Genomic DNA, 57,671 nt, shown 5'->3' with positions numbered 1-57,671 from the left:
CTTTAACGATGAAAATCATCGTTCCAGCCTAGACGGGCCTCCCCCGTAGCTGCTCAGCTCCTCCACCAACTCACCAAAACGCAAAAAAACCGCCGCGCACCAGCGCCAGCGGTTTCCTTATCTCAACCTCGCTTACTATAAGCCTCATTGTACTCTCTTATCATCTGGCTGCCGCCATTTCGCTTCCAGCGTTCAATCTCTTGCTGGAATGCGGCTTTATCCAGTTTCCCCAAGATGTAATTGTACGTAGCGTCAGATACAATTTTGTACAATTCGACGCCTCGCTCGTCGTAGGTCTTCGACTCCAGACCAACAGTCGGGTCTTTGACGACGTTTTTCTCGTTGTCCAGGCTCAGTTGGTCCGCGAGCTGCGACAAGGACTCGCTCTCCGAAACGCGCATGACCTTCGGATTGTTCAAATCAGCAATCATGAGTGCATACAGCGCATTCACCTCATTCACACGGAGCTTCGAGGTCTCTTCCGAGAGTTGAACTTGATCTCCTTTGGCTGTGTAATGACGTCCCTCCAGCCCGTACTTCATCAAGTTGGCGACATCTTTATCCATCGAACGATCAAAAAATTGAAGGACCTGCTTCAATTCCGCTTCGGTACGAATCGCTTTTTTCGAGAACAGGTAGAGCGCACTATAATTGGGAATCGACCAAATTTTAAAACCCATTGGGCCTTCGATATGGTTCACGAGCGTGAGCTTCGCCTTCGGGTTCATGAGCTGAGCTTCATCCGAAAGCCGCTGCACATCCTGCATGCTGCCAATATAGACGCCCGCAATGCCGCGAATGAGTTTATCGCGCTGAACTTCCTTACTGGTGACTGCGAAATCCGCATTGATCAGCTTCTCGTCATACAGTTTCTTCATATAGTTCATCGTGTCCACGTAGGCCTGGGTTTCGAACTCAGGCACAAGCTTTCCAGCGCCATCAGTACCCCAGTTATTCGGAGTACCGAAGTAAGAGCTGATCGTTTTGAACGCACCAAAAACCAAATCATTCCGGTCCGTCAGACCGATGGTATCTGCCTTCCCATTCAGATCAGGATCACCGAACGTGAAAGCTTTCAATACCTGATACAGCTCATCCAGATTCGTCGGCTTAGCCAGCTTCAGATTGTTCAGCCAATCCTCACGAATAATAATGCCCTGCCGAGAGGAAGGCCGCTCGGTGTACAAGCCATAGATTTTACCATCGACAGCTGCCTGTCCCAAAATCTCCTTGTTCAGCTGTTTCAGATTCGGGTAAGCTGCCAAGTAAGGTCCGATATCCCAAAATGCACCGGAACGGATCGAGTTTTTCATCAGCATGTAGTCTGTATATTTCACATAGGTTGCTTTTTTCAATGAGCTTGTGGTTAGCGCGGTGTTCATTTTATCGGTATAAATTCCGTCCGGAACCCAGTTCAAATCCAGCTTAGTTTGTGTGCGATTCTCGATTTCCTGAACCAATTCAGGGATGGGAGGATGCGGAAAATGCAGCGGTGCCATGATCGATATAACGGGACGATTGCCGTTCATATCCTCTGTCTTTTTCGAACTGATTTTCTGACAAGCACTGATCAAAGCAACCATCACCAGCCCTATCAAAAGGAGACCAAAAAGCTTAAAACCCTTGCCATTTAAACTTGTTCTCATGAGAGCTTCCTCCTTATAGCAGCAGTGTTTTATAGTCAAAATCAGAGAAAATGATTATCCGTCACTCAGATGATTATTGCTCTTAACGCCTGTCTTGACTACAATACATAGATAGCTGAATGATCATCCTCAAGATAGATAGGTGTTGGATGCGATGCGCTCTTTAAGTTTTCTTAGCAAAATGACCATATTCGGGTTTCTGCTCAGCACGCTGCCGGTTATCTTCATCGGCGCTTTCGCCTTCGTCACCTCGTCGAGTGAAATTCAAAAGAATGTCAACGAAGGTAAAATGCAGTTAATCACCCAAATCAACTCCAATGTAGAGCAGAAATTAACGACTGTCAACCATACACTAAATCAGGTCATCAACTCTACCGTGCTCAAAAAGGCGATGGATATGCCCCTAACTGTAAACGATTTCATGATGTATGATGACCTGCGCAGCGAAATTCGATATATGCAATCTTTTGATACCAAGCTGGAAGATGTCATCTTGATCAATGCCAGGGAAAACTGGATGATTAAAAATTCGGGCTTGTACCGTTATGACAGCTACCCTTATTACGATAAGCTTATGACCCTGATGAACACACAGGAGAACAGCGTTTGGACGCTTAATCCCTCCAAGTGGTTTTTCACCGAAGAAAACGCGCGAAGCGTTACCTGTGAGTTCAGTATTTCTCTGGTTAAAAAGCTGCCCACTACCGGTCTGGAGAAATATGGCTTGGCTCTGGCTAACATTCCTGCCTGCAGTCTGCAGGATTTGATCCAAAGTGATACCGAGCATCTGGATGACATCTTGATTATGGATGAACAGAATCGGATTCTCATGCATCCGGATGCAAGCCTCATCGGCAAATCCATTACCGAAGCAGGGCTTACAGATTTGAAGCAGTTAGAGGCACCAATGGGCCAGTTCTCAGCGAATATTAACGAGAAGTCTTATTCCGTCAGCTTTCTGCGTTCAAACCTCAACAACTGGACCTATTTATCCTTAACTTCTATCGACAGCTTGACGAAGGAATCAAGTAAAATCGGAACCTATACGATCTATGTATGCGTCCTGATGCTGCTCCTCTCCATGATCTTAGCTTGGCTGGGTTCGCGTAAAATGTATTCGCCGATACAGCTTCTTTTGAACCAAATCGGGGGGCTTGTGACCGTGAATCAGAGGCGAAAGGCCAACGAGTTCCAAATGATCAGCGAGCATGTCCATACCTTGTTCCAATCGAAGTCCCAACTGGAAAGAGAAGTCCACCAGCATATCGGCCAGGTACGAACGTTTTTCTTAATCAAGGCTTTCCAAGGGCATATCAAACAGAGCGAGCTGCTGGAGAAATTGGCGCAATTCGGCTATAACAAGCACATTGAAGAGTGGAAAACGATGTCTGTGATCACGATGCAGATCGATTCTATCGACAATACGCGTTACGAAAAACGGGATATAGAGCTGCTGCTCTTCGCTGTGCATAATATACTCGAGGAACTGATTCCTTCGCAGCAGCGTCTCGTACCTATCATTATTGACCAGACCGTGGTCACTTTGATCGGAAGTGCCGATAACGAAGAAGCAGTCTTTCGCAATACCGTATATGCATTAACCGAGCAGATGCAGCAGCATATCTATAGCTTCCTGAATCTCCACGTAAGCATCGGGATGAGCCTCCCGATTCATGCTTTCTCACAGATGGCGATTGCCTATCGGGAAGGTCTGGAGGCTTTGAAGCATCGCATCAAGCTGGGTGAGGGCATCATCATTCAATATGAAAATATTAACTCAGGGAAGCATTACTTGAATTTAAACTATCCGAAACCCCTCGAGAATGAATTGATTGATGCAATCAAGCTAGCCGAAAAGGATAAGTCCAAAGAGCTTCTGAAGCAGCTGCTGCAAGCGGTATTCGCAGCTCCGCTGACACCGCAGGAATATCAAATTCCGTTGGCACGGCTGCTCAATAACCTGCTCATGGTGATGCAGGAATCCGGAATCGGCTTGAATCAGATTCATCCGAACAAAGGGTCCCTTTTCGAGGAGCTCCTCAATTTGCATATGACAGCCGAAATCGAGGACTGGTTCTGGACTGAGGTCATACACCCGCTGATTCGCATTTATCGCGATCGGCAGGATGCCCAGTACCACAACATTTCCGAGAAGATTATTGATCTTGTGCAGCACTATTACGATACAGACCTTACGCTTGAAGAATGCGCCTCCCGGCTGCATTATAACGCGAATTATTTGAGCAGTATTTTCCGCAAAGAAACGAACTGTTCCTTCAGTGACTACTTATCGACCTACCGGTTCAATATGGCTAAGAAATGGCTGTCCGAAACCGATATGCCAATCAAAGATATCTCGTCCAAGCTGCGCTATAACAATTCCCAGAACTTCATCCGTTCGTTCCGCAAGCAAGAAGGCTTAACCCCCGGCCAGTATCGGGACAAAAAGAAAGAAGGCTAGGCACCTAATCCATAGGTTCCTTGCCTTCCTTGCTTGTCTCTAATTCTAGCAACCAAATGCTAGGTTGTCGGTTTGACGGCAGCTTTGAGGGCCGCACGATTATCCCATAGAAATGATACAACGCTGTTGCGTTCTTCAAAGAACGATTCTTTCTCATCCACATAGTCTTGGCCAAGTCCATGAACGCTGAAACGATCATCTGAGTAGTTCATCAAAGTCCATTGTCCTCCGCGTTTATTGTCAGCAAATACGAGGTAGAGTTTCTCTCCCGAAGGGTCCCATTTCGCAAACGATGAAAAATTGTCCAAAATCTCTCCAATGTCGTTTTTCTTTTTGATTTGCATGATCGTATCCTCTCTTTCATTTATTCTTAGGCAAGTTTGCTCAAAAGAATCGTTTCTGTTTCCTTTGCTTTTTCCGTTTCCTGAAGCTTAGTTTTCCACTCCATTCTATGTTGTGAAACGGTTAAAAATATGTGCTTATAGCCTTCTGATATCGTCAAAACTGGTTTACCGTATACAAGTGACTGAAACAAATGGTAGGTTGATTGTTCCACATCTTTCATAGTGTCACTCTGTTTCCGCAGAGTAATAAGCAGCTGCATACGACCAAACACCCTAAATTGGTTACAGCACTCTGTATGATTTACATCATACCAATCCATTTTTTCAACTTCTTGAACCGTAAAAACGTGGGAATCCCCTAGTTCATTTTCTAACGTAATTTCATTAAGCTGGATGTTGGTTTGGTCTAATTCGTATGCAACCTGTTCTAAGGCCTGCTTTTTCGTTTGGGCTTGAATGAGGTATGAAATGTTAGCATGGAAGGTTGCCTCTGCGATATAATCTTCTTGTTCCATTTCCCCTTTGAATCTCCTTTAAATTCGTGATGTGTTGTGTCTATGGACAAGAAAATAGTATAAGAAAATGGATAAAAAGGTTGTCATTCCGTAGGGTGGGATTTTAGGAACCTTTGTCGAATAATTTTTAACGGTATAAAAAGAGAAAGGGCACGCCTTGAAGGTGGCCGTGAACACTTGCGTCAGCAAGCTTCTTCATCACGTCTATGCCATCCCCACTCAAGGCGAGCCCATCTCAAATAACCATTACCTCTATGTTACAAAATCAAATCCCAGCTGCCGCATACACTTTGTCGAAGCCAGCTTTGGAACGTTGAACCAAGCTCTCGGGGGATTCTGTCGGCGGCGTTGCCGTCAATATTTCCTGAGAGATAGCCCCCTTATAACCAATACGCTGCAACCCTTGCAGGAAGCTTGCCAAGTCGATGACACCCTCACCTGGATACAACCGTGCGTTATCCAACACTTCCTCCACGGGAACATCAGGTGCGTCGTTGATATGGACATGCACGATCTGCTCGGCGCGTAGCTTCTCAATATCGGCCACTGTTAACCCGTTCGTGTACCAGTGGTACGAGTCGAACAATAAGCCAACATTGCTCTCGCCAATGGCGTCGATCCAATCTAGGGTCTCATCCAGCGTCCAGATGAACGGATGCTTCCAACGGGTACGCAGATGATGCGGACCCACGAACTCTAGTCCAAGACGGATGCCATAGTCGCCTAGGATTTGAGCACAAGTACGCAATCTGCGCGTAGCTAATGCCATGAAATGCGCAGCGCCCAAATCTGTTGAAGGTAACACGTACGTGCAGCAGCTCGTACATCCAAGTGCGGCAGCAGCGGCTGCTGCTTGTGTCAGCTTCGGCAAGTCTGCACGGAACGTCTCTTCCGCCCCTCGCCATTCAACCGGCAAACCGATGGAACCAATGACGAGACCATGTTTATGAAGCAGCTCGCGCGCCCCATCTACACTGTAGCTCTCTACTAGACCAAGCGCGTCGATGTCGACGGCCTCGAAGCCATATTTTGCCGCCAACTCTATGAATTGTTCATTACTTTCAAGCTTGCCAAGTCCAGCCCCTGTTAATCCTCTAAGCATGTTCATCCCTCCAAGTGTGATGTTATTCGTTCCAGTTCAGCTTCACTTCATTCCCAGTTCGTGAAGATTCGTAAATGGCATCGAGAATTAAATTGTTCGTATAGCCGGAGAGTGCCGATGTTATCGGTTGTTTGCCTTCGCGAATGCAATCTAGGAAATGGAGGCTGAGGCGCAGACGTTCCCCCTCATCATCATCCGGTTTCTTCAGATCGGTCTCGATCGCTTTGTTAAACTTCTCCGTTAACAGCTTACCGTTAGCTCCGCGATAGCTCGCTCCGCCTTCTGTACCCATCAGATGAACGAACGGTGTATTGTCCGTATCCATATGCACAGCCCAACTTACTTCCAGCGTCAGCGTGCTGCCATCTTCCATGCGAATCAAAGCAGTAGCCAAATCTTCTACGTCGTATGTACCGTTCCAGTTCGGCGTACCCCATGTTCCGATACCTTTGCGGCGAGGTCCGAATTCGGCATATGTAGCGCCCGATACCGACACTGGCTTCGGATTCCCCATCAAGTAGAGGGCAAGATCCAGCATATGAACGCCAATATCAATCAGCGGGCCTCCGCCTGACTCCTCCATTTTCGTAAACCAGGTGCCCCAACCGGGAATACCCTTGCGGCGGAACCAACCGGTTTTCGCTGTATAAATTTTGCCCAACTCACCGGCATCGACCTGCTCCTTAATCTGAAGAGGTACGGATTCCCAGCGCATTTGGTGACCGATCATAACAACTTTATCCGATGCTTGACTAGCCTTGTAAATTTGTTTGGCCGCTTCCGCATTGATACCCATTGGCTTCTCGATCAGCACATGCTTGCCTGCTTCAATCGCTTGTACAGCAAGCGAAGCATGGTGCATATTGGGCACGCCGATAATAACAGCGTCTACATTCGGACTTTGTATAAGTTCTTCAGGGGTAGCTGGTACGTAAGCAATACCGTGTTCCTGCGCACGCGCTTCCGCGAGTGGTAGATAGGCATCCGTAATCGCCGTAATTTCACATAAATTGCCTAGCTTCGAAAATTCACGAATGTGAACCCCGCCAATATTCCCCGCACCAATAATACCTACTCTAATTTTGTTAACGCTTCCCACTGTTCGTTCCTCCTCATATGCACATCCTGTTCGATCTCCTTTTATGGTAAAATAAGTGCAGCAAGAAGTCGTACCGTTATTTCGGAAAACGTCCCATTTTTTCGAAGGAGATCAGCCTCATTATGACGTACTTTCCCGATTATCTAAAAACGTATCCCAATATGGAATCGTCTTTTCCTTTCCACCTCAGCAGGAATACGCTTGAACGTGGTTTTCGGGCACATCGCCATGATTACCTAGAGTTTTCTTATGTCGTCCATGGCCGAGGAGCAGAAACCATCAATGATGTGAAACATACGATGACGCCAGGCACTTTTACGTTCGTACTGCCTTATCAGGTGCATGAAATTTTCACAGATCCGGGGGAGCATTTAGTCCTTTTCAACTGCTCGTTCAGTATGGACCTGCTTATGGAGCCCGGGAACGATCAAGGCTTGTCCGGCCTGTTTAATGATACGAATACCCTGCCGGGCTATGTTCAACTGAGTGGGCAAGATCAACAGCAAATGAGTGCTCTCATTGAAGATATGTACAAAGAATACAACGCGAACGAACGCTACAGGCAGACTCTGCTGAAAGCGAGACTGAAGGAAATCCTAGTTCGGTTCGATCGTGTTCGTTGGAAACAAGCGGGGCAGGCTGAAGTTACGGCCATCTCGCCGCTCTCAGGGACGAAAACGAGCCCTTCCGTGTGGCCAATCATTCACTACATCCACCGCAACTACCAAGAGGATCTGGCTTTATCTGACCTCGCGACACGGTTCACCATGAGTGTATCCCGCATCAGCGAGGTCATTAAACAAACGACCGGCCAAACGTTCGTTCATTTCCTGCACGATCTGCGACTGCGCCATGCGTGCAGCTTGCTTGTATCCACCGACATGAGCGTGACGGAGATTGCCTTGGAGGTTGGTTACGGTTCTTATAAGACATTTTCCCGCATTTTTCGGGAAAGCAAAGGCATCGTGCCGAAGGACTATCGCAAAGCCGAGTATGGTCGCCGTGTAACGCAAGGATAGACGACTTCGGCGGCATCTTTCATATGGAAGTAACTAGCGAAAGCCCGCTGAGAAGTCGGAAACGGCCTTCTCAGCACTCAACCCTGACCTCTCACGCCGTAATCGCAGCTGAGAGGTCTTTTTGGGCGCTCTGGCAAGGCACGCGCCAGCGAAAGCCCGCTGAGAAGTCGGAAACGGCCTTCTCAGCACTCAACCCTGACCTCTCACGCCGTAATCGGCAGCTGAGAGGTCTTTTTGGGCGCTCTGGCGAAGCACGCGCCAGCGAAAACCAACTGAGAAGTCGGAAACGACCTTCTCAGTCCTAAACCCAGACCTCTCACGCCGTAATCGGCAGCTGAGAGGTCTTTTTTGTCATGCATGCCAGTGTTCATTACTCCGCCTTTTGTTTAGCACATTATGAATCTACTTTGCATTTTATATAGAGAATCTAATATAGAAGCGAGGTGATCGGAATGGCTCGTGCAAAAGCTGTTTTACAGCCTGATCTAGTATTGATTAGTTGGACAAGAAACCCTCTAGTTCCTGGTTCAGCACGCAGAATTATTGCTGCTCGTGTTATTGGCAGTGCTCAACCTTGTAGATTTACGTTAGTACCCAATGGATTGCTTATCAATGCCTTAAACTGCTTATTAGACCATGACATTGGTTTTAAAATCGTGTTCCAGAGAAAAACGTCTAGTGTTAGCGGATTTTTGTTGTTACAACGTAATCGATAATTTGTTATTAAAAAGATAGAAAAGATCCACAACAATGAGTTGTGGATCTTTATACTATTCATGATTAAATGGATAGAAATATCTTTATACTGCCATCCTGAGAATAAAATTCAAAATCAGTTTTATATGCTCTTCTAATATCACTTTTCCAGATATCCACCCAAGCATGAAAGACTCCCTGTGGATCGGTATTATCTACCTCTACAACATGGTAGTTTCCTGCTAGAATCATGACACTACTTTCGTCAATAAATTTCTCTTCAGAACCAATATGCAAATCATAATCACCTGTAAAATCACTTGAATAATTATGATAAACAGCGTAGATATCACCTTTTACATTTAAACGAAGAAACTCTTCCCACAGACTAAGTATTTTGTCTGTATTTTGATTATTTGTTCTTATTCTTTTGCCATAAATAAGCTTTTCAGTAACTGCTGCATACATGTATATTTCCTCCTACTAGTTTGAATATAGAAAATATAACATTTATACTATGACAACAGTCTGTCAGCTTTCATAAATAAATTTAATTTCATTCCTATATTCATTTTTAAGCCATTGTGGAGATAATATCTTTACATGCCTGCCAAACATGAGTAGGAATGGCAATATATTTTTAGTACTTTCATAATTAAAGGCTACTTCTAAGCTCCCATCTTCAAGTACCGATATTTCATCTTCCGTAAAAAAATCGTATAACTTACCAAGTTCACTTTTTGAAAAAAGTAATATAATCATCTCTACTTTAAAGGACTTAGTAGTCAAGTACTCATTTGCCCCCGTATAAGCAGTTCTAGTCTTGTCATCTATGACTTCCATCTTTCTTATCCTAGTCAATTTAAATAATCTCAAACCTTTTTTGGTTTCACAGAAGGCTTCCAAGTACCAACTACCATTCATAAAATTTAATTTCAAAGGTTGAATAATTCTACTAGATATATTCGCTGTTTGTGACACATAATGAATACAAATTTTATTCCCCTCATCAATGATAGAGAGTACTTTTTTTATCTTCACTTTTGTTTCTTCTTCAATCGTTTCTCGGTGTAATGTAGATGATGTTATTGTAATATTAGAATGAAAATCTTCCTTATTTTCTTTCAATAGCTCTATTTTTCTTTGTAAAACGGTTAATTGATGATTATCAAATAACTCACTTTTTAAAGTTAGACCTTCTAATAAAAATTTCTTTTCTTCTTCGTTAAACATAAATTTATCAAGTTGATAGTTATCGATTAATGTGAAACCACCATTTTTTCCTAGATACGAAATAATAGGGATTCCGATTGCTGATAAAGCATCCATATCTCTATAGATCGTTCTTTTACTTACTTCAAATTCATTAGCTAATTCATCAGCAGAAACTAATTTTTTCTTCAATAAATAGATCAGTATGGAGAACATTCTCGCTGTTTTCATGGCATCCTCCTTGTTTGATCAAATTACCATATTGCTTAAATAATTCATACATTTTCTTTTTAAAAAAGGAGCTGCAGGACTTGAATTTACGATTTAAAGAGGTCAGCAATAATCACGAGATAACCGTATACGACACGCCGGAGTTATATGGTGAGAAAGGAAACTTCCGAGTATTGGAGTTTTCCAATAAGGCTATACAAGGTGCGATGGATTTGAATCATCCCGAACGAATCCTATTTGAATATCCACGGGCGATTATCCATTTAATGGATTTCAACTCCCCATCATTCGAGGATGTATTTGTAATTGGGCATGGAATTGGAACGATTGCAGGGCATTATTCGGAGAAACGATTTAAAGTCGCAGAGCTCGATGATAAAGTCGTGGAGTTAAGCAAGAGGTTTTTTGGATACTGCAAGGATAATGTGATCGTCGGTGATGGACGCCAGATTCTTGGGAGTGAAGAACCGCAGGCCTACGATTATATTATTTTAGACGCCTTCACGGAGAAGGGTACTCCTCTGCATTTAACATCTAGGGAATTTTTCAGGATAACGAGGGAAAAGCTTGATTCACAAGGATCTATCATCATGAATCTGATGGGCAAAGGTGAGAATGATCAGCTTCTAAACGCCATTCATACGACGCTTAGCGAGGAATATGCTTACATCAAATCATTTGCCCTGCCATCCGAGGGTGCCGCCGATATCCTAAATATCATTATTATAGGCAGAAATAAGCCAATCGCATTTCAAGCACGCCATATGGCGGGTTTCACAGAGATTGAACTTGGACAAGGATACATCATTAGGGATAGTAGCCCAAGGTGAGAACAAATAAGCGCGAAAAACGCGCTTAACCTGGAGCGCCCGAACAAATAAGCGCGAAAAACGCGCTTACGGCGAGAACTCTGCGAGCTGAAGCTCGCCCACAGAGTCTGAGAAGCCAGAAATCGACTTCTCAGCTAACTGTCTCGCACGTCCATGCAGATTAAGCGCGGAAAACGCGCTTAACCTGGAGCGCCCGAACAAATAAGCGCGAAAAACGCGCTTACGACGAGAACTCTGCGAGCCGAAGCTCGCCAACAGAGTCTGAGAAGCCGGAAATCGACTTCTCGGCTAATTGTCTCGCGCGTCCATGAAGATTAAGCGCGGAAAACGCGCTTAACCTGGAGCGCCCGAACAAATAAGCGCGAAAAACGCGCTTACGACGAGAACTCTGCGAGCCGAAACTCGCCCACAGAGCCTGAGAAGTCCAAATCGACTTCTCAGCTAACGGTTTCGCGCGTCCATTCAAGTAAATCATTTCTTATATCTCCCATTTCGCTTTGTGAACCGTTTCCTCAATGCTTTTACGGACAGATTCAGGATAGGTTTCTGCATGCATCAGCCAAAACCCAGGAAAGTGATCTTTCAAGATTTTCTTGACCATCCCTTTCTTTTTGTAAGATTTTGACTCCTTCATCTTCCTATCCCCCCAGTTCATTTTACAACACTTATTCACAGATCGGTATTTTGCATAATTTCCTATACAATAAAAAACGCTATCGTTCAAGTGAACGGATAACGTTTTTTGTGTTAGGCGAAGAATTGTTTTAGCGGTTCCCAGTAGTTGATATGCCAGCCCCTAGACAAATGTTCACTTTGGTCCTCAGGAAATCCTGTATGGCTCAAGGTTAAGCGAGTTCCCTCCCCTTGTTCCTCCAGCTCGAACTTCACCAGGGAATATACGCCCTCTTCCCAGTCCTTGATACGCCAAGCCTGAATAATTCGCTTATTTGGCCTTAGCTCTATATTCTTCCCTACGACCATCCCTCCGAAGCAGGAGAAGGTGCCGCTGGATTCGGTCGACGTTTCTGTCGGAGAGCCTCCCATCACTTCACTAAACAGTGTTGCATCGGTCAATGCCTCGTAGATGCGATTCGGACTCACAGAGAATACCACCTCTTGCTGGATCGTCGATTTACCTCCATTTGGCTTATCTTTCCCCTTCAGTTTTTCTTCAAGCTGCTCCACAGACATGTCTTTTAACATTTCAGCATGTTCATGAATCGTATGGTACCACATCTTTGCTTCTGCTTTGTACCTGTTTGTGTCATCCACTGTGAAGCCACACTTGCAAGATAATGTCGTCATTGTCTTCTATCTCCCCGTACTTGAAGTTGTAGAATATGTAAACAATTTGAAAGTGAAGGTATGTCAATGCCTCATCCTAATGAGGAGATGAAACAGGGCAATGTTATTTTCCCCAATGTTAGGTAACCTATGAAAGAATATGTAACCATAACAACAAATATGGCGACGTCTGGTTGCTCTAAATGGGGATGGTCTTTTTTGGTGTTGTTCGTTACCCATCGTTTATAATAAAATAGGAATAAAGTAAGAATAGATCAAAAGAAAAGGTGTCATTCATGAGCATATTAAACGTAGAACGATTAAGTCACGGCTTTGGAGACCGCGCCATCTTCAACGATGTATCCTTCCGCCTACTCAAGGGCGAGCACATCGGACTCATCGGCGCTAACGGTGAAGGGAAGTCCACCTTCATGAATATCATTACAGGTAAGCTCCAGCCGGATGACGGCAAAGTCGAATGGTCCAAGCGTATGCGCGTTGGTTACCTGGATCAACATGCTGTACTGAACAAGGGCCTTTCGATCCGCGATATCTTAAAGGGAGCCTTTCAATATCTGTTCGATATGGAACAGGAAATGAACGATATGTACGCCAAGATGGGCGATGTAACACCAGAAGAGCTTGAGCAAATGCTTGAAGATGTCGGAACGATTCAAGATACTTTGACGAATCAAGATTTCTACATGATCGATGCCAAGATCGAAGAAACCGCCCGTGGACTGGGCCTTACGGATATTGGACTGGACAAGGACGTCAATGATTTAAGCGGTGGGCAGCGTACGAAGGTATTGCTTGCGAAGCTTCTGCTTGAAAAACCAGACATTCTGCTCCTCGATGAGCCGACCAACTATCTCGATGAACAGCATATCGAATGGTTGAAACGATATCTGCAAGAGTACGAGAATGCCTTCATTCTCATCTCACATGATATTCCGTTCCTTAACAGCGTTATCAACCTGATTTATCACATGGAAAATCAAGCGTTAAACCGCTATGTTGGCGATTACGAGCATTTCCAGCAGGTTCACGAAATGAGAAAGTCGCAGCTTGAATCCGCGTATAAGCGTCAGCAGCAGGAAATTTCCGAACTGAAGGACTTCGTTGCCCGTAACAAAGCGAGTGTCGCGACGCGGAATATGGCGATGTCCCGGCAAAAGAAGCTGGACAAGATGGAAGTCATCGAGCTGGGCAGAGAAAAACCGAAGCCCCAGTTTAATTTCAAGGAGGGGAGAACGGCTGGTAAGCTGATTTTTGAAGCGACAGATCTCGTTATCGGTTACGAGGATCCCTTATCCAGGCCGCTCAACCTTCGCATGGAACGAGGTCAGAAGATCGCGCTTGTGGGCGCGAACGGTATCGGTAAAACGACCTTGCTGCGCAGTATTTTAGGCGAAATCAAGTCACTTTCCGGATCTGTACAAAAGGGAGATAACCTCCAAATTGGTTACTTCCAGCAGGAGATCAAGGATTCCAATAACAACACCTGTATTGAGGAAGTGTGGAATGAGTTCCCCTCATTCTCGCAATTCGAAGTACGCGCGGCGTTAGCCAAATGCGGTCTCACAACCAAGCATATCGAGAGTAAAGTTGTCGTACTCAGCGGTGGCGAGAAAGCAAAAGTTAGACTTTGCAAGCTGATCAACCGCGAGACGAACCTGCTCGTGCTCGATGAGCCGACGAACCACTTGGATGTCGATGCGAAGGATGAGCTGAAGCGTGCTCTTCAGGCGTACAAAGGCAGCATCTTGCTGATTTCCCATGAACCAGATTTTTATCGCGATGTCGTAACAGAAACATGGAACTGTGAATCTTGGACGACGAAAGTGTTTTAAATGGTACCTAAGGAGCTTATCTAATCGCTTGCGATTAGGTAAGCTTTTTAATTGTGTGCGAAGCGATTAAAAACCAAAAAACATGCCAATTCATTAGTGATTTAGTGAATTAGCATGTTTTAAATTACAATCGTTCTGATCCATTTAAGTTTCGAATAAAATACGTCCAGTCTGCGATAAGTCATAACCTTGAATAGGACGCAGCTCATTATGGAAGGATTCAGATTGTAAGACTTGCTTAAGTCGCTCAATCCATTCCAGGTTTTCTGGTTTTTTCAACATGACAAGGTCATATCGTTCTTGAATAAGTGGAATGAACTCAACGCCGCCAACCATATAGGCTGCTTTCTCAATCCCTACTCCGAAATCCGCTTCACCCGTGGCGACTTTACCAGCCACCCCCATGTGATTCGATTCCTCCTGCTCATAGCCGCTTAGCAGGTGATATGGAATTCCATGAAGACGGAGCTGCTCATCGAGAAGAACACGTGCGCCGGAACCTTTTTCACGATTGACCAATTGAAGACCAGGCTTCTTGAGATCAGCCCATCCGTAAATCTGCTTAGGATTTCCTTGCTTAACGTATAGGCCAGCCGATCGAGAAACGAGATTCATAACCAGATAGGAAGAACCCGTCAGCAATTTTCGGATATAGGGAATGTTATATTCACCTGTGTCACCGTCCAGCAAATGGGTACTGACAATATCAGATTCACCCTTATACATCGAAATTAAACTATCCAGACTTCCTACGTAAGAACGAAGCGGTCTGTAATTGGGTAAATTTCTCTCAATATGCTTGGCTAAAATGTCCAAGCTAACATCTTGTCCAGTTATAACAAGAGACTGTTTCGAAGATGTGGCAGCATGAGCATGAAATTGGTGCTGTACTGGGGGTTCGGCCAGTTCCTTTTTGGGAGTAGAGGCCATACCTCCTTTTGTACGTGTTTTATAGGCTTCGAGATCCGATGCGTCTACCCGCATTTGCTTGCCGACACGATAGGCAGGCAGATCCCCTTTTTTAATTAAATCATAGACGGTTAGCTTGGAGATTTTCAAAAGTTTAGATATCTCTTCCGTTGTATAGGAAACGTCGGCTGTCATGGTAAACCTCCAAAAGCATGTTTTTCAAAAAGTAGTGCAGATTTACACCTACATCAAATTGCTGATCCATTACCATCTATCATAAGCGGATAAATAGGGTATTTCAATCCCGTTGTTTACTAATTAAATATGGTTTTATATAATAATCAATAATCATACTATTTTATTTATAATTAAATAGATATAAACTTAAACTTGGAGGGGAATTTATGTTAAAGTTAAGAATGTTTAGTTATGTTTTATTATGTTTCGTCATAACCGCCATGATCATCACAGGTTGTGCGAGCAATAAGGAGCAACCTGCTGCAAGTTCAACACCAACTCAATCCGCTCAAGCAGCAGCAACACCTACTCCAACACCAGTACCCACTGAGAAAGTAGAATTAACGATTTCTGCAGCCGCAAGCTTAACCGATGCCTTCAAAGAGATTCAAACGAATTACGAGAACAAGAACAAACAAATTAAACTTAATTTTAACTTCGGAGCTTCTGGGGCTCTGCAACAACAAATCGAACAAGGAGCTCCTGTAGATCTATTCTTTTCGGCAGCGACTAAAAATATGAAAACACTAGTCGACAAGCAGTTGATAGAGCCAACACAGCAGAAAAGCTTGCTAATTAATGAATTAGTTCTCGTTGTTCCAGCTGATAGTAAAGTGAATGTACAAAAAATAGATGATTTAACAAACGAAACGATCAAGCACTTAGCCGTCGGAGAACCGCAGACCGTCCCTTCTGGCAGCTATGCCAAAGAAGCATTGACTAACGCGAAGCTTTGGGACCCGCTTCAAGCCAAAATCGTACAGGGCAAGGATGTACGCCAAGTACTCACCTATGTGGAGTCCGGGAATGCCGAAGCCGGTTTTGTTTATAAGACCGATGCATTGACTTCAAAAAATGTGAAAGCAGCTTTTAGCGTTGATCCCACAACGTACACACCCATTGCATATCCTGCCGGTATTGTAAAAGCAACAAAACACAGCAAAGAAACCGCTGACTTTTACACCTATCTCCAAAGTAAAGAAGCTCAAGATGTGTTTGTAAAATACGGATTCTCTATTCCAAAATGATGATGAAACAGATGAACTGGACAGAATTTGCTTATCCGATCATCCTTTCGTTAAAGGTTGCCGTCGTATCCAGCGTTTTTGTACTTTTGATTGGCGGATTAGCGGCTTGGGAAATGTCGCGGCGGAACTTTCGCGGAAAGACATTGTTAGAAACGACCTTTCTTCTGCCTTTGGTACTGCCTCCGACAGTCGTAGGCTTTATCTTGCTGGTCCTGCTGGGTAAAAAGAGTTGGATTGGGTACCTCATGGAAAGCTTCTTCAATCAGTCGATCATATTTACATGGGGGGCCGCCGTTATCGCTTCGATCGTGGTGGCTTTTCCATTAGTCTATCAAACAATGAAAACCGGATTTTCCTCGGCCAACAAAGATCTGGAGGATGCGGGGAGATCAACTGGAGCAACCGAGTGGCAAGTTCTACGCTATATAACCTTACCTTTGGCATGGCGCTCTGTTACAGCAGCTTACATTCTTGGCTTCGCTCGAGGGCTGGGGGAATTTGGTGCAACGCTGATGATAGCAGGCAACATCCCCCACAAAACCCAAACTTTGCCTACCGCTATCTATATTGCTGTTGAATCTGGTGATCAAACCCTCGCATGGTGCTGGGCAGGAGCCATAATTATTATCTCATTCGGATTAATGCTGTTTGCTAGCCACAAAACCAAGAGTTAGAGATATCCTCCTAGGTCATCGCATGGATTATCTTTAGCTATATCCGTACCCATTTGGCTCCCAGCCAAGTATGAATGTAATACCACATTTCCCCGTTTGGAGACTTCCATTCGCGTGAAGCGGTGACGGTTTGCGGGGTGAAGGTAAGCACATGCGTTGTCAACGGTGTGTCCAGTGCAATGGATGCAGCAGTCAGTTCAAGACTAACATCATTCAGCTTTACCCCGAATTTGGCATCGTTATCGAAGTCACCGGTCAAGTGGGATGAGATTTCTTTGGCTAAGTTGATCCACTTACCAGAACCGTCCGATACAACAAAGTACCAACCGTGTAATTCTCCAATCGCATGCACAGTTTGCGGCTGCTGAAGCTCTGGTAACTCGACGCTATAAGGGAATGGTAATTTGAAATAGTGAAATGGGACAGGAATGTCCAAATTAAGGTCTACCTTCTCTACACCCTCAAACCCCAGTCCATGGGAATCATCTGCATGTATCCATCTTATTCCTTTCGATGTATCAACCTTATACCAAATGCTTGGAGGAACCATTCGCGCTTGCTGGTTATACTTCTCGATAGGCTTCACGATCTGAGGGGGCAGCTTCGGCTCGTCAGTCAACGGTTTCTCGAAAGGCAGCATATAAACCTCAGTCTCCTGTTCAATCGATATCATTCCTTCGACCTGAGAACCTTTGTATTTTTCTGCATAATGATACGGGCGAATCCACTTGTCTCCAAGCCACGAGGTTTTAATTAAATACCACTTATCATTGGAGTAGCATGGCGTATACGGGTCGCACACAGAGATCGAGGCAATCGCCTGAACCGTTTGGGGAGAGAGTTTGTACTCGGTCTTCTTCATCGTTGACGCAGAGTCATACAGGTCTGTTTCCTGTTCAAGTAAAGTCAGCTTTTGCTCCTGAAGCTCCATTTGTCCGTATTTGTACGCGCCTTCCTTCAAATTAATCCATGCTACTCCAAGCCATGTCATAACCGGCACTTTATCCATACGAGTGATACCCAGCAGAGTGCTGCTCTCGATCGGAGCTAGGTGGACAGACTGGAAGGCGCTAAGCGAGCCGATGGCCTCATTCGATCTTGTGTTCTTGCTTGCATATAGCGTAAACTCGTCCAACAAGGTTACATAAGGCATGGCACTTGGTGCAGCGAGCTCCTGCTCAGCCCTAGAGAGCTGCGGCGCGGACAGGACACCTATGGCTGCGGCCAGCAGCAAGGTTAACCATTTGGTCAAACTAATCATCTCCTTTCGATAATTAGACGTACGTTTTACTAGAAAGTTACCCCTCAATTGCGACTTAATCAACGCACGACAAAGCGCCCCACCGATTATCGGATAAGGCGCTCAACGTTATTACCGATATTCCAAACTATTTTCCCGTGGCTATCTCAACAATATTTTGGACAATATGATATATGATAAACGAGGCAAAAACGAGCACAGAAATCGTCGCGTAAATTCTCCGAGGATTCTGGTACCACTTTGGAAATTGCTCGAGTCGTTTAGGTGATTGAAAGCCTTGAACGATATCACCATGCTTAATCGCTTCGTTAAAAGGTGCTCTTTCTTCAGTGGCAACCTCATTGCTTAGTTTCTCAGTTTGATGCAGAGTCTTGTCATTAAAGGGGTTGTAGGAAGTATCCTTCATATTTGACCTCCTTCACGTTAATATCCTTATTATACCATTTTATTACAAGCAATTTAAAATAGTCAGCAATAAAATAACCAGCTTACGCCTTACGTCCTACCCAAAATATATAAATTTATCTATTAAAAAAAGCCATATTGAAAACTCTCAACATGGCTCTTCCTATTTTTCATTCTAATTCAATCTGCCGGGCGTTTTGTTAACTTCAAAGTTAGTCGTATCGCTATAGCTCTCACCCATGGCCTGATAATTTGACGGAACTTCTTCATCTGTCTGTTCCACATGATTCGAGATAGCGTTATCCGCGTTCTCTTCCGGATTCGAGGTTATGGCCCAGCTAACTGGACGTCCAAGCTTCTTATGCAATTCCTTTTGATCCAATGAAATCCCTCCGTTATCCATCACAAAATACACTTCAAGTTATTGTGACTCAATGGAGCGTATTTCATTCCAGACCTTGGACAGTCATGTCCCTTCTTCTTTAACAATGCTATTGTCGATATATCTGTAAGCCGCCGTATTATATGGAAACCTCGAAATCTTTAACATAAACAGCGGTACCCTTAACCTCTATGCCATACCTATCATTGTTTCGTGTTACTGTTACGTGAATTCTGCCATCCCTGCCCATTTCATGGCCTTGCTCAATCAAAAGATTGAGTGGATAGTCAGCTTCCTCGTTCATATATTTGGCATAATAAGCCCCCATTACACCTGAAGCGGTGCCAGTAACCGGATCCTCAATCGTGCCGGAATAGGGAGATGAAAATGACGAGCATGCATGTGCGCATTCTCATCGTATGTTTCTAAGCAGAAAGGATGTACCGAGGCCTTCGGCATATCTTGTAATACCCCTGGAAATTGTTTATTATTCGGTTTCATTGCTCTGAAAGCACTAAGGTTATTAATCGGGACTAACAACGTCCATATGCCAGTGCTTCCATAAAGTGTTGGTAGATTGGTTTCGATATCTTCTTCTTGAATCCCCATGGCAGATGCCAAATCTTTCAGTGAACCATTGAAGTCTTGAAATTGCGGAGGGGCTTGCTGCATCGTTATGTAAATCCCTTTATTCAGTTGTGAGTCAAGTCTAATCGATAATACACCCGCTTTTGTTTCAATCGTCAATTTTGTTTGATCTCCAAGCAGCCCTTTTGTTTTCAATGCATAAATGGTTGCCATTGTAGCGTGACCACAGAGGTTCATTTCATGACCAGGTGTAAAGAATCGAATCTTGAGATCAGCTTTTTCGGACTTAAGTGGGAAAGCCGTTTCATTAAAACCAACTTGTTCTGCTATTTTTTGCATGTCATCGTCAGAAAGCTTTTCGCCATCCAATACGACGCCCGCAGGGTTACCCATGTTAGGAATATGACTAAATGCATCGTAATGATAAACCTTTATTGTTTTCATATCGTACACCTGCCTTTTCACAGTAAATCTTCTTATACCAATTATATGATTTTTTTCCTCCTCAAAAAAGAAAAGCTGCCGCGGCAGCTTCCAACGTTATAACCAGCCATCTAACGACTCCGGTAATTCGATTGCCGGACATCTTGTTTCACACCAAGTATCCGATCAATCTCAATCTGTATACGAGTAATCCCCTCAAGACAGACTTCCAAATTTATTTCGCATTCCATCTCTTTTTCCAAAGCCAGAACCGCCGATAACAACGGCTCCGCGTAGAAATTGGCTGCAATGCCTTTCAGCGTATGAACCATTCTGCGTGCAGTCGCATTCTCCTGATTGACGATAAACGGGAAAAATTGCTCCGAGAAATTACGGTAATCCAGCTTAAACTTCTCTATCATATATTGAAAAATATGTATCTTATGATCAATATTTCGCATGATTTGCGTGGTGTCTACACCCTCGATTTCAAATAACCAACTCGGATTTAGCCACTTCTCCAGCATATCGGAAAGCTGCTTATCATCTACTGGTTTAATCAGGATGTCATTCAGCCCAAGTTTAAGAATTTCCAGACGGTCCTGCATCATGACATCTGCTGTTAGGGCAATGATCGGGATCTTATTCATCAGTTTAAGCTTCCTCAGCCGATGTGTGGCCTCATAGCCATCCATCTCAGGCATATGAATATCCATTAGAATAAGCTTCCATTCCTGCTGATCAACAAGCTCCAGGACTTCATAGCCATTCTGCGCGATAACCGCTTGGTAACCCAATTGTTCAAGAAGGCCAATAATCACCAATTGATTAATTTCATTATCCTCTGCAACTAAAATACTACCTTTGGGCATGGACGACGAGTTGCTTACTTCAATGGAATTGTTTGCAGAAGTTTGAGATGCTTCCAGTCTACGTTGATTTAAAGCTTGCAAACTTTTCCGCAAGGTCAGCCTGCTGACAGGCTTAACAATAACTGCATCCGCTTTCAGCTCCGAGGGCAATTCGGACATTTCCTCCCTGCCTTCAAGTGTTGTAAACGCAATCACTCTCGTCTGCGAGCGATCTATCGAATCTAAGACATGGCGCCAAGTGGCGGGATGCTGCATTTGATCCATTTGCATATCCAAGAATATATAGTCATTTGCAGGCTTGTCCGCGCTCTTATGTTCCAAAGAAGCAAATAAATCAGATGAAGATGTAACCGTATCCACATGATATTGAAAGGAACCAAGAAGCTCCGATATATGCTGCGCTACAACTGGATGATCCTCAGCTACGAGAACACGGTTATTCCCCTGCGGCAGCCCAACAAGCTTGTTCAGGCGCTTCGCCTCTTCCCTTGCGTACCCTTTTGTGCCAAACATCAGGCTAAAATAAAAGCGGCTGCCTTCCCCAAGGACCGTATCCACCTGCAAAACGCCCCCCATAGACTGCACCAAATGCTGGCATATGACAAGTCCTAACCCGGTACCACCATACCTGCGGCTTATGGATGTATCTGCTTGCGAGAACGGTAAGAACAGCTGCGATAGCTGCTCCTTAGAAATGCCAATTCCAGAGTCTTCCATCGTAAATGAAACAACGACCCCTTCGTCTACATATTTCTCGACCCGAACTTTCAATCGGATATAGCCTTGCTTGGTAAATTTAATCGCATTATTAGATAAATTAATCAGTACTTGTTCTAGACGAAAGGAATCCCCGCTAACGATATCCGGTAAATCTGCTGGTGTATCCAGCATAATCTCGATTCGCTTCTTGCCTATAGAAACGCTGACCAGATCGGCAACCTTTTGAAGCGATAGTTCTAGTGAGAAATCCACCATCTCTAAGGTCATTTTACCTGCCTCTATCTTCGAAAAATCAAGAATATCGTTAATCGTTGCAAGCAAGACATTCGAGGAACAATCAATTTTTTCCAAATAGTCCTTCTGAATCGCCGTCAATTCTGTCCGTTGTAAAAGTAATGAAAGTCCAATAATACCATTCAAGGGTGTGCGTATTTCATGACTCATCCTAGCTAGAAACTTACTCTTCGCCCTGTTCGACTCATCTGCTTCTTCCCGCTTCTTCAAGTCGGTTATATCATGTACCGTACCGGTGACGCCGGTGATCTCTGTTTTATCCTCATTGTATAAAGGGGACAAGGTGACGTTATACGCATGTTGATTGCCATCCGGAAGCAGGAAGTTAATCGCAAATTGCTGCGTTTTCCCCTTCTCAATCGTTTGTTCGAATATCCGCTCCCACTTCTCGGGTTCATCCATTTGGACCAGATCCGTTAATTGCTGTCCCCTTACTTGCTCATACTCTAGCTGAAAGGTCTGATACATTTTGTAGTTCGTAGAGGAGATGCTTCCGTCCAGGCGAAATCTGAAAATAAAGTCCTCCGAATTTTCCACTAACGTCCGATATTGCTCATCTCTGACTCTCGCTTTGCTCTGCGCTGCACGATGTTCGGTCACGTCCACGGCAGATCCAATCACTTCATTGACGGAACCATACTTATAAATGGGTTGTAGATTAACAAGGATCGTGGAACCACTGCTATCGTATTCATACGAGACTCGTTCACCCTGCCAAGCTTTATCATAATGCTGCTTTACGAATTGTTTAAACTCTTCACTTAATACATGGATTTCGTCCAATTTTTTGCCGATGAATTGACTAGGTCTCAGACCAAGATGATAGACCAGCTGTCCTTCAAATAGGATGTAAACGTATTGATCCCGGTGTTTATGGAATTTAAACGTAAAGCCTGCCTGAAAGCGCAGCATATCGATTAGTTCCTGTTCCACTTGATAGATCTGCTGTTTATACTCACGAGCACGGACTAAATATCGCAGAAAACAAGCAACAAGAAACAAACAAACAAGCTGAATGATAATATATCTGTAAAAGATATCAAACGGTGTTCGATAAACAAACCATAGCATCGTATAATAGGACGGGTAGAAAATGACTCCTCCAAATAACCATTTAAGCCAATATGAACGCGTTTTTGCAAATATAATACTAATCCCCATGACAGCTATCACTCCAAATATCAGCTGCGGTATTTCTATGTTACCTTCAAAGATGTAGCGCCCTATCCATAAGCATACGAATGTAATACTTAAGGAGATGAATCCTCCTAGATAAATTGAAAGCAGTAAGGCTACTCCGCGAAAGTTAATACTAACGTGATCATCAACGTTGACACTGAAGTGTAAGAGGACAAAAACTAACATTCCATAGGAAAGCCCAATGAAAACCTTATAGAGCCAAGCAGGCTTCTGATTCAGTTTCATCGTTCTGGAAAGCTGTTCCACGAATAATACAAAAATCGTTATAATAGCAAAATTGGTAATCAAAGCGTCAAGCAGAGTAATCACCAGCCTATATCGACTTAGAATGTAGGATAATCACGCTATCCTGTTTGTTTGGTTTCTAGATGCAGCATTTCCTCTATACGCTTCGCCTTGACCGGCTGGCTGAAATAATAGCCTTGGACCAGCCTGCAGCCGCACTCCCGCAGTACTTGAAGCTCCTCCTCTGTCTCCACACCTTCCGCTACAACGAGAAGATTCAAATTTCTAGCCATCGTAACCATCGTGTTTACGATTACCGCATTCACTTGTTTATGTATCAATCCCTTAATAAAGGATTGGTCAATTTTCAATTTATCAATGGGAAAATCTCTGAGATACCCGAGTGAGCTATACCCTGTTCCAAAATCATCCATCGCGACGCGAACACCCAGCTTCTTCAGCTGACGAAGCGCATCTGCGGCCAGTTCAACCTGCATACTCATACTTTCGGTAATTTCGAGTTCTAAGTACTTGGGCTGTAAGCCTGTTTTCTCCAAAATAGTCTGAATCATCCGGCTAAGTCGGCTATCGTTGAACTGTCGCCTGGACAGATTAACTGCAACAAACACCTTGGAAAGGCCCGCCTCCTGCCACCGCTTGTTCTGCATGCAGGCTTCCTTCAGCACCCATTCTCCAATTTCATGAATAAGACCGCTTTCCTCGGCTATAGGGATAAAATCAGATGGAGGCACATGACCCAAAGTAGGATTATGCCAACGAATCAGGCTCTCAAGTCCTACAATTCGATTCGTATATACATCAACCACTGGTTGATAAACAAGATGGAATTCCTGATTGTTAATCGCTCTTCGCAAGTGAAACTCGATATCCATCCGCCTTTGGAACTGATCTTGTCTATGTGGCTGGGGGGCAGAAAGCACGGTTTCTGCAATTCCTGTTGAAAAAAAGTGAGAGTCATAGATGCCTTGAATCCCGTTTTGAATAGCCATTTTGCATCGTTCTAGAAAATAAGAGGTCACAATTTTATTCGTCAATTCCTGGGTTAACATTTCTTTATGAAAATAATCTGCCGCACCTAAGCGCATCGCTTGAATGGTCTTCATAGAACCTTCGGGTGTATGCGTACTAAGTACTACGACAGGAATAGGACTATGATTCATAATAAGATGAAGTGCCATTAGTCCATCTGAGTTAGCCATATCTAAATCAATGATGACCAAATCCGGTTTACTAGCCAAGATGCAATCAAGGACAGTATTTCCGTGCTTCGCCATACCTGTCATTACGAATTGTGTATCTTTCTCGATTAAGGCTCCTACTACTGATCTTAATTCACTTGAATCACTTACAACTAGAACACCATACCCGTCCAAAAGACCCATTTCCCTCCACCCTTACAAGCAATAAAATACGCATTATCTCTATTATACTTTCCACTTATTAGGTTACTTGCATAGATGGTATGAATTCCCCCTTTTAATTTCGCTAATAATTTACTAACAATTTCTCTTAAAATGTCAATGATAGCGGTTTACTCTTAAATTTCGACACCGTATAATAGAATTAATGAGTAAAGTGTTAGCGTGTGCATTCCCTCTGTTCATTTCACGAATTTTTGAATTGGAAAATTTAGCTTAGTTAGGGGGAGTTTCTAATGGACAGAGTTCTACTAATTGAGGACGATGATATTATCGGTGAAATGATTTGTATGTATCTGAAGGAGGAAGACTTCCTAGTCCTAAGGTCCCACAACGGTCAGGAAGGCCTTGCAGCCTTGCATGAATTCGAACCGGATCTCATTCTTCTCGATCTTAATCTTCCTGACTTTGAAGGAATTGAGCTGTGTACTTCCCTACGGAACATAACGCCTGTGCCCATTATTATCATTTCATCTAACTCCAGAGTGAGCGAAAAGATCGAAGCATTCACTGTAGGTGCTGACGATTACTTAGTCAAACCATTCAGCATGCATGAGATGAAAGCCAGAATACAAGCCCTTTTACGTCGTTTCAAACTGGGACACCCTACAGAGACGCCAAAACTTCAGGCCGATCATGAAGTTACCGTACCAGCCACGGATTTAAACATTAATTTGGAAAAAAGAACGCTCTATGTTCGAGGCGAGTCCATCGAAATGACGTTCTCCGAATTCGAGCTTATCCGGCTGCTGTACGAGCACCCCGAACGTGTTTACCGCCGAGAAGATCTCATAAATGCCTTACGTGGTTTCGATTCCTACATAAACGACCGTGCCATTGACGTTCATATTACGAATTTGCGCAGAAAAATTGAAGTTAATCCCAAAGAACCGAAATACATAAAAACCGTGTGGGGCGTAGGCTATAAATTTGTCATGTGACGATGGGATGTTCCTAAAGGAGAAATAAGCGCCTTTTGGAGCTTCTATTTGCGCAGAAAGTGGTTAATGGCGCGGAATAAGAGCCCTTAGAGGCTCTTATTTGTCGTTGATAGGGTGAGGATGGCATCCGATTTAGGACACCTCTTAGTACACAAAAGTATTCATTCTGGCTTCATCTTGCTTCGCCTCAACCTTCACAAACAACCTCTTCAAAAAATCCAATGTAAACAGCAATCCTTGCATCTATTCCCCCTACCCCCTCTAATTTCATTCCCGCTGTGTCGTAAAACAATGCAATTTGTTGAAACTAGATCTTTATACAAACTTTTACTAATTTTTAGCAAAAATTGGTTGACATAGAAATCATTGATCCTTTAGTATTGGACTTCTGAGACCACGCTAGGGGATAACCAAACTATGGAACAAATGGGTGAGATCTTATGCACAGTAATAAATTAATTTTGGATTTAGGAAGTCATAGTGCCAAAGTGTTCAGGAAATCAAATGATCATATTGAGCAAGTGGATGTTCTAACCTGGGAGCTTCTGGAGAGCGGGGTGGACCTGCCGTCTATTGAAGGTACTTTAAAGTCTTTGCTTTCTACGCAGGGCTCCTTTATCGAAGGCCTTGGCCAAGGAGACATCGAAGCTATTGGTACAGAAGCGATGCGAAGATCACCTCTTTTGTCCGAACATATGCAGGAAGTTTGTAGGAATTTGAGGATTGCTTACAGAACCATTAGCCAGAAAGAAGAAGCTGACTTGCTGAAGAAAGCGATAGCCGAATCGGATATCCCCAGTGACCTTGATGTCATCAATGCCGGGGGAGGCAGCATCCAGGTTATCACAAGTGAAAGCGAAGCTCCTTATCTGATTCCCTTCGGCATTTCGGATCTTAACCAACAATTCAACTTGCTTGGACCTCCAGAACAAAGACAGATTGCCACTTGTATCAAATGGCTTTCCTGCCGATTGCCGGCTTCCTTAGAGCAGTTTGCTTATACGGGCGGTGAGAAAACGTATTTGCGTCATTTTCAGATCGAGCTTGAGGATGATCTGTATTGCCATAGAAGTGATTTCACTTTACTAACCAGACAATTGGCAGCTCAGGACCTCCAAACCCTAGAAGCTAACTCTCCCTTCGATCCCAAATGGATGCGCGGGGCCATTGCCTCTAATTGTGTCGTTCTTGCTGGCTTGATCAAATCGGGCGCAACCAAATTCATGCCATCGGATCTCAATATCGCTCATGGATTTATCAGGCAGTTGTAAATATTCCCACTTTTGCAGCAGTCATATATAATCATTAGAGAACATTATACGCAAATAGATAAGGTGGGTTTACTCGCATGACGAAGATAATGAATGCCGTTATGATCAAGGAGTATGGAGGGATCTCAGGGATTGAATTTGGCGAGACTGCCATTCCTGACATAAACAGCGGTGAGGTGCTGATTAAAGTACATGCCGCCTCCATTAATCCCGCCGACTTATTATTTCTGCACGGACAGTATGGCATGCAACGAGAGCTGCCTTCGGTTGGCGGCATGGAAGGATGCGGAACGGTTGTCGCTACAGGCAACAGCCTTGTCGCACGTATGTTAAAAGGGAAGCGTGTCGCCTTCGTATCCGAAGTTTTCGGCTCCTGGGCACCCTATACGAAAGCGAGTGCAATGACCTGCATGATGCTGCCAGATCATGTGTCCGATGAACAGGGTGCTGTCTTCTTCGTCAATCCGGCAAGTGCCATGGCCATGGTGAAGATAGCCAAGCAGCATAAATCCAAAGCCATCGTTCAAACAGCCGGTGCGAGCGCCCTTGGCAGAATTCTTGTGAAGCTCGGCCAAGAGCATGGTATTCCTGTGATTAGTGTTGTTCGCAAGGAAGAACAAGAACTGCTGCTGAGAGAAATAGGCGGAATGCATATCGTCAACAGCAGCTCAGCTACCTTCGCGGAGGACTTAAAGCGTAAGACGCATGGGCTTGGAGCTACCGTGTGCTTTGATGCCGTAGGAGGCGACTTAACGGGCCTCGTGCTATCGGCTCTCCCTGATGGCGCTACCATTTTCCAATACGGCCTTCTAGGCGGAAAAACGACAACGATCAACGCGGATGATCTTGTTTTTCGCCGGAAACGTATCGCCGGATTCTGGGCATCCGATTGGGTGAAAACGCAATCTATTTTTGAACTTCTCTCCCTGCAGGGCTCAATGAAAAAATCAATTGGATCACATATCCAAACCGAGATTAGCCAAAACTTCCCGATGAGTCAAACCGTTGATGCCATCCAGCAGTATACGGCCAATATGACTTCGGGCAAAGTGCTACTGCTGCCTGTCTAGATATTGACAAATAATAAGCGCATGCGCCATTTAGGCGGCATGCGCTTATTTCTCCGGCAACAATACCTCCCGCGTGTCCTTGGCGTTGCTGCAGCTCGTGCTTTAGCAAAGCGGGCAGCACTAGCTAACTTTCAATTTAGACACCAATTTGCTAACCGTAGTGCCCTGAATCAGAAGAGAAAAGACCACATTGCTGAAGGTCATGGCTAGCAATAAGTCACGGCCTTCAAAGGACGGAGACAAACTCAGGATCAATGCAATGGATAAGGAACCCTTCAAACCGCCCCAAGCGATAATAGGCTTCCACGAACTAGGGATAGAACGATCCATAAGCAGACTAACGTAGACAGCAATGAACCTGGCAGCTACAACAATCAGAATGCTCCCGCCAATCTCCAACCATTTATCCGTAAAATTTATATTTGAAATTTCTAGCCCTACCATTAGGAAAATTAACGCATTGGCTATAAAAGCAATCACTTCCCAGAAGGAGTCCATCTTATCGAGTGTAAGGTCGGACATCCCAATCTTTTTCCCATATGTCCCCAATATTAGACCCGCGAATACGACGGAAATCACCCCAGAGAGGTGAAACATCTCTGCCATTTCAAAAACACCATAGAAAAGAACGATGGAAAGTCCTATTTCAACCAAATAATTATCGATTTTCGAAGTAATTTTCGAGGCAATGAATCCTCCGACCATACCGATAATGATGCCGCCGAGGACAACTTTCACGAATTCCACAGCACCTTCCATGATCCCCGAAGCACTGAGAACCGTTGTAACTGCTGCAATCTTGAATAAAACAACGGCTACACCATCATTGGCCAAACTTTCGCCTTCAACAATCGTGGACAGCTTTTCATTTAATCCCATGGCTTTAAAAATACTTAGCACCGATACAGGGTCTGTCGCAGCCATTAGAGCACCGAACACCAAGGACTTTTGCAAAGAAAGGCCTAACAAAGCGTTACAAAGTCCTGCGACTAGCACAAAAGTAATGAAAGTTCCTAACAATGAGAGTAAAAGAATCGGTCGTTTATTCGCTTTTAATTCTTGAACATGCAGCTTAAGGGCCGCATCCCCTATTAAAGCTGACAGAAAGATCAGAATGACTGCTGTTTGAAAGACATGATCCGATGCGACATATGTTTTGATTTCATCCAAAGCATGAATCGGTATGACCCCCAACAATAGCCCGGCAATAACCAGTAAAGTTGGATACGGTTGTTTCATCTTGTCCGCGATGTAGGCGACTGCGACGGCAATAGTGAGTAGTGCAAGCCAATAATGGATCATTGAGTCCCTCCTCTAGAACAAAAAGCGGATTCAACTTCAAACCGAAGGGATCCGCTTGTTTGTGCTAGATTTCCGTGAGTATGGTGAGAATAACGGGTCTCCTGCCCGTCTTTTCATAAAAGAGTCTTCCAAGAACTTCTTTTACATTTGTTTTAAGCACATTCCATTGATTCACGTTTTCTCTTTGAAGCCTGTTTATCGTTTCTGTTGCTAGCATATTCGCTTGATCCATCAGGTCTTCCGACTCTCGAACATAGACAAACCCGCGGGAGATGATATCCGGACCTGACAAAATTTTACCGTCACTTTTACTAAGCAGGAGGACCACGATCAAGATACCATCCTCGGCCAGTTGTTTACGGTCACGCAGAACAATATTGCCAACATCCCCTAATCCATCGACTAAGGTATTCCCCGCGTACACTTTGCGGCTCTGAGTTGCCACTTCATTCTTAATATCCACGACATCGCCATTATTCAAAATGTAGATGTTAGCCGGGTCCACGCCGACGCCTTCCGCCAAAATACGGTGCTGATGAAGCATTCTAAACTCGCCATGAATCGGAATAAAATACTTCGGCTTCATCAGCGTGAGCATTAACTTCAGCTCCTCTTGGCTCCCGTGCCCGGATACGTGCATCCCAGTAGCTGAGCTCGAACCATAAATCACTTCAGCCCCTAGGCTAAATAAATGATCGACAGTCCGCGATACATTGCGTTCATTACCCGGAATCGGGGATGAGGACAGAATAACGGTGTCTCCACGCATGATTTCTACCTGACGATAATTCGAACGGGACAATCGCGATAAGGCAGCCATCGGTTCCCCCTGACTACCGGTGCATAAGATCGCGATCTGATCGGAAGCCATCCGATTGACTTCTCCCGCTTCCACCAGCATCCCATCAGGAACCGTTAGATAGCCGAGCTCGGAAGCAATTCTCACAACATTGACCATACTGCGTCCTAGTAAGGCTAATTTCCGATTCGTTGCCTGAGCAGCATCTACGACTTGCTGAAGCCTATGAACATTAGAGGCAAATGTAGCTATGAACACTTTTTGCTTCGCTTTATGGAAGGCATCCTCAATATGCTTGCCTACAAGACTTTCTGAAGGTGTGTAGCCAGGGCGCTCGGCATTCGTGCTTTCTGATAAAAGAAGTAGAATACCGTTTTTCCCAATATCCGCCATTTTATGAATATCAGGGTATTGATTGCCCACTGGGGTCAAATCAAATTTGAAATCTCCCGTATGTACGACCGTTCCTTCAGGTGTACGAAAAACAACCCCTAAGCAATCAGGGATACTATGATTTGTTTTGAAAAAGGTAGACGTGATTTGTCCAAGCTCAATGCTCGAATCGGAGTCAATCTCAATAAATTGGGTATCCGCAAGCAGTCCAGACTCTCTCAACTTGCCTTCAATTAGCCCTAGCGTAAGTCGAGTTGCATAAATAGGCATGTTCAATTGTCTTCGTATATATGGAATGCCCCCGATATGATCTTCATGTCCATGCGTAATAATCAGTGCGCGAACTTTATCGCTATTTTCGAGCAAATAGGTAATATCCGGAACGATTAAGTCAATTCCGAGCAAGCTTTCATCCGGAAACTTCGAGCCGCAATCAATGACAATAATATCATCTGCGTATTGCACCACATACATATTTTTACCAATTTCGTTGATCCCGCCTAAAGAGAAAACAGATAACTGATTGTCTGTCTTGCTCACCTGAAAAGCCCCCCCAAATTTACATATCCGCATTAATTTTTCCAGATTAGGGATAACCTATACACCAAAATTTCTCCGTCAAACCAAGGATAAACGACTTCGTCGTCCCACTGGGACGAGCGCGTTTGTCAAGGTAGATGCAAAGCAAAAGTATAAAACTTATACTTTCTTATCTACGCACAAAAAGAGGATCCCATGTGGAATCCTCTTTATTACAATTTATTAGACCAGGGTAGCAACAGCATTCGTTCGCTTTCTGGCATAGCCCCGATAAATAAAAGCGAAGACGATGGTCAATATGGCGATTCCGACCATGCCCCAGATGAGATTGTCGAACGCCCGCTCGGTTGGCAGTGACTTCTGCCAGACGAGTGCACTCCCCGAGATGGCTACGGCGAAAGCCCCGCTGAAAAATTGCAGCAGCTGAAATAAGCCCATACCGGAGCCAATCCGTTCCTTCGTCAACTGCCGGGATAGCTCGTTGGAGACCGCACTGGAGATAGAAGTGATGCTGATACTCGTCAGTATATAGACGGCGGCAAGCCCATAAAAGGAATGGACGGCAGTTAGCGCCAGCAAAACGGTCGAAAACAGCAGCAACCAAGGCGTGTAGCGGAGGAGCGCGCCGTTACCGTATCGGTCGATGAGGCGGCCAACCCTGTTGGATACCAGCATGGCAAGAAGCGCACCTGGAAAGAGCACAAGACCCGATACAGCCGGTGTTAAACCGAAGACTCTGGCCAGCATTTGCGGGGCGAGGAACAAGAAGGCGAAGCTGATCATGTAGGCGCTAATGCCGATAGCACCAAGCGCCAGATAGAGTCTGTCGCCGAATAGCGCGGGCAAGACGAATGGATTCGTCGCTTTGCGGATGCGCACCGCGAATAATGCCAGGGCAATCACGCCGACAACAAGTGCAACCGTGCTCTTGGATGTGAGGAAGAGCAGCAAACCTGTCGTGCCCATCCCGATCAGGACGGCGCCAATGAAATCGAACGAACCGCGCTCCGCTTTTTCACGGGGAAGTATGAGCAGGAAAACCGGGATCAGCAGCAGGGTTAGGCCGGTGATCACAAATAGGAAATGCCACCCCAGATACTGAACGATCGATCCGCCGACGACAGGACCTAGCCCAAGGCCAAGTGAGGCCGCTGACAATATGAACGACATGGCCATGCCTCTGCGGAAACGGGAATGTAACGAGTGACAAGCACAATTGCGAGCGAAGGAATAGCGCCAGCGCCTGCAGCCTGAATAAGCCTCGTGATAAGCAGCAGACCAAATCCGTCGCTGAACATGCCAATCACGGATGCCCCGCCCAATGCCAGCAGCGCCGCCGTGAACAGTCTTCGAATGGGCACGAAATCGGACAATCGGCTGAAAGTAATCGATGATATAGCAAATACGATGGAGTAGCCCGTCACGACCCATGAAGCGGTCGAGGGGTTAAGAGCGAATTGTACGGCCTCCCCATTCAAGATGTTCTATCCCACGCTAGCTAAACGATATGCTGAAGTTTATCTATAATCAATTTCGTTACTGTTTAGCACGGCGGCATACGCATGTCAATGAATGATTCCAAATAAATCCAACACCATTTCATAGATAAGCTATAACAAAAATCACTGCTCCCAACAACAAAAAAAGCTACCATATGTCTATGATAGCTAAGAATTGTTGTAGGGGAAGTGCTTATCTATGAAAAAAGAACACATTATTCACTTTAAAGTTATCCACAAGGATAGCATCCAACTTTTAAGAGGGCTCATATTCTTGGAAGAAAATCAAAAACCTACCTTATATGATTTTCAACAATGTTTAATAGACTGCGGTCACGATGTTCGTATTGAAAATACAGAACAAGCTATTTTCAAAGCATTCAAACCGGGGGAGCAGTATTGGATTCAGATTTTAAGAGACCAAGAAAACAATACAAGAGATTTGAATGTCGAGAATTTAGCTAAAAATTTTATGAAAAACGAGCCTACAGTCTAGTAATGATTAGTTAATAATCACTACTAGGCTGCTGATCCCCCTTGTCCAACCCTCAAAGCCACTGCGAGAAAAAGGCGTGTCCCGCAGCGTGAAATCCCGGGGGCAGCGCATGCCCCATGAACGGGTGAACCTCGACCGTTTTGGTAACTGATGCGATCCGATTATAGGCGGCGAAGATCGCCTCGGGTAAGCAGGTCGTGTCCTTCAGTCCTACCGTCACATGCACGGGCAGCGTAATTCGATGGGCCAAATTCATGATGTCGAAATAACTAAGCGTCCGCAGCACCTCGTCAAGGCGGTCCGGGAAGCGAGTTACGAATTCCGCAGCTTCGGTGAGTGAACTGACCGATTGCAGTATCCCCAAATCCATGTGGCACATATTCGGTACATGAGTGATTACAGCCCGTAGCTTAGGCTCCAAGGCGGATACAAGCAGTGCCAGACCGCCTCCTTGGCTGCCGCCAAAAACAAACACCCTCTCGGAGTTTATCTCCGGCATTGCCATCGCGCACCGTACAGCACGCAAGCCATCGATAGCTACCGCCCGATAATAGGAACTCTCCGGATCGAGAATCCCCTGTGTCACCCATCCCTTGGTCATGCCGTATTCTTGCGGCAGCCCGTTGCCAGTCTCCCCCCCTTGCCCCCGAACGTCGATGGCGAGAACAGCATACCCCATAAGCAGCCAAGCAGCATGATCCTCCGGTTGACCTTTGGAACCGGAATAACCGTGAAAGGTTACGATACAGGGAAGTGGATGACGCAGCTGGACGGAAGGCAGCATATACCAAGCATGAACAGGCGTATTTGCTGCACCCTCCAATACAACTTTGTAAACTTCGGCCTGTAGGAACGGGGAGGCGACCGGCTCAATCGAATATCTCACGGATTCTGCTGCTTCCCGGGAGACACGATCCCAAAAATCTTCCAGATCGGTTTGTGCCGTTAACTCTGGCACATACTGTTTCAACGAATGAATCCGTGTTTCTATTGCGTTCATCGCTACACTCCTCGTTTAAATTGTCCATTTGATTATACAATTTTCTACGAGATACCTCTACCACGGCGTCAATCTGCGGTACTGATCCAACGTAACTTTGCCGAGCAAATCCTCACCTTTCACGAATCGGTGCAGCTCATCGACGATGAAATCACAGAGCTCGCGCTTCAATATACCATGGAACCCGCCAATGTGCGGCAAGCATAACACGTTAGGCATCGCCTGCAGCTTATGATCGGCTGGCATAGGCTCAATGTCGTAAACATCAAGGGCTGCATGTATCCTGCCTTTGCTCAGTTCTTCCAAGAGCGCCTCTTCTTTCACAATAGGCCCGCGAGCCGTATTAATGAAGAGCGCCCCGTCGCGCAGCAGTCTTAGCTGTTCCGCGCCGATCATTCCTTGCGTGCGAGGCGTCCACGTATTGTGCAACGAGACGATGTCGCTGCGCTCGAACAGTTCATTCAAACCACAGAGCTCGACGCCCTGCGCAGCCGCTTCCTCCTTCGTACAGTAACTAGAGTGCAGCAAGATTCTCGTGTTAAAAGGCTGCAGCATCCGGATCACCTGCTTGGAGATTTCCCCGTAGCCGACTAGGCCGATCACTCTTCGCGTCACGCCGAGAATCGTATCGCGGTTGTTATTGCTCCACTGCCCCTCTTTAAGCCGATTGCTGTACCCCGCTAAGTCCCACGCTCCGGCAAACATCAATGAAAGTGCACACTCCGCAGTCGAGAGTGCGAGTACTTTATTGGCCGATGTTACGGCAATCGAAGTATCGAACACATCCTCTTTGACGATTGATGCTACACTGCCTGCTCCATGGCCGATAAACTTCAATCTCTCCGCGCGCGCGAGCACATCCGGGGTAAAGCGAGGCGAGCCCCATGAAGTGATGCAGGCATCATATGAACCAATTCGTTCCGATAGGTCCTCACTTGTAAATCTCTCATTCAAGGGAATAAAATCAACCTCCGAAAAGCTCGAAAGCTTATTCAGAGTGGACTCCTGCCAAAATAACTCATATAATCCAGCGTCAGCGATCGTAATTAATGTTTTCATCGACTTAACCCTCATTCCATTAGGCTTTGAAATAATTCACGCATAAATTCAACATACGCAGGAAAAATAGTTGCTGGCTCCATACCGGGAACTTGCAGCTCCTTGCGCCATTTGGTTTCCCACTCCAAGGAGTAATAGCCGGTGTATCCCGACTGCTCAAGCTGATCTACAATGGAAGCAATCGGCACCTGCCCCTCGCCGACCTGGGTGTACATCCAGTTCGACTCCATTGAATCTTCAAAAGGGACGCCGTCTTTGACATGTACATGAACGCACTGCGAGCCAAGTAATGCAATGGTCTCCACCGGCGTCTCTCCTTCTTCCAGCGGATGGATAATATCATAGATAACCGCACAATTCGCTCTGTCTACATCATCCAGCAGCTTGCGAAGCGAACGGCCAGTGGCGAATTCATTATGCGTCTCGATCCATACCTGCACACCGTAAGAGGCCGCGTAATCGCAAGCTTGCTTAATCTGGGTTGCGATTTCAAGATATGGAATAGCAGGAACTGGGTTATCCCTGCGGTTATTGAAGTAGCCAAGGAAAATCCGCACTCCGCCAGCCTTCAAATCACGAGCGAGCGAAACGACTTTTTTAAAATTATCGAATTGCTCGGCATCTCCTCTCTCGCCTGTGAAACATACACTTGAACCAATATTGGTGATTCGAATGCCCGCTTCCTCGAATTTCCGAATCGCCACTTTCCGCTCATCCTGCGCCATCTCGGCGGTTATGCCCCAGGCAGGCCCTTCCCTCAGCTCCATTCCGCTAAAACCGCATGCCTTGGCAAACGAAATCATTTCAGCCAAAGACCAGCCCTCGCAGGGGAGCGTGCTAAATGCCAGATGCTTCATATCGCTTTCCCCATTTCCTCCCAGATCTAGTGGGCAACTTAACTTCCTCCTATTATTGCAGCGAAACTCAGTAAACGCTTTCCCTTTTCCATGTTTCTTTTGCACAATTCCTCGAATCTGTGTACCATTATCTGTAGCTAATGAGTTACGGATGAATCTAGTGGAGGTCATTGTATGTCCGATTATCCAATCTATACTTACAAAGAGTTACTCGACGAGAAGTTTCCTTTTAAAATCGAAATTCGAACGCCACAGAATATGAATCGATTTCAACATGCTCACGAGCACCTGCAGCTGTGCTACATGATGTCCGGCAGTTGTCTTCATTGGGCGGCGGGCAGGCAATATGTGTTGACCAAAGGCGATCTCTTCTCGATCCCGCCCTTTCAAGAGCATCGCTTGGAACCCCGTGATTCGATGGATTTTGAGATGATACAGGTCGATTTCATGCCCCATGCGATTAATGAAAGCTTTCAGGATCTGGCGCAAATGCAGACGTTCGTCGATTTCGCCTATATCAGACCCCTCATTTCCGAAGCCGATCTGCTGCCCAAAATGTCGTTCCCTCCTCCTACACAATCCGTGGTCGAGAACTTGCTGAACGTCATTCTCTCGGAATGGGAGGAACAAGAAGAAGGCTACCGGCTAGCGATCAAGGCTGAGCTGCTGAAGCTTCTCGTCATTACCGGCAGGCAGTATAAACGCTATTCACAAACGCAAAGTCAGCATGAGCGCAACAGGGTGGCACATCACCGAGAAGCCTTCTATGAAGCTATCAGTTACATGGAAACGCATTACAATGAGGAGCTCCATTTGGAAGAGGTTTCCGCTAAAGCATTAATGGCACCATCTTATTTCAGCAATATGCTGAAGCTGGTGCGAGGCAAATCGTATATCGAGCTCTTATCAGCCATTCGTATTCAGGCATCCATGGAACTGCTAGGAGGAACGGACCTCAATGTTACCGAGATCGCTACCCGTGTGGGCTATAATCATATAAGTCATTTCAATAGAACGTTCAAGAAGCACGCAGGCGTAACGCCAGGCGACTATCGTAGGCATCAAGGCGGCCCGCTCATCGATATCGGCAGCCATGCGTTGGATTTAACACTTCGGATGATGAACAATTATGCACCAAAATGTGTTTTAGGCAAGGCTTACCACAAGCTTAGCCGCAAAGAAAACGCGGCAAATATATGGGGACCGTGGGACCCGAAAAAATTTACGGTGGAGGATTCCGCTTTCGGCTTCATAACGATGCAGAACGGTGCGACCGTTATACTCGAATCCAGTTGGGCTCTTAACTCACTTGACACTTTAGAGGCAAAAACGACGCTTTGCGGTACGGAAGGCGGAGCGGACATGCGTGACGGACTCCGCATTAACAGCGAAAAGCTGGGCAGAATGAATACGACCACCATCGATTTGAGTGCAGGCGGAGTCGCTTTTTTTGAAGGCAGCGCAGAGAGTTCAAGCGACATGGAAGCGCGGTTGTGGCTCGAATGTATCCTTCATAATACCGAGCCGTTGGTAAAACCGGAGCAAGCGTTTGTTGTCACACAAATATTAGAAGCCATATATGAGTCTTCGAAGACAGGAAAAGCCATTTATTTTGAGTAGCCTCATTTGAGACAATAGCCGCCCTGTTCAAGGGCGGTCACGTTTGCGTATGGAAATATTTGCGTACAATTGCCTAGAAAGTTTGTATAATTACCTAATAGAACTAAAACATGAACGATTTGCTCGAGTCAAAGGAGGAAGCCGGTGTGTTGCATGGACGCGAGGATAATTTGCGAGCTGAAACGCTTTACGTAGGGATGGCGCACCATAAGAAGCGTTTTCGAAATCCGCGTGAGTTGTTAAACACCTACATCATCCGGCTGCAGACAAGCGGTAGCTGTGAAGCGCTCATTGATAACGAATTTGTCGTGATTGAGCCTGGAGACCTGCTTATGTTTCGTCCAGGCGAAAAGTACGAGCTTATCTTGAAAGACAACAGTATCGATTACTATGTGATTTGCAATGGAACATGGATTGACCAGTGGTGGGACAATTTCTCACCTCCGCAAAAGACAAACATCCCTCTCGACGACGATCTTCTGAAATTGTGGAATCAGTTGGCGAAGGAAACGTTGCGGATGAATGACACCATCGAAGAGCTGACAGATTATAAGCTGCGCGTCTTTTGCTTAACCTTACAGCGCCTGCATGACATTGCCGGCATGGGAAAAACGTTAAGTCCATCCTACATCGCCTACCGGATTAAAAAATTCATAGATCAGCATGCGACAGAAGCTCTCACCTTGGAGCAAATTGCCAAACATGCGGGAATTAGTATCTCCAGAGCTGTGAATTTGTTTAAAACCAATTTCGGCCAATCCATCATGAGTTATGCCATTGAAGTCCGCCTTGCAGTCGCATGTGAACGCATTCGCTTCAGCGCAATGTCACTTGACTATGTCGCTAAATCAAGCGGTTTTAATAACTATACGTACTTCCATCGACAATTTCGCATGCATTTTGGGTTATCCCCCCGTCAATATAGAGAAGAACAACAGAAACGCTCGAAGCTTCGAATGGAACAATAAAAAGATCGCAGGGAAGTATGATTCACCTTTTCGGAACAATCAAGGTGATTGTCGTCCCTTTTTCCAATTCAGAATGAATAGCGATTTGACCGCCAATGCTCTTGGCTCTTTCCTCCATACTGAACAGCCCCACTCCTTTGGAGCCGCCACTGCGAACAAAACCTTTTCCCCGATCTTCGATGCGTACTTCAACAAACGATTCTTTATCATGAACGAACACGTTAGCTTCTGATACATCGGCATATTTGGCCACGTTGGTAAGAGCCTCCTGTATAACGCGGTATATGGTCGTTTCCTCCAATGCTCCCAATCGCTTACGCAAATTGCTATCCAGAATGACTCGTATTCCGTAATGCCCCGTGTAATTTTCTATATAGGTTCGAATGGCCGGCACTACACCTAAATCATCCAGAACAGAAGGACGGATTTCCCACGCCAAATTACGAACTTCCTCAATGATTCCGGAAACCACATGCCGAAGCCCGACTATTTCAGACTGCTCACTTTCCCCAATCACTCTATCCATCTGTATCAACAGTGAGAACAGACTCTGTCCGATGCCGTCATGGAGCTCACGCGAAAATTTTCTTCGTTCTTCCTCCTGAATTTGCATAACCTGCGACATCATAAGCTGCAGTTCTTCTTCGACACGCTTTAATTGCGTGACTTCGTTACGAATCGCAAGATACTGGTAGGGTTGCCCCTTCTCATCCACGAATGGCACAATCGTCGTATCCACCCAGTAGAATCCACCACTTTTTGCTTTATTTTTGATCTCTCCGCGCCACACCTTGCCAGAGGTGATCGTTTGCCACAAGAGGGTCATGAAATCCTTCCGATGATAACCCGAGTTAATAATTCGGTGGTCTTGCCCGAGAAGCTCAGCACGTGAATATTGGGAGATTTCGCAAAACTTATCGTTGACGTATTGAATTTTCCCTTTATGATCCGTGACGGCAACAATGGAAGATTCATCTAGGGCAAATTTTACATTGGACAGCTGCTTGAGAGACTGTTTCAAATCAGCTTGAAACAAAGAGTCTGTAATATACTCATCCATGCGCGCTATAAGCTCGGTTACATTTTCACCAATCACTTCCGGATACTCCCTGTTTTCATCCTTACTCAAAATTCAACAATCCTTTCTTCACCGCAAACTTGACCAACTCCGGTCTCGTTTTGAGCCCTAGCTTCTCCATCACATTGCTTTTATGCGATTCAACCGTTTTTACGCTAATAATCAATTGTTCGGCTATCTCTTTATTGGAAAATCCTTTGGCAATCAGAGACAGAACTTCCTTCTCACGTTCCGAAAGGGATTCGTAAGGACCTATATTTTCTCCATGCTTCAAGCGTTCTATATATTCACTCATCAGCCTTTTGGTTGCTGTAGGATACAAATAGGCGTTTCCTGATGCAACGGAGCGGATAGCTGTCAACAGCTCCTCGTGCGGAGCGCTTTTCAATATATACCCTGAGGCGCCGGCGTGAATCGCCCTAAACAGGTACTCGTCATCGTCATGCATGGTCAGAACCAGCACCGCCAAATCCGGCATCAGACGCTTCAATTCTGTTGTTGCTGTAAGTCCATCCATGCCATGGGGCATGTTCAAATCCATTAATACGACATCCGGCTTCAGCAATTGGGCTGCTTGAATACCTTCTTGTCCGTCTGCAGCCTCTCCGATAACTTCCATGCTGTGCTTACCATTCAGCAGGCTCATTAATCCCGACCTGACTACGGCATGATCATCAACTACCAGAATTTTCGGCATACCCATCCTCCAATAAATCGGCTAGAACTACCCTATCATTACTCCTATTGTATTACTAATAACAAATAAAATGAATTCCAGTAATGGAACTCATTTTGCTATTTCCCCTGTATTCTCCTTCAGATACCAAGCCAGCGTAGGAAGACCTTCCTGAACGACAAGGAGCTCGGCCTCCGTATATCTGGGCTGTGTTCTTTTGCCAATGAACAGCAAGCCTTTTATCAAGAGATTATCGGAATCCGTCAAAATTGGAAATACAGCTGCTGTCTGCAGTTGCTCGGCAAGTAGGACAGGGCAACTACGTCGCACTTGATCCGAATCAGGATGCGAGTCATCGAGCTTCACCCATCTGCCTAGGCGCAGGACGGAACCCGCTAATCCTTGGCCTGATTTAATCACCATTTGCTGATAGCGTTCATTCCTGCTGCCTGAAGCATACCTCCAACGAATGCGCTCGGCTTTGTCATGCAATGGCGCCAGTGCGATAAAATCACTTGACGTTAGGCTTCGCAAACGCTCCAGCTCTTCTATGATGTTTGCATCCCTATGAGCCATATAGGCCACCTCCATTTCCTTACGCACCAGAGCCGATTTATTTTAATTAACATTGTAGACGTTTCCACTCATCTTGTATGTCAGGGAAAACCCTGATTTAGCAATCAGGACATTGCGCGATTTCACCTGCAAATTACCTCAGGAGTCATCAGGAAAGTAAGGGATTAACTTGTGATTTATCTCACACCAAATAGGGAGTTTCCCCCCCAAAGATCAGCAGAACTCCCGATAAACAAAACCGTCTGAACCCGTTAAGATAGAGATAACAAAGAAACGTTGAGGAGTTGGTACAGATGGCTATTAACGGTATTCTCGCCTTTTTTTCTGAAGAGAATTTCCATAAATTACAAAGCATTATGTATGTGAAACATGCGGAGAAAGGTGATTATCTGTTCTGGGAAGGTGATGTCGCGGATAAATTGTACTACGTAATGAAAGGCGGAGTGCGCATCACCAAGCTGTCGGAAACGGGTAAAAGCTTTATCCTATCTCTGCATCAGACTGGTGATTTGTTCGGTCAGATCGATCCCTTTCAGAACTCTGTACAAAGCTATAGTGCAGAAGTAACAGAAGATTGTGAGATCGGGGTCATTCAACGAAAAGACCTCGAAGTCTTACTTTGGCAGCATGGGGATTTGGCCATCGAGTTTATGAAATGGATGGGGCTTATGCACCGCATGACCGAAACGAAGTTCCGTGATTTGATGATGTACGGAAAACCAGGCGCACTCTGTTCGTTACTTATCAGACTTAGTAATTCGTATGGCGTTCCAAACGGTGAACATACGCTGATCAATTACAAGATCAATCATACAGAAATGGCCGATATGATAGGAGCTACACGGGAAAGTGTCAATCGGATGTTGAGTGATATGAAGAAGGAAGATGCGCTTGAGATTCAAAATGGCCATATCGTGATTAAGGATTTAACCTATCTCCGCGATGTATGCCACTGCGAAAACTGTCCGAAAGAGATTTGCCGCATGTAACATTCCGTTTGAAATGGTCCATTAAACTAGGAAAAGAAGGATTCAAGGTCCGTAAGCACTTTTTCCGTTAAAGGAATTACGAGCTGTTCTTCCATCGTAAAGTGATCATTTAAGATTAAACAGGCCTGTATGAGATGTGCCGCAGCCTCAATCAGCTGTTTTTTGATGACAATTGGCGTTAAATCGATGATGGCTTCATGGAAGGTCTGGATAAATGAAATCGCCAGCTGGTGATCCTTTTCCAGCACCCAAAAGGAGGGAGTGATCGATGGAGCCGATTGTCGATGAAAATAATCAAGCAGAAAGGGAAACAGCTCCTGGTCCTCCCATTCCGCGTGGCGCTCCAGTGCCTCCACAAAATCAGCGGTTTGCTGCCTTAGTTGCTGCAAGACCTGAACGCCCTCCGCAGGATCATCCAGCAGGCTCACTTCCTTAGCGCTATGTTCGAGAGCCTTTAGCTGCTGTCTTAATTGGTTATGCTCTTCCTTCAGACGATCCGTGGCAAAATCAAGTTCATCTGGGTTGGATGAGGCTATTCCCAACATATAGGTTATTGAAAGTGGTGCCATATTCATCCCTCCAACATACGTCTTTTGCTTCTATATCTAGTATAAATGCTTTGCTGATTATCGCTGTGAGAAACATCACATCTACGTTTTCAAGATTCTGCTATATTTTTGGAAAGTACTTATTGAAAGAAATCATCACAGAAAAAGGCAGAATGGGGACTGACGAAGATGAAGAAATTTAAATTGAGCATAGTCAAGAAAATGGTACTTGGCATCACGTTAGTATCCACCGTAACCTATGGGACAAGTGCTTTTTTTATTTTTACCCTCCAAGGTTTATTTAAAGATTACATGCCGGATTGGCTGTTCATCTGGATCACCCTTTCTTTGGGTATTTTCTGGACAGGATTTCTGGGATGGATTGCGGCAAAATGGTTCATTAAACCCCTGCTGCAGCTTACAAACGCAGCTAACGAGGCTTCGGCAGGTAATTTGCAAATTACGATTACTCCAAGCAAATCTGATGATGAATTAAGAGCACTTAGCCTTTCTTTCTCGATGATGATCGGAAATTTGAGAGAAATCATTGATGGAATTTCTATCAACTTCATAGGAACCGATATGCATGTGGATGAATTGAGATCAGCGATTGGACATGCAGCAGCTCATGTGGAACTGATAACAACGACGATTGAAGACATCTCCCATGGAGCTGAACAGCAATCAAAATCCTCCGAAGCCATGTTCATGTCCGTCGAACAAATCATGAGAACCACGGATGAGATCAATAAAGAAGCCCACGAGGCTCGGCATTTAACGACGCAAATGATTATTACCATTAAGGATAGTGCAAGAGTGATTCAGTCTTTAGTTAATGGGATGCAAAGCCTTGCGATTTCTAATCAAGAATCTATACATACCGTGCGGCTTCTGGAAAGCAATGCGAAGCAAATCAGCGAGATTTCGAGCGTTGTTGGTGAATTCGCCAATCAAACGCATTTATTAGCCTTGAATGCTTCCATTGAGGCTGCGAGAGCCGGCGAGCACGGCAAAGGCTTTGCCGTAGTGGCGGGTGAAGTGAAGAAACTTGCCGAGCAAAGTTCGCAGGCGGTTCATGACATTAATCAGCTTATCGATCAAATTCAGTCTGAGGTCAAGAATGTCGTCTTCAAAATTACACAACAATTCGAAATGGTCAATAAAGAAGCCGCCAATGGGGAGACAACCGCTTCAGCACTTCAAAGTATTGTTGGTGAAGCTAATCAGGTCGATCAACTCGTGGATCATATTGCATCCATGGTCGCAAGCCAAGCGGATCAAGTACAGCTCACCTTGAACGAAGCTCGAGATGTCACCGACATTGCTGCCAAAATCTCTTTAGGCGCGAAAGGCGTATTCGCTTCAACACAGGAACAGACGGCCGTGATGGAGGAAATCGCTGCATCCTCCGATGTATTGAGAGATCAATCCGCAAGTTTAAAGAAACAAATTGAAATCTTCAAAGTGAGATGAAATCGGTCTCTGTCTTTGGAAATAGCCTTCCTACATGCACTGCTGAAGCATGTAGGAAGGCTTTTATCATACGCTGGTTCAACCTTGGTCAGCTATGAAAAAGGATTCAATCCCTTCAGGAGGCAGCGGTCGACTTAACCAATATCCTTGAATAGAATCACAATGAAGGTCCTTGAGAAAAGCCAACTGATCTTCCGTTTCCACGCCCTCGGCAATCACTCGGAGCCCCAAACCGTGAGCCATATCAATCATAGCCTTGGCAATCGATGCGTTGCCTCGATCCATTTCAATCCCCTGTACGAAGCATTTATCAATTTTCAATGTATCAATGGGATACTTTTTCAAATAACTTAAAGCGGAATGTCCCTTGCCAAAATCATCAATGGCTAACTCCAACCCGATCTCTTTAAAATCATGCAGAACCGTCAGTACCGACTCAATTTGGTGTATGCTGATGTTTTCCGTAATTTCGAAACATAGATAGCTCGGATCCAGCTCCGTTTCCTTCAATATCTGCTTGACCGTTTCAATCAAATTCTTATTCTTGAACTGTCGGGGCGACAGATTGATGGCACATTTCAAGGGAGGATAGCCTGCGGATTGCCAGGCCTTGTTCTGCTCACAAACCTTGCGCAGCACCCATTCTCCGATTTCGACAATTTGTCCATTTTCTTCTACGATCTGAATAAATTCATTCGGCGATACCATTCCCATCTCGGGATGCTGCCAGCGAAGCAAGGCTTCTATACCGTTGATCTGGCCCGTTCGAATGTCCATTTGCGGCTGGTACACAATTCTTAATTGATCTTTCTCCATTGCTTTTCGCAGCCCGTTTTCCAGTTTCATTTTCCGGTAGAAGGTTGCGTTCATATTCGAAGTGTACAGCTGATAATTGTTGGACTGTTCCTTGGCTCGATACATGGCCGAATCGGCTTGTTTGATTAGGGTTTCGCTATCTGCTCCATTGAAAGGATATATGCTGATTCCAATACTTGCCGTAATAAACAGTTCCTGTTCGGCTATCAAGAAAGGAAGGGCTAGCTCCTCCAGTATTTTCTGTGCTACAAGCAGCGCATCTTCGGTTTCATCAATGTGGGGTAGAATGACCGTAAATTCATCGCCACCCAGTCGTGATACCGTATCGCTGGTTCGAACGCAGCTCTCCAGCCGTTTGCTGGCGTTCTGGAGCAGTTGATCTCCAACTGCATGTCCCAATGTATCATTAATCAGTTTGAAATGGTCGAGGTCAATAAACATCAAGGCAGCCCAGTGGCCCTGACGATTGGCCTGCGCAATCGCATGACTCAGTCGGTCATGAAATAAGAATCGATTCGGGAGCCCGGTCAATACATCGTAATGAGCCAAATATTTTAAGTTCTCTTCCGACAGTTTACGTTCTGTAATATCCGTGAAAACCCCGACATAATTGGAGATTTTGCCGTTCTCATTCCTAACGGTATTAATCGTCAGCCATTCCGGGTAGATTTCCCCATTCTTTCGCTTATTCCAGACCTCGCCCTGCCAGCTGCCCTTTTCATGAATCGATGCCCACATTTGAATATAAAATTCGGCATCCTGCACGCCGGAATGCAGCATGCGCGGGGTTCGACCTAAAGCCTCAGCTTCCGTAAAGCCAGTTGTTTCGGAAAATGCCGGATTGACCGATAATATCGTTCCTTTCGTATCCGTAATCATAATCCCTTCACTCGCGGTTTCGAAGACTCTAGCATGCAGCTGCAGTTTCTTCTCTGACTTCTTCCGCTCCGTTATGTCCATGAAAATACCTACATAGTTAGATATTTTGCCACGTTTATCCCTCACAGCACTAATCGTCAGCCATTCGAGATATAGCTCCCCATTCTTCTTTCGGTTCCATATCTCGCCCTTCCAACCGCCTGTTTCATGAATCGTTGCCCACATATGAATATAGAACTCAGGTTTCTGTTTGCCGGAATACAAAATACGCGGCGTTTGCCCCGCCACTTCCTCCTCCGTATAGCCGGTTGTCGTTGTAAACGCTGGATTAACCGATAGGATAACGCCTCCAGAGTCTGTAATCATGATGGATTCCATAACTTTGTTAAATACACGTGCATAAAGCCGCAGTTTATCTTTCATGTACGATTATCACCTCCAGGTCAGCGACTTGCTTCACATGTATATATGGATAAATCAGGGATAAATCTCAAAAACACTCGTTAAGCGAGTCAGCTCGAACAGTTCTTTGACATCCCCCTGTAGACCTTGAATGACCACCCCTCCGCCGCTAGGATGAGCTTTCTTCTGAAGCGCAACCAGTACACCAAGTCCGGAACTATCGATATAATCCACATGACATAAATGAAAAACAAATTGCTTACATCCCTTGTCCAAATAGGGAAACAGCTTCTCCCTTATGATCGTTGCTTCATCCACATAAATTTTGCCCCTAGGCGTTACATTCACCTGTCCGTCGAACATTCGAACATCTAGAAACATTGTTACCCCTCCAGGTCCCTATTTTCCAGCTTCACTTCATTGTGAAAAAGCACCAGCTTTACTTCACATAAAGTCCGGTGCTTCTTACCTTTTACCAAGTGACAAACCCTTTGGAACCGACGCCAGGATGCATAATCATATCCATTAACGGTACTGTATAAGCAATCAATATCAGCGCCACCGACAAGCTAATCCACACACTCCAACGATCCAAGTAAGCCGGAGTCGCTTCCGCTTGTTCCATCGCTTCGCCGATTGGATACTCTGTCACACCTTTTGGCGCCCGAAGCAGGGCGAAGACATTGTACACCATCAACAATACGCCAATGAATAATATAGTGCCGCCAATAGCCATGAATACATAGTAGGGCATCCAGCCTGCCGCATCCGCATTTCCCTCATAGGTCGTGAATGCCATTCTTCGTGGTGAACCGAATAGTCCGACGAGATGCATCGCACCTGACATAAAGAACATGCCCGCGCACCAAATGATCGCTTGAATAATCCCAAGCTTATTCATGCGCTTAGTCAGCACACGGCCCGTTACGGCTGGAAGCAGCCAGTACGTAATTCCGAAGAACGTGAGCGCTACACTCGTCGCAACGGTCAAATGAAAGTTCCCTGTTACCCATAACGTATTATGAACCACCGCGTTCATTTGATTACTTGCATTGATTAATCCGCCTGCGCCAGCTGGAATAAAGATCAGCATACCTAGGAATGGCGCGAAGAATCGCACATCTTTCCATGGCATGACCTTTATCCAACCGAACAGCCCAGTAGCTCCTTTGGCACGACCATTGAGCTCAAAAGTTGCAAATAACGAGAACGCGGTCATCAGCGACGGAACAACCACCATGAAGGTCAAGACGACCTGCAGGTACTTCCAGAATGAGCTAATACCCGGCTCCATCAATTGATGATGAAAGCCAACAGGAATGGAAAATAACAGGAGGAGGACAAAGGATAATCTGGCGAGCGCGTCACTGTAGATTTTGCCTCCGATAATTTTTGGAATAATGACATACCAGCACATGTACGCAGGCATTAACCAGAAATACACGAGCGGATGGCCGAAGTACCAGAACAGGGTACGGCTGAGCATCACGTTAATCGTTTCCACCCATCCGAAAGACCATGGAATGAGCTGAATCAACACCTCAGCAGCAACCCCGATGGTAGCAATTTGCCACATAAGGAACGTGATGACCGCCATGAATGCAAACAACGGAGAGATCTTGCCTTGATGCGTCTTTTTCCAATACTTCAGTTGATAGAAGATGCCCCACCCGCTAATCCAGCTTCCTACCACCAATAGGGCTAATCCAATGTAAAAGTAAGGAGAAGCTTTCATGGGCGCATAGAACGTATACAGCACGCTCGCTTTTCCTGTCAAAACCATCGCTACCCCAAGGGCTGTTCCCACCGTCATGAAAGCAAATCCAAGCCATCCCATGCGATGAACAATCGGAAGCAGCTTTCCGCCTAACGTGTATGAAATGCCAGAGTATAGAAAACCTATAATAAAATAGGTCGTAAATACGATCGCCATCAACACGCCATGCGCAGTCAGCAGTTCATAATAACCAATTCCGTATGGCAGCTTGACCGTCCCGCTCTTCACTAACGTTTGCAGCAGCCCCGCGATCCCTCCGATGAGAAGTGCAAGGAAAGCCACGATGATGTGTGCAACGACCAGCTTCCCGTCTTTGAGATCGAATTTATTTTCAAACAATTCCAATTGTCCTTTCTTCATGCAGACTTCCACCCTTCTGTGCTTCTTCCCGTCATTTCACGATAATCGTCGTTTTCATATATTCATGCGCTCCACCGCAATATTCGTTGCACAAAATTAGGTACTCGCCTGGTTTCGTAAACGTATGCGTCACTTGGCTGATTTCGCCTGGAACAATCATCATATTTACGTTCGTTCCTGGAATTTCGAATCCGTGGACGACATCCTGGCTCGTTACTACGAACTTAATCGTTGCACCAACAGGCACTTCCATTTTGTCTGGGGCATATCCGAATGTAAAAGCAGTCATCACCGCTTCGTATTCTTTTTCTCCAGTCTTATACAATCCGAGTTTGTCAAAGGGTGCTGTCTCTGCTACTTTCGCAGGATCAATCCGATGATGATGCTCACTTGGCGGTTTCACCCCCATGGCAAACGCAGAAACACCCAAAACGCCAAGGAATACGAACAGCATGCTGATGCCAATCGTTAGCCAAATTTTCTCAAGTTTATGAATATGCATGGCTTAAACCACCCTTTTCTAATCGTAAAATGAACTACTGTCTGTATAGAAATAATAGGAATACGGCGACCCAGGTTATGGCCAAAAAAGCTCCAAGCAGCATGACCGAAGCAAATGTGCCTTTCAATACGGGTTCTTGATCCGCCTTATTTGTTCTCATTTGCTCGGGCTGCTCATTGCTTAACTTTCTAATGCTCATTTCAGACCCACCTCCAACTTAAAATCCAGCTATCCTCATTCTAGGAGCATTCTTCCGAGGCCACTATGATTTATGTCACATTCCGTATATGAAACTGAACAACTTCTTACATCCCCATCTTCACGGTGTTTTTGAAAGCCTCATAATCTTCCAAGGTCTTGATACTCGAAATGAATTTCAGATCGACACCATTCTTTTGCAAATATTCGTCCCCTAACTCACTCCAGAAAATATGTCCCAGTAAAGCAGAAACCCGAGTTTCACCTTTTTTGAGCAGAGGAAGAATCTTAGTCTTGCATTCTCGATCATAAATCCCATGCAGGGGAACTATATTACCCGATACAAGAGGAACTACAGCCTCAATGCCTTCCCCTTCCCGCTTTCTGTTCCACAAAAGTTCGGCAGCTTTGTACGAAATAAAAGGCATATCACAACCAACAACCCAGACCGATGAATGCATCGCTAACGATAATCCCGCATGCATGCCCCCAAGCGGTCCATAGCCAGTGTGAAAATCCGTAATGATCCGTACCGAGCGATCCAGAATAGGAAGAAACGCTTTGGGCTCGTTGGTTACGACAATGATTTCATCACACAATATCCTCATCCGATCCACTTGTCGAACAATGAGAGGCTGTCCACCAAAAGGAAGTAATGCTTTCAGTTCCCCATTCATTCGACGGTTTGCTCCACCAGCCAAAATGACGCCCGTAAGCATCACCATCACACTCCCTCTATCTCGTTTTATAGTGAGAAAAAAACACCTACTCTTCTTCAGCGAACTGAGTCAAAGAGTAGGTTCTTTTTGCATATATGAACATCCTTTGTAAATTACCCGCTCCAATGTTCCCATTTATTTATATTTTGGCTTCAAATGGAGTCTATCGACTAGTTTATCAAACCATTTGTGAAGATAAGGAAGGATCAGATGGTCAACGCCGAACTTGCCTGCGTTAGCGCCTGCGGCGATGATAAAGAATCCAAGAAGCACTAACCATGGATTGCTGCTAACCGTTCCAGCGAACATATACATAAAGTTCATTAATAATCCAAAGAATATGGCTGTAGTCGTCAGTGCGCCAAGTATCAGACCCAGACCAACTAACAATTCCCCCCAAGGAACTATCGTATTGAAGATGCCCACATTGGGGAGGGCAAAGTTTTTTAAGAAAGCTACATAATTTGCGTAAACCATATCCGTAGTTCCCGATTCAAGGACTGGTTTCGCAATTGCGCCTTTCAGATAACCTGCTGCGTCAAATGGCTTTGCCCCGGCGATTTTATGCCATCCCGCTGTCATCCACTGCCAACCCACATACAAACGAATAATCGTCAACATCATCGCCGCGTAACGATTTCCTCTTAACCATTTCATCATTTGAACCATCTCCTTTTGTTCTTTTCTGTCTTCATTATATTTCGAAAAAACTTACTGGTATGTGAAATAGATCACACCAACTAAAAATTGACAAGAGCGATAAGATTCTACATCTTAATAGGTATGGAGATATTATTCCAAAGGACTTATGGTGGCTTTGTGAGGGGAGCAGCGATTTATGGCACGCAAACGTTATAGCAATATGGATCCCGCCGCGAAGGTGAAAACCTGGAAGGAAATTCGTCGATGGCAGCAAGAACGGAAGGGGAAAGTCAAGGATCTCACTTTTCGTATCGGCCAAGCGGAGCATAAGCAGCAAGAACTGCTCATGAATAACCGCAGCGAAACAACGATCACTTGGATTGGGCATTCGACTTTCCTTCTGCAGATGGCGGGCTTGACGATCATTACGGATCCGGTCTGGGCGGACCGGATGGGCTTTGCCCGCAGACTGGAGGCGCCAGGGCTTACACTCGATGAAATACCGCCGATTGATGTCGTTTTGCTGTCTCATTCGCATTACGATCACCTGCACGTCGGATCATTGCGCAAGCTGAAAGGATCGCCTGTCGCCCTAGTGCCAGAAGGACTCGGCATGAAGATGAGGCGGCTTGGGTTGAGTACGGTCCACGAGCTGCCTTGGTGGGGGAAGACGACGGTCGGCCCGCTGGAGTTTCATTTCGTTCCAGCACAGCATTGGACTCGGCGCACGCTGACGGATACGAACAGCTCGCTTTGGGGAGGCTGGGTGATCAAGCGATCAGATGAGCATTCAGTAGACGGCGTGGAGAAAAACAGTGCCATTTATTTTGCGGGAGACAGCGGATATTTCCCAGGCTTCCGCGACATCGGAGCGAAGTTTCCGGGTATACGCTATGCACTCATGCCAATCGGCGCTTACGAGCCGGAGTGGTTTATGGGTATGCAGCACGTTACACCGGAGGAGGCGATTCAGGCGTTCCTCGATGTTGGCGCCGAGACGTTCATCCCGATGCATTATGGCGCTTTCCGGCTAGCCGATGATACGCCGCAGGAAGCACTTGACCGGTTGTTTGCTGATTGGCGGCGAAGAGAACTCGACTCCAGTCGTCTTAAACTGCTGAAACACGGGGAAACACTGGTGGAGTGACGGACAAAGCAATAAAGCTGCCATGGACTAAGCCCATGGCAGCTTTTTTTTGATCCTTCCTTTTCACTCAATCGCACCGGTATGTCTCAATGTGAAATTCACGCGAACGTTGATTTTGGCCTCTCTGAACATGGGGTGCCACTTTGCTTTGGTTAACTTTGAATCTCTTATATGACTCCGATAAACCTCACCGAACCCGACAGCATCAGATTCATTCTTTTGCAAACTCGCAATGAATGTTTCTATTTCCTCCTTCAGTTTTTTCCCAATTTCTTTCTCTAAGGCAGATACAGACTCGGGCTTATCAAAGGAATAAGGAGCCGAAATTTCTTGAAGATCCCCGTGTATCGACACCGTCACCATAAATTCGGGCACCTTCGAGTCAAGAAGCTTAATTTTACTGCTGCTTTTCGCAGTGGCGAACACAATTTTAACCTTTTTATCTGGATGCTTCATGTACTTCGCTAAAGGTTCGGCACCTGCTATAAGTTCGAAGTTTCCCAACTTCTTCGTATCGAGTAGTACTTTGAGCAGAAATCCTTGCCGCGGCAAAGCTTCATGAACCATGCGGTCATCATGAAACAAAGCCAGTCCTTTGATATAAACTTCATCGCCCTTTCGGATCAGCAAAGGAACCACTGGATCTTTGCCCTCACTGTAATAATCACGAAGAAAATCTTGGAGTGTTGGGGAAGGAAGCTCCTCTCTCTCCGAATTTTGTCTTAAGTTTTCATAGAGATACATGCCAATATTCGATATTTCCCGATAGCGATGCGTTAAAATATGGGAAGCTTCCTCATCGCTTACGCAAAGGTAAATCATATCGCCGAGCGTTGAGTCACGGGACAAGGTATCAACCAGATCGATGATCCCTCTGGAGGCAAGCTTTTTGCCGTACATGACAACCCGTACCTGTCCACCAACCAAATATTTGCTAAGCTCTCGATTCGAAGAAATGCGCGAACCTTTACTGGTGTATGCCGTGCTGGCTACAACCTGCGTTTTTTCTTTGGCGCTCGGATCAATTTTTTGCAAAACCGATGTTGTAAGTATGCGTTCTTTTTCCAGAGAATCATATCCGACAATAGTGCCAAGCGCCAAATTCTCTAATATGAATGGTTTGACACATCCCGAGAACAAAACGACTGTGCCGAGCAATAGAGATAGACAAAGCGGTCTTCTCACGCATTTCACTCCCTGAGAGTATTCCTAGCGATGAACGCTCCTTTTTTTAATGGCATGTACGATTTTCACCCACAGAAAGAGAAGAGGTGGATACAGAAAGATCACATACATCGACACGGAGTTCAAGATAGAGTTCATCTTATAGACTTGACCGTGTTTTTGGAACAGAAAGGAGCATGCGAACAGAATGACACAGAATACGGTTAACGTCCGCTTTTGATTTTGCTGAAAAACACGCTTCATTCCACGTAGGATGACCCAGGTAAATAACATTAAATTGCATACTAGGATAAGCATCCAAAGCGGAATCGCAATGTATTCAAATCGTTCCAGGAACGGAAATCGGATAATTTTCAAAAAACTAAAAGTAGCCCAAATCGTTTTTGGCATCTGATTTTGACTATAATAAACGATAGAAATGACCATGACGAACAAATAAAACAGGTTGCTAAGAAGAACACCTATTTGAGCATAACGATTAGCATTTTGTTGATCTCGAATGAAAGGATACAGAAAGAAAATGATCTCGAACCCAGCAAGTGTCAGCGGCATTTTACTCGCTCCTTGTAATACCTGAGAAGGCGTGGCTTCCATTATCGGAAGTAAAAAACTCCACTGGGCATGCCTTATCGCCGCATAAAAAAATAGTGTGGTCACGATCCAACATCCAAAACCAAACAGGCACATACCAATAATCACTCGAATTCCGCCAGTCAACCCATAAATAATTAGTGTAATGATAATCAGCATTAGGAGCCATGTCGGGAAATCGGGAAATATCCATGACTGAACAGCTTCAATATACGTGCGGGAGATCGTCAAGACGTAGAATGCGAAATACGTCATAAACAGGAGGCTAAGCATCCGCCCTACCCATTTTCCGAATAGTGCATAATGAATACCGAACAAGTCCGCAGAATCATAATGCGCTAGCGTGCGAATCATCAACCAAATGGAAAGATGTGCAGCTAAACCGGACACAATGACCGAAATCCAAGCATCATGACCCGCAAATTTAAAAATGACTCGCTGGAATCCGAGCACACCCACCCCCAATTGGGCTTTGCTGATTACAAAAACAAGTAGGAACGCTTGAAACAGTAAACCTTGCCTCGGTTTATCCGAGATCTCCATTTTGGTCATCACCCGTCTACTCGTCGATGTCTTTTTTCTGCTTCGCTTGATTCTTATTGAATCTCTGCTTATTCGGCGTGCGTGTAAAAGTAGAACGAGCGGAGAGAAATGGAAAAGGAAGTCGAATGACCGTATCTATCATGTCCCTCCACCTTGGAGGATAGATCGGATGCATATACGGATGTCCAAGGCTCGTTTGACGTAACAGATGCATGAGTACTAAACAAAGCGTGAAGACAATGCCGATCCCACCCCAAATTCCCGCAGCAATAATCAACGGAAAACGAACGAATCGAATACTAATACCCATTAAATATATGGGTGTGGTAAACGAAGACAGAGCCGCCAAGGCGACAATCATAATTAAGATGTTGCTCGTAAAACCGGCCTGAACCGCCGCTTGTCCGATAACAATACCTCCCACAATGCCCATCGTTTGTCCAACTTTAGTCGGAAGTCTAGCCCCTGCTTCTCGTAGAAGTTCAATCGTTACCTCCAGAAATAACGATTCAAACAAAGGAGGAAACGGTACTTTGGAACGCGACTGGGCTAGCGGAACGAGCAGACTAGGAGGAATAATCTCATAATGAAACGTTAAGGCCGCCACATAAGCCGGGGTCAGCAAGATGGAGATAAAGATTGCCAAGAACCTCAATCCTCTTATGAACATGGCAATATTCCAATGCAGGTAATGATCTTCCGGTGATTTGAAAAAATCAAGGAATGTACTCGGTCCTACAATTGCAAAATTGCTGCCATTGACAAGCAGAACGACTTTGCCTTCCAATAAGCTAAAGCTGACACGATCGGGTCGTTCGGTTAAGATCATTTGAGGAAAAATAGACATCGAATTATCTTCAATAAGCTGCACCAGCAGAGTGCTCGCGATGACGCCGTCTATTTCTAGTTCCGATATACGTTGACGCAGCGTATTAACGGTCTGCTCTTCTGCGACATTTTTCAAGTAAAGCAATTGCACCTGAGTTCTCGTTATTTCACCAATTTCAAAGGATTCATTACACAGGTCCTCATGAGCAATATAGCTGCGAACGATACCCAGATTCGTTTCCAATGATTCGGTGAATCCAATCTGAGGCCCGATCACATTGGTTTCGATTTCGGCTATAGATGGAGATCGTTTTGGCTGCTTAGATGTATTGACCAGAATGGCATCTGAATGTCCAACTTTATATACCACTGTCCAACCGCGCAGCAGCAAGATAATGACTTGCTCCATTTCACAAGTAAGGTCGGTCTGGCCAATAGGGATTGATTGAGCAAGTCCCTCCATCGAGAATGGTTCTAGCCGGGTTTGCTGTAGGGAACTGAGTAGTTGATTGTTAACGAGACTTGCGTCAACTAAATCACAGAAATAAATGAGATTAAGGTCATCATTCGCATGTTTGACAATAAGGTCCGAGCAATTATGGAGCAGACTTTTCAACGATTCTTCGAAAAGATCAACGGAATCCGGTAAATCCATACTTATCACCTTTAACCATAGTATCCATTTTTTTCTTTCTAGTTATGCATGAAAAACAATGCAAAAAACTTCGCCCTCGTTTAAAAGGCGAAGCCATTAGATTTAAAGAGCTTACTTCAAATAATTAACGGTTGGATTCACACAAGTGGGAAGCGGTTGTCTATCCAGACCTGCCAATAAATTATCCACAGCTAAATGTGCCATGCGATTTCTCGTCTCGTATGTTGCACTACCTACATGCGGGGTTATTAAGATATTCGGAAGGCTGAGTAACGGATGGTCTCCCGCAATGGGTTCTGGATCGGTCACATCCAATGCGGCATATGCGATTTGTTTACTTTTCAATGCTTCATAAAGGGCTTCGGTATTCACGATAGACCCGCGTGCCGCATTGATAAAATAGGCCGAAGGCTTCATCTGAGCAAACTCCTCAGCTCCAAACATTCCTCGGCTGTGTTTGGATAAAGGAACGAGGGTAATGATAAAGTCGGACTCTTGCAGCAAGTCTCGAAAGTCGACATATCTCGCTTCGAGCAGCTGATCATCCGTACGCCTTGTACGGTTATAGTAAATAATGTTCAGCCCGCACGCCTTTGCCCTTCTAGCTACTGCGCAGCCAATATCTCCCATGCCTACGATACCGAGAGTTTTCCCATACAAATCTACACCGTAAGGAATGTTGCTATTACTTGCCCATTTGCCTGATTTGACGATTTCCCAACCTTCATGAATCCGGCGAGCTGCGCTCAGCAGTAACGCAAAGGTTAGATCTGCTGTTGTTTCGACCAGCACGCCAGGCGTATTCCCAAAGGGGATTCCATTCCTCGTGCAGGCATCGATATCCACATTGTCGTACCCTACCGATGACTGTGCTACGACTCTTAGTTGAGGAGCATTAGCCAACAAATCGTCATTTACCTGTACATCACCTGTGCTGAATAAACCCTCCGCATCCTCTAACCATTCGAGTAATAATGCCCGTGGGATCGGTTCAGCTTCCTTCCAAACCTTTACCTCACAATGTTGTTCAATTCTTTCCATGGCAGCAGGCCATGTTTCTTTGGTTAATACCACTTTATATTTCGCCATAAAGGTTTTTCCCTCTCCCTTTCTATTATGCAAATATACCAACTCCTCCGCGGATCAGGAGTTATCGGTATTTTACTTTCGCTATTTTTCCACTGCTTTGAATGTTGCTTAGGGCATTCCCGCCTGGACCAACCTCATTGCCCTCTTCGTCCTTGAAACGGTAGCCCAAAGCCTGAAGCATCCCCACACCCGCATCGTTCGTCGCACTTCCGCCGAGTCCAATGATAAATTCCCGGCAGCCTTGCTCTATCGCATGTGCAATGAGCTCACCGACTCCACGGGTTGTGGTAAGCAGCGGATTCCTGCGTGCCTCAGGCACCAGCGGCAATCCGCAGGCTGCGGCTACCTCAATCACGGCTGTTTTTCCGTTACCCGTTATGCCATAGGTTGCCTGAACCGGCTCCAGAAGAGAGCCTTTAACCTTAACAGATTGAAGCTGTCCGCCTGTTGCATAGACAAGCGCTTCTACCGTTCCTTCACCGCCATCGGCTATCGGGAAACTTGCAATCTCCGCATTAGGATACACCTCTTTAATGCCTAGCTCGATCTCGTTGCTTCCTTCCATCGATGAAACGCTGCCCTTAAACGAATCGATAGCGATGACCACCTTCATAGGCGAAGCCCCCTCTTGTTCCGTTCACTTTTCTTCTAGTTTACACAAACTTTGGCAACCAGTCACTATGAGCTTCGATTAGATCATCACAGGCAAGGGACTTCAACGATAGCTTCCTTCGGAAGATTCGTAATCAACCCCGCTTATGTGTTGTTAGTTTAATTAACAAAAAGAGACCCTCAGCAACGGCCTGAGGGTCTAAATTATATATTAAAGGGGGGTTGGGTTTTATTATAGGTATGATTTATTAATTCCAAATGAAAATAATATTTAACCTGAAATATTCATAGCTCTTATCTAATATGATTTAATATCAATAGTAACAAGGGATTACGGCCATTTTTCATCTCTCTTAAAAAGTGAAAGAAAAAATGGAAAAAGAGCCCTTACTTTGGTAGTGTTGATGGTGACCAAACACAACAAAACTACTAAGGAGGCTCTTCTTTGACAAGTTTACAAGAGTATGGCATGAACTTCAACCCCCGAATGAGAATCAATTTTGAAGGCGGTGATCTGACCTCAGACGCCGGCCTGCTACTATATAAAGAATTCGATCACAAACTTGGTCTTTCTCAGACCATCAAGCAATTGCTAGTAGTCGACGATCCTATTCATCATCGA

General features: G+C 45.1%; 54 protein-coding genes and 2 pseudogenes. 16 read left to right on the top strand and 40 right to left on the bottom strand.

Annotated features, from left to right (window positions below; genetic code table 11):
• Positions 1-122: 122 nt before the first annotated feature.
• Positions 123-1,646 (bottom strand): extracellular solute-binding protein, encoded by a 1,524-nt coding sequence (locus tag G519_RS0116990; RefSeq protein ID WP_051253453.1) that lies wholly within the window; start codon positions 1,644-1,646, stop codon positions 123-125.
• A gap of 154 nt (positions 1,647-1,800) precedes the next feature.
• Between G519_RS0116990 and G519_RS0116985 the strand changes: the two genes are divergently transcribed.
• Positions 1,801-4,107 carry a helix-turn-helix domain-containing protein gene (locus G519_RS0116985; RefSeq protein WP_029195736.1) on the top strand — a complete coding sequence of 769 codons (2,307 nt, stop codon included), beginning with the start codon at positions 1,801-1,803 and terminating at the stop codon, positions 4,105-4,107.
• A 59-nt stretch (positions 4,108-4,166) separates the two neighbouring features.
• Here G519_RS0116985 and G519_RS0116980 read toward each other — a convergent pair whose 3' ends face one another.
• The 4 genes from G519_RS0116980 to G519_RS0116965 all read right to left on the bottom strand — a co-directional run bounded on the left by G519_RS0116980 (position 4,167) and on the right by G519_RS0116965 (position 7,167).
• Complete coding sequence (locus G519_RS0116980; RefSeq protein WP_029195735.1) at positions 4,167-4,451, bottom strand: hypothetical protein; 285 nt, start codon at positions 4,449-4,451, stop codon at positions 4,167-4,169.
• A gap of 26 nt (positions 4,452-4,477) precedes the next feature.
• Positions 4,478-4,966 (bottom strand): hypothetical protein, encoded by a 489-nt coding sequence (locus G519_RS0116975; RefSeq protein ID WP_029195734.1) that lies wholly within the window; start codon positions 4,964-4,966, stop codon positions 4,478-4,480.
• Positions 4,967-5,231: 265 nt separating this feature from the next.
• Complete coding sequence (locus tag G519_RS0116970; RefSeq protein WP_029195733.1) at positions 5,232-6,068, bottom strand: sugar phosphate isomerase/epimerase family protein; 837 nt, start codon at positions 6,066-6,068, stop codon at positions 5,232-5,234.
• Positions 6,069-6,090: 22 nt separating this feature from the next.
• Entirely contained in the window at positions 6,091-7,167 is a 1,077-nt protein-coding gene (locus G519_RS0116965) for a Gfo/Idh/MocA family protein (protein WP_029195732.1), read from the bottom strand.
• A gap of 122 nt (positions 7,168-7,289) precedes the next feature.
• On the opposite strand from G519_RS0116965, the gene G519_RS0116960 reads away from it, so the two are divergent.
• Positions 7,290-8,186 (top strand): AraC family transcriptional regulator, encoded by an 897-nt coding sequence (locus tag G519_RS0116960; protein ID WP_029195731.1) that lies wholly within the window; start codon positions 7,290-7,292, stop codon positions 8,184-8,186.
• Between the two features lie 203 nt (positions 8,187-8,389).
• On the opposite strand, the gene G519_RS50235 is transcribed toward G519_RS0116960, so the two are convergent.
• The 3 genes from G519_RS50235 to G519_RS0116945 all read right to left on the bottom strand — a co-directional run bounded on the left by G519_RS50235 (position 8,390) and on the right by G519_RS0116945 (position 10,325).
• Complete coding sequence (locus tag G519_RS50235) at positions 8,390-8,557, bottom strand: hypothetical protein (RefSeq protein ID WP_154669579.1); 168 nt, start codon at positions 8,555-8,557, stop codon at positions 8,390-8,392.
• 409 nt (positions 8,558-8,966) lie between these two features.
• The gene (locus G519_RS0116950) at positions 8,967-9,350 is read right to left on the bottom strand and encodes a GyrI-like domain-containing protein (RefSeq protein WP_029195730.1); all 384 of its coding nucleotides are present in this window, start codon (positions 9,348-9,350) and stop codon (positions 8,967-8,969) included.
• Positions 9,351-9,413: 63 nt separating this feature from the next.
• Positions 9,414-10,325, bottom strand: a complete 912-nt coding sequence (locus G519_RS0116945) for a helix-turn-helix transcriptional regulator (RefSeq protein WP_029195729.1) — start codon at positions 10,323-10,325, stop codon at positions 9,414-9,416.
• A gap of 80 nt (positions 10,326-10,405) precedes the next feature.
• Between G519_RS0116945 and G519_RS0116940 the strand changes: the two genes are divergently transcribed.
• The gene (locus G519_RS0116940; protein WP_029195728.1) at positions 10,406-11,155 is read left to right on the top strand and encodes a spermidine synthase; all 750 of its coding nucleotides are present in this window, start codon (positions 10,406-10,408) and stop codon (positions 11,153-11,155) included.
• Positions 11,156-11,375: 220 nt separating this feature from the next.
• Here G519_RS0116940 and G519_RS0116935 read toward each other — a convergent pair whose 3' ends face one another.
• From G519_RS0116935 to G519_RS0116925, 3 genes are all read right to left on the bottom strand, one after another.
• The gene (locus G519_RS0116935) at positions 11,376-11,630 is read right to left on the bottom strand and encodes a hypothetical protein (RefSeq protein WP_029195727.1); all 255 of its coding nucleotides are present in this window, start codon (positions 11,628-11,630) and stop codon (positions 11,376-11,378) included.
• Positions 11,631-11,633: 3 nt separating this feature from the next.
• Positions 11,634-11,789, bottom strand: coding sequence for a hypothetical protein (locus tag G519_RS50230; RefSeq protein ID WP_154669578.1), 156 nt, complete (start codon positions 11,787-11,789; stop codon positions 11,634-11,636).
• A 113-nt stretch (positions 11,790-11,902) separates the two neighbouring features.
• Positions 11,903-12,460 (bottom strand): SRPBCC family protein, encoded by a 558-nt coding sequence (locus tag G519_RS0116925; RefSeq protein ID WP_244280144.1) that lies wholly within the window; start codon positions 12,458-12,460, stop codon positions 11,903-11,905.
• A 275-nt stretch (positions 12,461-12,735) separates the two neighbouring features.
• Here G519_RS0116925 and G519_RS0116920 point away from each other — a divergent pair, with 275 nt between their 5' ends.
• Complete coding sequence (locus tag G519_RS0116920; RefSeq protein WP_029195725.1) at positions 12,736-14,292, top strand: ABC-F family ATP-binding cassette domain-containing protein; 1,557 nt, start codon at positions 12,736-12,738, stop codon at positions 14,290-14,292.
• A 144-nt stretch (positions 14,293-14,436) separates the two neighbouring features.
• Here the strand turns inward: G519_RS0116920 and G519_RS0116915 are convergent, their stop codons facing one another.
• Complete coding sequence (locus tag G519_RS0116915; RefSeq protein ID WP_029195724.1) at positions 14,437-15,396, bottom strand: helix-turn-helix transcriptional regulator; 960 nt, start codon at positions 15,394-15,396, stop codon at positions 14,437-14,439.
• 209 nt (positions 15,397-15,605) lie between these two features.
• On the opposite strand from G519_RS0116915, the gene modA reads away from it, so the two are divergent.
• Both modA and modB read left to right on the top strand, forming a co-directional pair.
• Positions 15,606-16,466: a molybdate ABC transporter substrate-binding protein gene (gene modA / locus G519_RS0116910; RefSeq protein ID WP_029195723.1), complete on the top strand. Its 861-nt coding sequence runs from the start codon at positions 15,606-15,608 to the stop codon at positions 16,464-16,466.
• 2 nt (positions 16,467-16,468) lie between these two features.
• The gene (gene modB, locus G519_RS0116905; protein ID WP_029195722.1) at positions 16,469-17,140 is read left to right on the top strand and encodes a molybdate ABC transporter permease subunit; all 672 of its coding nucleotides are present in this window, start codon (positions 16,469-16,471) and stop codon (positions 17,138-17,140) included.
• Positions 17,141-17,177: 37 nt separating this feature from the next.
• Here the strand turns inward: modB and G519_RS0116900 are convergent, their stop codons facing one another.
• From G519_RS0116900 to G519_RS47565, 6 genes and pseudogenes are all read right to left on the bottom strand, one after another.
• Positions 17,178-18,392: a hypothetical protein gene (locus G519_RS0116900; protein WP_029195721.1), complete on the bottom strand. Its 1,215-nt coding sequence runs from the start codon at positions 18,390-18,392 to the stop codon at positions 17,178-17,180.
• 136 nt (positions 18,393-18,528) lie between these two features.
• Positions 18,529-18,807, bottom strand: a complete 279-nt coding sequence (locus G519_RS0116895; protein ID WP_029195720.1) for a hypothetical protein — start codon at positions 18,805-18,807, stop codon at positions 18,529-18,531.
• 174 nt (positions 18,808-18,981) lie between these two features.
• Positions 18,982-19,188 carry a hypothetical protein gene (locus G519_RS0116890; RefSeq protein ID WP_029195719.1) on the bottom strand — a complete coding sequence of 69 codons (207 nt, stop codon included), beginning with the start codon at positions 19,186-19,188 and terminating at the stop codon, positions 18,982-18,984.
• Positions 19,189-19,327: 139 nt separating this feature from the next.
• Positions 19,328-20,220, bottom strand: a pseudogene (locus tag G519_RS43335) (PhzF family phenazine biosynthesis protein).
• A gap of 110 nt (positions 20,221-20,330) precedes the next feature.
• Positions 20,331-23,246: a hybrid sensor histidine kinase/response regulator gene (locus tag G519_RS47570; RefSeq protein ID WP_244280143.1), complete on the bottom strand. Its 2,916-nt coding sequence runs from the start codon at positions 23,244-23,246 to the stop codon at positions 20,331-20,333.
• Between the two features lie 383 nt (positions 23,247-23,629).
• Entirely contained in the window at positions 23,630-24,913 is a 1,284-nt protein-coding gene (locus G519_RS47565) for an EAL domain-containing protein (protein WP_051253452.1), read from the bottom strand.
• Positions 24,914-25,185: 272 nt separating this feature from the next.
• Between G519_RS47565 and G519_RS0116870 the strand changes: the two genes are divergently transcribed.
• The 3 genes from G519_RS0116870 (at position 25,186) to G519_RS0116855 (ending at position 28,231) form a co-directional block, all read left to right on the top strand.
• The gene (locus tag G519_RS0116870; protein ID WP_029195717.1) at positions 25,186-25,890 is read left to right on the top strand and encodes a response regulator transcription factor; all 705 of its coding nucleotides are present in this window, start codon (positions 25,186-25,188) and stop codon (positions 25,888-25,890) included.
• Between the two features lie 440 nt (positions 25,891-26,330).
• Positions 26,331-27,161 (top strand): Ppx/GppA phosphatase family protein, encoded by an 831-nt coding sequence (locus G519_RS43320; RefSeq protein ID WP_036633223.1) that lies wholly within the window; start codon positions 26,331-26,333, stop codon positions 27,159-27,161.
• Positions 27,162-27,238: 77 nt separating this feature from the next.
• Positions 27,239-28,231: a zinc-binding dehydrogenase gene (locus G519_RS0116855; RefSeq protein WP_036633196.1), complete on the top strand. Its 993-nt coding sequence runs from the start codon at positions 27,239-27,241 to the stop codon at positions 28,229-28,231.
• 120 nt (positions 28,232-28,351) lie between these two features.
• On the opposite strand, the gene G519_RS0116850 is transcribed toward G519_RS0116855, so the two are convergent.
• The 3 genes and pseudogenes from G519_RS0116850 to G519_RS43315 form a co-directional block, all read right to left on the bottom strand.
• Positions 28,352-29,533 carry a cation:proton antiporter gene (locus G519_RS0116850; RefSeq protein ID WP_029195715.1) on the bottom strand — a complete coding sequence of 394 codons (1,182 nt, stop codon included), beginning with the start codon at positions 29,531-29,533 and terminating at the stop codon, positions 28,352-28,354.
• 64 nt (positions 29,534-29,597) lie between these two features.
• Entirely contained in the window at positions 29,598-31,265 is a 1,668-nt protein-coding gene (locus G519_RS0116845; RefSeq protein ID WP_029195714.1) for a ribonuclease J, read from the bottom strand.
• Between the two features lie 222 nt (positions 31,266-31,487).
• Positions 31,488-32,689 (bottom strand): annotated as a pseudogene (locus tag G519_RS43315) (MFS transporter).
• A 274-nt stretch (positions 32,690-32,963) separates the two neighbouring features.
• On the opposite strand from G519_RS43315, the gene G519_RS0116835 reads away from it, so the two are divergent.
• Positions 32,964-33,260, top strand: coding sequence for a hypothetical protein (locus G519_RS0116835; protein ID WP_029195713.1), 297 nt, complete (start codon positions 32,964-32,966; stop codon positions 33,258-33,260).
• 52 nt (positions 33,261-33,312) lie between these two features.
• Here G519_RS0116835 and G519_RS43310 read toward each other — a convergent pair whose 3' ends face one another.
• The 3 genes from G519_RS43310 to G519_RS0116820 are packed head-to-tail and all read right to left on the bottom strand — an operon-like array spanning position 33,313 to position 36,176.
• Complete coding sequence (locus G519_RS43310) at positions 33,313-34,260, bottom strand: acetylxylan esterase (RefSeq protein WP_051253450.1); 948 nt, start codon at positions 34,258-34,260, stop codon at positions 33,313-33,315.
• 57 nt (positions 34,261-34,317) lie between these two features.
• Positions 34,318-35,319 (bottom strand): hydroxyacid dehydrogenase, encoded by a 1,002-nt coding sequence (locus tag G519_RS0116825; protein ID WP_029195712.1) that lies wholly within the window; start codon positions 35,317-35,319, stop codon positions 34,318-34,320.
• A gap of 11 nt (positions 35,320-35,330) precedes the next feature.
• The gene (locus G519_RS0116820; RefSeq protein WP_029195711.1) at positions 35,331-36,176 is read right to left on the bottom strand and encodes a sugar phosphate isomerase/epimerase family protein; all 846 of its coding nucleotides are present in this window, start codon (positions 36,174-36,176) and stop codon (positions 35,331-35,333) included.
• A gap of 174 nt (positions 36,177-36,350) precedes the next feature.
• Between G519_RS0116820 and G519_RS49035 the strand changes: the two genes are divergently transcribed.
• Both G519_RS49035 and G519_RS0116810 read left to right on the top strand, forming a co-directional pair.
• Positions 36,351-37,796 carry a helix-turn-helix domain-containing protein gene (locus G519_RS49035; RefSeq protein ID WP_084160196.1) on the top strand — a complete coding sequence of 482 codons (1,446 nt, stop codon included), beginning with the start codon at positions 36,351-36,353 and terminating at the stop codon, positions 37,794-37,796.
• 146 nt (positions 37,797-37,942) lie between these two features.
• Positions 37,943-38,764: an AraC family transcriptional regulator gene (locus G519_RS0116810; RefSeq protein ID WP_051253449.1), complete on the top strand. Its 822-nt coding sequence runs from the start codon at positions 37,943-37,945 to the stop codon at positions 38,762-38,764.
• 22 nt (positions 38,765-38,786) lie between these two features.
• On the opposite strand, the gene G519_RS0116805 is transcribed toward G519_RS0116810, so the two are convergent.
• The 3 genes from G519_RS0116805 to G519_RS43300 all read right to left on the bottom strand — a co-directional run bounded on the left by G519_RS0116805 (position 38,787) and on the right by G519_RS43300 (position 41,094).
• Positions 38,787-39,893, bottom strand: coding sequence for a PAS domain-containing sensor histidine kinase (locus tag G519_RS0116805; RefSeq protein ID WP_036633195.1), 1,107 nt, complete (start codon positions 39,891-39,893; stop codon positions 38,787-38,789).
• The gene (locus G519_RS0116800; RefSeq protein ID WP_029195708.1) at positions 39,886-40,539 is read right to left on the bottom strand and encodes a response regulator transcription factor; all 654 of its coding nucleotides are present in this window, start codon (positions 40,537-40,539) and stop codon (positions 39,886-39,888) included. Before G519_RS0116800 ends, G519_RS0116805 begins: the two co-directional genes overlap by 8 nt.
• Before the next feature lie 90 nt (positions 40,540-40,629).
• Positions 40,630-41,094 (bottom strand): GAF domain-containing protein, encoded by a 465-nt coding sequence (locus tag G519_RS43300; protein ID WP_051253448.1) that lies wholly within the window; start codon positions 41,092-41,094, stop codon positions 40,630-40,632.
• A gap of 293 nt (positions 41,095-41,387) precedes the next feature.
• On the opposite strand from G519_RS43300, the gene G519_RS0116790 reads away from it, so the two are divergent.
• On the top strand, positions 41,388-42,083 hold the full coding sequence (locus G519_RS0116790; protein ID WP_029195707.1) for a Crp/Fnr family transcriptional regulator: 696 nt from the start codon (positions 41,388-41,390) through the stop codon (positions 42,081-42,083).
• A 26-nt stretch (positions 42,084-42,109) separates the two neighbouring features.
• On the opposite strand, the gene G519_RS43295 is transcribed toward G519_RS0116790, so the two are convergent.
• Positions 42,110-42,652, bottom strand: coding sequence for a hemerythrin domain-containing protein (locus G519_RS43295; protein WP_051253447.1), 543 nt, complete (start codon positions 42,650-42,652; stop codon positions 42,110-42,112).
• Positions 42,653-42,820: 168 nt separating this feature from the next.
• Here G519_RS43295 and G519_RS0116780 point away from each other — a divergent pair, with 168 nt between their 5' ends.
• Positions 42,821-44,104: a methyl-accepting chemotaxis protein gene (locus G519_RS0116780; RefSeq protein WP_029195706.1), complete on the top strand. Its 1,284-nt coding sequence runs from the start codon at positions 42,821-42,823 to the stop codon at positions 44,102-44,104.
• Between the two features lie 78 nt (positions 44,105-44,182).
• Here the strand turns inward: G519_RS0116780 and G519_RS0116775 are convergent, their stop codons facing one another.
• The 7 genes from G519_RS0116775 to G519_RS43290 all read right to left on the bottom strand — a co-directional run bounded on the left by G519_RS0116775 (position 44,183) and on the right by G519_RS43290 (position 50,417).
• Entirely contained in the window at positions 44,183-46,222 is a 2,040-nt protein-coding gene (locus tag G519_RS0116775) for a bifunctional diguanylate cyclase/phosphodiesterase (protein WP_029195705.1), read from the bottom strand.
• A gap of 54 nt (positions 46,223-46,276) precedes the next feature.
• Positions 46,277-46,582 (bottom strand): STAS domain-containing protein, encoded by a 306-nt coding sequence (locus G519_RS0116770; RefSeq protein ID WP_029195704.1) that lies wholly within the window; start codon positions 46,580-46,582, stop codon positions 46,277-46,279.
• 91 nt (positions 46,583-46,673) lie between these two features.
• A complete protein-coding gene (locus G519_RS0116765) occupies positions 46,674-48,338 on the bottom strand; it encodes a cbb3-type cytochrome c oxidase subunit I (protein ID WP_051253446.1) in 1,665 nt (554 codons plus the stop codon).
• A 31-nt stretch (positions 48,339-48,369) separates the two neighbouring features.
• Positions 48,370-48,840: a cytochrome c oxidase subunit II gene (locus G519_RS0116760; protein ID WP_029195702.1), complete on the bottom strand. Its 471-nt coding sequence runs from the start codon at positions 48,838-48,840 to the stop codon at positions 48,370-48,372.
• Between the two features lie 34 nt (positions 48,841-48,874).
• Positions 48,875-49,039: a cytochrome c oxidase subunit 2A gene (locus G519_RS48460; protein WP_376768233.1), complete on the bottom strand. Its 165-nt coding sequence runs from the start codon at positions 49,037-49,039 to the stop codon at positions 48,875-48,877.
• A 106-nt stretch (positions 49,040-49,145) separates the two neighbouring features.
• Positions 49,146-49,763 (bottom strand): molybdenum cofactor guanylyltransferase, encoded by a 618-nt coding sequence (gene mobA, locus G519_RS0116750; RefSeq protein ID WP_127528222.1) that lies wholly within the window; start codon positions 49,761-49,763, stop codon positions 49,146-49,148.
• Positions 49,764-49,892: 129 nt separating this feature from the next.
• Positions 49,893-50,417: a DoxX family membrane protein gene (locus G519_RS43290; protein ID WP_051253445.1), complete on the bottom strand. Its 525-nt coding sequence runs from the start codon at positions 50,415-50,417 to the stop codon at positions 49,893-49,895.
• A gap of 178 nt (positions 50,418-50,595) precedes the next feature.
• On the opposite strand from G519_RS43290, the gene G519_RS0116740 reads away from it, so the two are divergent.
• Entirely contained in the window at positions 50,596-51,546 is a 951-nt protein-coding gene (locus tag G519_RS0116740) for an MBL fold metallo-hydrolase (protein ID WP_029195700.1), read from the top strand.
• 63 nt (positions 51,547-51,609) lie between these two features.
• On the opposite strand, the gene G519_RS0116735 is transcribed toward G519_RS0116740, so the two are convergent.
• From G519_RS0116735 to G519_RS43285, 5 genes are all read right to left on the bottom strand, one after another.
• Positions 51,610-52,731, bottom strand: coding sequence for a Ger(x)C family spore germination protein (locus G519_RS0116735; RefSeq protein WP_051253444.1), 1,122 nt, complete (start codon positions 52,729-52,731; stop codon positions 51,610-51,612).
• A 24-nt stretch (positions 52,732-52,755) separates the two neighbouring features.
• Entirely contained in the window at positions 52,756-53,874 is a 1,119-nt protein-coding gene (locus tag G519_RS0116730; RefSeq protein WP_084160192.1) for a GerAB/ArcD/ProY family transporter, read from the bottom strand.
• A 7-nt stretch (positions 53,875-53,881) separates the two neighbouring features.
• Positions 53,882-55,348 carry a spore germination protein gene (locus G519_RS0116725; protein ID WP_051253443.1) on the bottom strand — a complete coding sequence of 489 codons (1,467 nt, stop codon included), beginning with the start codon at positions 55,346-55,348 and terminating at the stop codon, positions 53,882-53,884.
• Positions 55,349-55,459: 111 nt separating this feature from the next.
• The gene (locus G519_RS0116720) at positions 55,460-56,437 is read right to left on the bottom strand and encodes a 2-hydroxyacid dehydrogenase (RefSeq protein WP_029195696.1); all 978 of its coding nucleotides are present in this window, start codon (positions 56,435-56,437) and stop codon (positions 55,460-55,462) included.
• A gap of 61 nt (positions 56,438-56,498) precedes the next feature.
• Positions 56,499-57,050 carry a glycerate kinase gene (locus tag G519_RS43285; RefSeq protein WP_084160191.1) on the bottom strand — a complete coding sequence of 184 codons (552 nt, stop codon included), beginning with the start codon at positions 57,048-57,050 and terminating at the stop codon, positions 56,499-56,501.
• Positions 57,051-57,518: 468 nt separating this feature from the next.
• Between G519_RS43285 and G519_RS50225 the strand changes: the two genes are divergently transcribed.
• On the top strand, positions 57,519-57,671 hold a 153-nt coding region (locus G519_RS50225), incomplete at its 3' end, for a transposase (protein ID WP_208860893.1).

Source organism: Paenibacillus alginolyticus DSM 5050 = NBRC 15375, from assembly GCF_000422905.1.
Taxonomy (GTDB): domain Bacteria; phylum Bacillota; class Bacilli; order Paenibacillales; family NBRC-103111; genus Paenibacillus_E; species Paenibacillus_E alginolyticus.
The sequence above is the reverse complement of the archived record's forward strand: the minus strand, read 5'-3'. Positions and strand labels throughout refer to the sequence as shown.

What these genes read in the sequence shown, in the direction of transcription:
- G519_RS0116975 (WP_029195734.1), bottom strand. Translation starts at nt 4,966, where the DNA reads ATGGAACAAGAAGATTATATCGCAGAGGCAACCTTCCATGCTAACATT.
- G519_RS43295 (WP_051253447.1), bottom strand. Translation starts at nt 42,652, where the DNA reads ATGGCACCACTTTCAATAACCTATATGTTGGGAATAGCCTCATCCAAC.
- G519_RS43310 (WP_051253450.1), bottom strand. Translation starts at nt 34,260, where the DNA reads ATGAACGCAATAGAAACACGGATTCATTCGTTGAAACAGTATGTGCCA.
- modB (WP_029195722.1), top strand. Translation starts at nt 16,469, where the DNA reads ATGAAACAGATGAACTGGACAGAATTTGCTTATCCGATCATCCTTTCG.
- G519_RS0116950 (WP_029195730.1), bottom strand. Translation starts at nt 9,350, where the DNA reads ATGTATGCAGCAGTTACTGAAAAGCTTATTTATGGCAAAAGAATAAGA.
- G519_RS0116770 (WP_029195704.1), bottom strand. Translation starts at nt 46,582, where the DNA reads ATGTTTCTAGATGTTCGAATGTTCGACGGACAGGTGAATGTAACGCCT.
- G519_RS47570 (WP_244280143.1), bottom strand. Translation starts at nt 23,246, where the DNA reads ATGGGGATTAGTATTATATTTGCAAAAACGCGTTCATATTGGCTTAAA.
- G519_RS0116895 (WP_029195720.1), bottom strand. Translation starts at nt 18,807, where the DNA reads ATGAAGGATACTTCCTACAACCCCTTTAATGACAAGACTCTGCATCAA.
- G519_RS0116825 (WP_029195712.1), bottom strand. Translation starts at nt 35,319, where the DNA reads ATGAAAACATTAATTACGATCGCTGACGCTGGATTATATGAGTTATTT.
- G519_RS0116935 (WP_029195727.1), bottom strand. Translation starts at nt 11,630, where the DNA reads ATGATTTACTTGAATGGACGCGCGAAACCGTTAGCTGAGAAGTCGATT.
- G519_RS49035 (WP_084160196.1), top strand. Translation starts at nt 36,351, where the DNA reads ATGTCCGATTATCCAATCTATACTTACAAAGAGTTACTCGACGAGAAG.
- G519_RS0116760 (WP_029195702.1), bottom strand. Translation starts at nt 48,840, where the DNA reads ATGCATATTCATAAACTTGAGAAAATTTGGCTAACGATTGGCATCAGC.
- G519_RS43285 (WP_084160191.1), bottom strand. Translation starts at nt 57,050, where the DNA reads ATGAAGGTGGTCATCGCTATCGATTCGTTTAAGGGCAGCGTTTCATCG.
- G519_RS0116820 (WP_029195711.1), bottom strand. Translation starts at nt 36,176, where the DNA reads ATGAAGCATCTGGCATTTAGCACGCTCCCCTGCGAGGGCTGGTCTTTG.
- G519_RS0116720 (WP_029195696.1), bottom strand. Translation starts at nt 56,437, where the DNA reads ATGGCGAAATATAAAGTGGTATTAACCAAAGAAACATGGCCTGCTGCC.
- G519_RS0116870 (WP_029195717.1), top strand. Translation starts at nt 25,186, where the DNA reads ATGGACAGAGTTCTACTAATTGAGGACGATGATATTATCGGTGAAATG.
- G519_RS0116915 (WP_029195724.1), bottom strand. Translation starts at nt 15,396, where the DNA reads ATGACAGCCGACGTTTCCTATACAACGGAAGAGATATCTAAACTTTTG.
- G519_RS0116800 (WP_029195708.1), bottom strand. Translation starts at nt 40,539, where the DNA reads ATGCCGAAAATTCTGGTAGTTGATGATCATGCCGTAGTCAGGTCGGGA.
- G519_RS0116970 (WP_029195733.1), bottom strand. Translation starts at nt 6,068, where the DNA reads ATGCTTAGAGGATTAACAGGGGCTGGACTTGGCAAGCTTGAAAGTAAT.
- G519_RS0116985 (WP_029195736.1), top strand. Translation starts at nt 1,801, where the DNA reads ATGCGCTCTTTAAGTTTTCTTAGCAAAATGACCATATTCGGGTTTCTG.
- G519_RS0116730 (WP_084160192.1), bottom strand. Translation starts at nt 53,874, where the DNA reads ATGACCAAAATGGAGATCTCGGATAAACCGAGGCAAGGTTTACTGTTT.
- G519_RS43290 (WP_051253445.1), bottom strand. Translation starts at nt 50,417, where the DNA reads ATGATGAAATGGTTAAGAGGAAATCGTTACGCGGCGATGATGTTGACG.
- G519_RS48460 (WP_376768233.1), bottom strand. Translation starts at nt 49,039, where the DNA reads ATGAGCATTAGAAAGTTAAGCAATGAGCAGCCCGAGCAAATGAGAACA.
- mobA (WP_127528222.1), bottom strand. Translation starts at nt 49,763, where the DNA reads ATGGTGATGCTTACGGGCGTCATTTTGGCTGGTGGAGCAAACCGTCGA.
- G519_RS0116740 (WP_029195700.1), top strand. Translation starts at nt 50,596, where the DNA reads ATGGCACGCAAACGTTATAGCAATATGGATCCCGCCGCGAAGGTGAAA.
- G519_RS43320 (WP_036633223.1), top strand. Translation starts at nt 26,331, where the DNA reads ATGCACAGTAATAAATTAATTTTGGATTTAGGAAGTCATAGTGCCAAA.
- G519_RS0116855 (WP_036633196.1), top strand. Translation starts at nt 27,239, where the DNA reads ATGACGAAGATAATGAATGCCGTTATGATCAAGGAGTATGGAGGGATC.
- G519_RS0116945 (WP_029195729.1), bottom strand. Translation starts at nt 10,325, where the DNA reads ATGAAAACAGCGAGAATGTTCTCCATACTGATCTATTTATTGAAGAAA.
- G519_RS0116835 (WP_029195713.1), top strand. Translation starts at nt 32,964, where the DNA reads ATGAAAAAAGAACACATTATTCACTTTAAAGTTATCCACAAGGATAGC.
- G519_RS0116980 (WP_029195735.1), bottom strand. Translation starts at nt 4,451, where the DNA reads ATGCAAATCAAAAAGAAAAACGACATTGGAGAGATTTTGGACAATTTT.
- G519_RS0116960 (WP_029195731.1), top strand. Translation starts at nt 7,290, where the DNA reads ATGACGTACTTTCCCGATTATCTAAAAACGTATCCCAATATGGAATCG.
- G519_RS0116765 (WP_051253446.1), bottom strand. Translation starts at nt 48,338, where the DNA reads ATGAAGAAAGGACAATTGGAATTGTTTGAAAATAAATTCGATCTCAAA.
- G519_RS0116850 (WP_029195715.1), bottom strand. Translation starts at nt 29,533, where the DNA reads ATGATCCATTATTGGCTTGCACTACTCACTATTGCCGTCGCAGTCGCC.
- G519_RS0116725 (WP_051253443.1), bottom strand. Translation starts at nt 55,348, where the DNA reads ATGGATTTACCGGATTCCGTTGATCTTTTCGAAGAATCGTTGAAAAGT.
- G519_RS0116990 (WP_051253453.1), bottom strand. Translation starts at nt 1,646, where the DNA reads ATGAGAACAAGTTTAAATGGCAAGGGTTTTAAGCTTTTTGGTCTCCTT.
- G519_RS0116780 (WP_029195706.1), top strand. Translation starts at nt 42,821, where the DNA reads ATGAAGAAATTTAAATTGAGCATAGTCAAGAAAATGGTACTTGGCATC.
- G519_RS47565 (WP_051253452.1), bottom strand. Translation starts at nt 24,913, where the DNA reads ATGGGTCTTTTGGACGGGTATGGTGTTCTAGTTGTAAGTGATTCAAGT.
- G519_RS0116790 (WP_029195707.1), top strand. Translation starts at nt 41,388, where the DNA reads ATGGCTATTAACGGTATTCTCGCCTTTTTTTCTGAAGAGAATTTCCAT.
- G519_RS0116775 (WP_029195705.1), bottom strand. Translation starts at nt 46,222, where the DNA reads ATGAAAGATAAACTGCGGCTTTATGCACGTGTATTTAACAAAGTTATG.
- G519_RS43300 (WP_051253448.1), bottom strand. Translation starts at nt 41,094, where the DNA reads ATGGCTCATAGGGATGCAAACATCATAGAAGAGCTGGAGCGTTTGCGA.
- modA (WP_029195723.1), top strand. Translation starts at nt 15,606, where the DNA reads ATGTTAAAGTTAAGAATGTTTAGTTATGTTTTATTATGTTTCGTCATA.
- G519_RS50235 (WP_154669579.1), bottom strand. Translation starts at nt 8,557, where the DNA reads ATGAACACTGGCATGCATGACAAAAAAGACCTCTCAGCTGCCGATTAC.
- G519_RS0116920 (WP_029195725.1), top strand. Translation starts at nt 12,736, where the DNA reads ATGAGCATATTAAACGTAGAACGATTAAGTCACGGCTTTGGAGACCGC.
- G519_RS50230 (WP_154669578.1), bottom strand. Translation starts at nt 11,789, where the DNA reads ATGAAGGAGTCAAAATCTTACAAAAAGAAAGGGATGGTCAAGAAAATC.
- G519_RS0116925 (WP_244280144.1), bottom strand. Translation starts at nt 12,460, where the DNA reads ATGACGACATTATCTTGCAAGTGTGGCTTCACAGTGGATGACACAAAC.